The organism is Novosphingobium sp. Fuku2-ISO-50, assembly GCF_001519055.1.
GTDB lineage: Bacteria > Pseudomonadota > Alphaproteobacteria > Sphingomonadales > Sphingomonadaceae > Novosphingobium.
Genome location: NZ_KQ954300.1, coordinates 1 through 56,435, shown reverse-complemented (window position 1 = coordinate 56,435; position 56,435 = coordinate 1). Strand labels below are relative to the sequence as shown.

The window sequence follows — 56,435 nt, the reverse complement described above, 5'->3', positions numbered from 1 at the left end:
GCCCAAGATCACGGCCAATGCCGGGCTGACTCTCGATACGCCGCTGACGGACAAGCTCGATCTGATCGGGCGGGTGCAGTATCAATACGCCAGCAGCCAGTACGTCAACGTTGCCTCCAACAATGTGCAGGGGCCTGTCGGTCTGCTCAACGCCAATCTCGGCGTGAAGATCGACCGTCGCTATACGCTCGAAGGCTGGGTGCAGAACCTGACCAACAAGACCTATGTCACGCAGGTTTTTGAAACCCCGCTGCAGACCGGCACGCAAAACGCCTACATGGGCTCGCCGCGCACTTTCGGTGTGCGTTTGCACGGTACGTTCTGATCGGCATGATGCCTGGGCCTTGCGCGCCATGGCGCGCAGGGCCGTTCGGGCAGCCGGATCGGGGGGCGGGCAGGTCGGGGGGCCTGCCCGCCCTTTCCTTTCTGGCCCTTTTTTCGTCTGGCTCTGTTTCGGCCGATCAGGCGTTTACGCGGTTTCGCGGATGATCAATTGCGGGGCGAATTGCACCGACTGGGTTTCGCCGCCGGCCATGCGTCGCAGCAACAGTTCGACCAGCATGCGCGCGCCGCCCTCGATGTCCTGCCGGATCGTGGTCAGCGGCGGGTTTGACAGCCGCGCCAGCATGATGTCGTCGAAGCCGATCACCGCCATGTCATGGGGAACGGCAATGCCGAATTCGTGCGCTGCGGCCATCACGCTGATCGCACCGACGTCGGATGCAGCGAAGATCCCGTCGGGGCGGTGCCCGGCGGCAAAATAGGCTCTGGCCGAGGCGCGGCTGCCCTCGGGCGTGATGTGCATCGGCACGACGGTGGTATCGCGGCGAACGGCATCGGGCAGAGCCGACAGGAATCCGGCCTGACGTGCGGCAAATTCGGGCGCGTTGGCATGGCCAAACCAGGCCAGCCGCTTGGCGCCGCGATGCAGCAAGCGGTGCGCGGCAAGTGCCCCGCCGGCAAAATTGTCCGAACCGACCGTGGTATAGCAATTTTCGGGCGAATAAGCGCCCCACACCACCATCTGGCGGTAATGCGCCGCGAGGCGGTTGATCGCCGCGCCCTGATTCGACTGGCCGATCAGGATGATTCCATCGGTCCGGCCCGAGCGCACGAAATCGTCGAGCCACATTTCGGTTTCGGGCGTGATACGCGACAGGAGCAGGTCATAGCCGCGCTCGGTCAAGGCGTCGGCAAGGTAGCCCAACATGGTGGAAAAGAACGGATCGGACAGCGCCTGTGCCTTTTCGTGGCCCAGCGGAAACAGCACGCCGATCGATCCGGTGCGGCCAAGCCGCAAGTTCTGCGCCGCGACATTGAGCCGAAAGCCGTGCTCGGCGGCAATGGCGCGGATGCGATCGCGCGTGGTCTGGTTCAAAGTGCCTTTGCCGGTCAGCGCGCGCGACACGGTCGAAACCGAAACCCCGGCGATGAGGGCGAGGTCGGAAATGCTGCGCACCGAGGACGTGACGGCACTCATGACGACCATGCTCCTCCCGGGACTTATCGTGTCGCTATGTGTCCGGCGGCAAACGTCCCCACTTGCACCGCGTGGTAACAGGGTTCTACCTTATTGTAATTGTTGGCGCAAAGCATAATAAGCAGGGGATTTGTGCGCGGCAATCGATAGCCTTGGGATTAACCATTTGCTGCACGGGTGTCTGCGGGCCTGGCGTCGCCGCGCCGCTCATTGGGGCGCGACGACAATCTTCAACCGGACCAGCTTGCCGTGATGCCCGACACGGATGTGACGGTCGCTGACCAGCTTGATGCCCAGCTTGCGTGCCTGGTCCGGCGCGATTTCGAGCATGTAGTCGCCGGGGCGGACTTGTTCGATCAGCACGAAGCCATCGTTTTCGCTGCGCGCGCGGGCGGCGCGGCGGCCCTTGGCATCGATCAGATGCAGCACGAGCCCGGCGACCCCGCGCTTGTGCGTGCCGTTGGCATAGACTGCGGTGCCTTCGATGTCGCTCAATTGCTGGATCGCGAACTGGACGATCGGGATGCGGCCGGGGCGTGCGACGATCTCCACCCCGGGGCGCGAGGGCGCCATGGCAATGTCGGGCAGCGTGGCGGTGTCGATCTTGACCGCAGTGCGGCTGCCGTCGCCGACCCCGGTCAGTATGGCGTTGCCCGATGCATCGGAGGTGACGTGCTGCGATCCGGTGAAGAAGGTGACTTTGCCGACCGCTTCCTCGCCCGGATCGCATTCGCCGTTGCCGTTGGTATCGGCAAAGGCGCGCACGGCGACCGCGCCGCTGCTCGACAGGCCGGGGCGGGCGACGAACATCTTGCCGTTCAGGGGATTGCGGCCAAAGCTGAAACCCAGTCGCAAGGTAAAGGCATAGCTGCGCGACGGGGCGGTATAGGTCGAATCGAACGACACCGCAAAAGGTCCGAACTTGCGCGTCGCCGACAGCCCGACGGTGGTCTGGTGATTGTTGAACGCGTGCGTGAGCGAGGCGCGCACGGTGGTGTGGGCATCGATGTCCCGCGCAATTTCGCCGCTCAGCGAGGTCAGCGCAGGATGTGGCCCGATGGTGTAGCCGGCCTCGGCGCGGTATTGCGTGTGACTGCCGGCAAACGTGGAGAGGTCGAAGGTGCCGGTGGTCGACCGGATGGTCGCCGCGCCCGGCATCGCGCTGTCGTTGTAGTTGATGACATTGGCCGCCATGACGCGGCCCACCGTAAACGTCTGGCGGAATGTGGCGGTGTTGGTGACCTGGCCATCGGCATAGGCCAGATGCTGCCAGCTGAAAGCCAGCGGGACGGTGTGCAGCCCGATATGCAAGGTCTTGGACAAGTCGAATGTGGTCATCGACGTCAGCGGCAGGCTGCTTGGCGAGCGCACTTCGTCGACGAAGCCATGGCCATATTCGGCATGGGTGGCGACCAGACTGGCCCCGAACAGTCTGCCCGCGACGCCGATTTCGACCGCCGTCCCGCCATTGGTGCCGATCGCGGCATCGAGCTTGGCCGCCCAGCCGCCGAGCCCGGTGCGCAGCCCTGCCGAGGTCAGCCAGCGCGAAGATCCGCCCGACTGGTATAGTGCGCCGCTGCCGACCACGGTCAGCGCGCTGCTCAGGCCATATTGCATGGAAAAGCCTTCGCGCCAGTCGCCGTAATCGATCGTCGGTTCAAACCCCGGCGCGTTTACATTGGCGAGCGACTTGTCCTTTTGCACCGCGAAGACGTTGTAGGTAAACGCGCCTTTGGCGAGGCGCCCGTCGCCGACGCTGATCCGGCGCACTTCCTCGCGGCGCTGTCCTTGCGGGCCGTAGAACACCAGGCGAAACACATTGAGCCCGAAATCGACCGGGACATGCAGGAATTCGTACTGCCCGTTGACCGCATCGCGAGTCGATCCGACCAGCGTGTCGTTGCGATAGAGTTCGACTTCGAAGCCCGAGGAAAGTTCGCCCCGGAAATCCATGTTTTCGAAGACCGAGGCGTGTTCGAGCGGCTCATTGGTCAGCGCAAAGCCGCGCCCGGCCACGCCGCGCAGGCCCAGCGGCATCGATTCCGAAGCGACATCGCCCATTTCGAACTCGGTCGCGCGCAACGGCCCCAGCAACTGCGCATCGGGATCGCGACGGCCCAGTTCGGCGCGCGCCGCGATCAGCCCGCTCGACGACGAAACGCTGGCATAAGTCCGCGCGGTCATGAACAGCAGATCGCCCGACGCGCGCAAATCGGTCTCGACGTGCGGGGCAATGCCCTGGCTTCCGGTCGCGCGCAGTTCCACCTCGGAAATCGGCACGTCGTAAAGCTGATAGGGGGTGTCCTGGCGTTCGTAGACCGGCGCCTGGGCATGGCCGCCGAGATTGGCCAGCCGGTCGCGCGCCGTTTCGCGCGCAAGGCGCTGTTCGAACGGGAAAGGTTCGAGCGTCTTGACCACCAGCGTCTGCGCCCGCAGATCGGTGGTCAGCGTGACCGGCAGGATTTGCGCCAGCCGATCGGCCTTGATCCACAATTCACCGTCATAGGCGGCGAAGTCGCTCTTGCTGATGGGGCTTTCCTTGCCCGCCAGCGTGACCGTGCCCGCGCGCAAGTTGATCGACAACGTGCGCAGCGGCGAAAGGAACCAGCCGTTGGCATAATGTCCGTCGTCGCTGACGCTGATCGGCAGGTCGAGAAAACGGGCGACATCGCCCAGCGGCAGATAGACCCCGCCGCGAAGCCCGTGCGCGGTCAGCGTATCGGTCATTTCGCGATGCTGGGTGCGGATTTCGAGGATCAGCTCGTCATCTTCGGACAGCGCGGGATAGGCATTGGCGACCGTTTGCCCGGCGGCCATCGTCTGGCCCGGCATCGGCAGCGGCGGCACGCTCGGCGGCGAAATGGTCTGCGGCGGGGCAGGGGTGGGTGCCGGATCGGGCGCCGCAAGCGCCGTGCCGGGCAGGGCAAAGAGCGCGGTCGCCGGCAAGACACCGGCGCACCAGCGGCCCGCGCCGCGGTTGCGGGCGGGCTCGTGGAGGGGGATGTCGGAGGCAGCTGTGGGCGCCTCCGGCCGGATCACGGAACGACGAAGTCCTGCTTGGCGAGCGTCTGGCCGGGCGCGTAGTCGTCATCGGTGTAGGTGACGGTCAGGTGTGTTCCGCTGGCGGTAAACCGCGCGTCGAGCGAGGGATCGACCGGCACGGTGATGGTGCGTTCGTCGACTTCGGTATAGACGCCGACACCTTTGATCGCCGCGACCGGCTTTGGCGCGCCGGGGGCGGTGATGGCAATGTCGCCAAACGATGACCGCGTGCCGGAGCGCGTGATCGTGATCCGAACCAGTTTTTGCCCCTCGGGCGTGCTGTTGACGGCAAAGTCTTTCAGCCCCGAAGTCAGCGTGGTTTCACCCACGCGAATGATCACCGGGATCGAAATGCCGAAGCGCGGCGTGATCTTGACGCCGATGCCGGTTGCGGTCTGCTTGCCGTTGGCGGCTTCGTCGATGGTCAGCCCGTCATCGCCGGGCGGCACGGCAATCACGGAGAAATGCGTGCGATATTCGCCTGCCGGCAGATCGGGCGAGACACGCGCCATAAGGCGCACCATCTGCGATTCGTTGCCGGGCAGGGTAAATCGATGCGGCGACCAGCGCACCATCTCGCTTGCGCCTTTAAGCCGCGCGCGGGTCGGATCGCCGTCCTTGACGGAGGCCGGTTCGACCAGGCGCCCGTCGGCCGACATCATCATGTCGGCAATGGTGATGTCGTAATCGCCGGTGTTGGCGGTCTTGTTGTAGACCCCGACGCTGGCCACGCGATTGCGATCGTCGATCACCACGCGCTTGGGATAGAGATTGATGTCGCCCATCCCGCCGACCGCTCCGGCAGGCGCCTGCGCAGCGGTGGGGCCTTCGCCTTTGGGGGCGACACTCATGATGGCCGGTTTTTCGCCCGCCGGTTTGTCGGCGGCGTTGAGGCTTGTCACCTGGGCCGTGGCAATCGCCGGGGCGGTTGCGCACAGCAACAGGGCAAGGGGCAATCTGGTCAGGGATGGCGCCGGTTGCGCGGTCATGTCGGGTCAACTCCTGTGGCGATTTTTCGCGAATTTGCGAAAGATCCCGTTTCAGTTATAGGCGACAGTGATCGGGAAAGTCCCGCTGTAGGTGCCGGGGGCCTGCCCGGCCGCAGCTGTCAAAGTGCCGCCGATATTGAATGTATAAGTGCCGTTGGCGCCGATCTGACCACCCGAAAATGTTCCGTTGATCGTGAATTGCCCCACGGTCATCCTGGCCGAGCCATTGCTGATCGTGACCTGGCTGACCCCGGTGGCCGTAAACATCATCCCGGCAATCCCGGTCACGTTGAAGCTGGCCGCCGATCGCGCTGTCGTCTGCATGACGGCGGTGGCAGTGCCCATATCCCCGGTGGTGCTGATTGCGCCAGACGGGGAAATGGTCAAGGTGCCGCCGACTTGCGGTTGGGCCATCGAGCCGAACTGCAAGGCGTTTACCGCAACGAGTTGCAGCGGCGCGGCCACCTGGGCGCTGGCCGTTCCGCCAACCACCGAAGTGTTGGCGGAAGCGGCCAGCGCATGGGGGGCGGTGAGGCTGCCAAAACCGGCAACCAGCACCGCAACCGCATGTTTGATCTTGCGCATGATCCTGGTCCCCCGATGGATCAGTGCCATTGGATCAGCCAATTACTGATAGACGACAGTGGCGTTGTACGTGCCGGTATAGGCGCCCGGCGTTTCGGTGCCGGTCACGGTCAGCGTGCCGCCGACAGTGAACGAATACGTGCCCGTCGCGCTGGTCGTGCCGGTCGTGGACGAAGGCGCGGTGGTAAAGCTCATCGTCTTCGAACCGTTGGTGATCGTGCCGTTGGTCGTGCTGATGCCGAAATTGCGGCTGTTGTCGCCGGTCAGCGAAAACTGGTCGGCGGTCGTGCTCGAACCGCCGGGCACAAAGCCCACATCGCTGGTGACCGAGCCGGTCCCAGTCGAATTGACGACAACGGTGCCGCCGGCGCCGACCGTGAACTTGCCGAAATTGAGCGAAGCGCCCGTCGTGTGCGTCAGAACGATCGGTGCAACGACCGTCGCGGAGGCCGTGCCCGCCGCAGTGGAGGTGTTGCCCGAAGCCGCCTTGGCCATCGAAACATCCCCGATGGCGGCCGCAATCACTACGGCCGTGAGAAGTCGCTTGTTGATAATCATGCTTAGCCCCGTCGTTGTCGCGAAAGCCGCAAAAGCGCCTTCGCTGTCCCGTTGATCAGGCGGAGCGGCGATCGTTTGCTAACCCCGTCACCCCGTCTGCAAACGCGGTGCTAGGCCAAGATGGTTAAGAACAGGTTAGGCATAATGCCTAAGGAATATGCGAAGGAGCGGAACGCAAAAAGGCGGACTGCCCCCCGGCAGTCCGCCCTGTTTGCTTCGGCGCGTTCCGCAATCAGTTGTAGGCGACGGTTGCGGTATAGCTTCCGGTATAGTGGCCGCCTGTCTCACCCCCGGCGACGGTCAGCTTGCCCCCCACGGTAAAGCTGAAAGTGCCGGTCGTGCTGGTCGACCCGCTGGTCGACGACGGCGACGTCGTGAACGCCATCGAATTGACGCCGTTGGTAACCGCGCCGCCGGTGGTGGTGATGCTGAAATTCTGCTTCTTTCCACCGGTCAGCGTGAACTGATCGGCCGAAGTCACCGAAATGCCCGGTACAAATGTCACCGCCTTGGTCACCGAACCGGCGCCGCTGGTGGTGACGATCACTTTGCCGCCGGTGCCGGGGTCGAATGTGCCGAAACTGAGCGCTGCACCTGCCGTATGGGTCAACACGATCGGCTTGATCACTTTGCCCGCCGCAGCCCCCGTCGCAGTGGACGCGTTGCCCGATGCGGCGTGTGCTGCCGCTCCGGGGAGCAGGCCCATCAGCGCGGCGATGCCTGCGGCCGAATAAATGTGTGTTTTCATCGACTGGATTGCCTTTGCTGGCCGGCCTGGGCATTGCGATGCAGTGACAGGAAATGCCGCGCCCGATCCTTGCGATCAGGCGGTTTTGAGGCCGGGCGGAAGCAGCGGTCATGGCCGCATCCGCCCGATGTCATCGCGTCAGCCAGGTATCGGCGTTACGGATCGCGGCGCGATCAGTCGTAGGCAACAGTCGCGTTATAGCTGCCCGAATAGGCGCCGGCGGCTTCGGTGCCGATCACCGTGAGCGTGCCGCCCACGCTGAACGCTGCGGTGCCGGTTGCGCTCGTCGTGCCCGACGCGGCCGACGGCGCGGTGGTGAAGGCAATCGTTGTCGCGCCATTGACAACCGTGCCGCTGGCGGTCGCGATGGAAAAGTTGCGGTTGTTGTCGCCCTTAACCGTGAACTGGTCGGCGGCTTCGGTCGAAGAGGGCACGAAGCCGACATCGCCGGTTGCGCTGCCCGTGCCGTCAGAGCCGACCACGACCGTACCGCCAGTGCCGGTGGTGAAGCTGCCGAAATTGAGCGAGGTTCCCGAGGTGTGCGTCAGGACGATCGGCGCGACCACGTTTGCAACGGCAGATCCGGCAGCGGTCGAAGTGTTGCCCGAAGCTGCATAAGCCGGAGCAGAAATCGTAAGTGCAACAACTGCGGAAAGAAGAATCTTTTTCATTGCAAAGTCCCCGATTGATGTTTCGGATAGTCCCGTTCATCCGAAACAGATGTTCCAGTTTGTTCGCCGTCCGATCGCTTTTTCATTGCGACCTGTGTCCGCCGATGACTGTGGCCTAGCCGACGGGGCTTGAAGGTTGGCCTAGTGTTTATACTTACCTGGACATCAATACTTGTTAAATTGCCGAAACACTTCGAGGAAAATGGCAGTGTTTGTTTAAATGGTCTGAAATACTATCGTTAATATAGTGATTGATTAACGCGCTTTAACCGTCATAATTAACCTGATGGACGAGGTGCATGTTTGAAAAAACGGATCAAGCCCCGAAATTTACAGCCAATTCCGGCGAGGGGTAGGGCTGGATTGATGAAGCGGAGGAGGAAGCCGCGGGGCGATCCGGCTATTTTCGAAAAAATGGGCGATCATCAGGCATAGGTTTGCCTTGCGAGCATCATCGAGACCAAATCACTGGCGCCGAATCACTGGCGCAGAATCACTGGGCCCCGAATCGCGGCAGGGCCGTTCAGGAATAGCTGACGATCACGGCAAAGCTGGCGCGGTAGCGGGCAGGGGGCAGATCGGCGGGCAGCGTTATCGTGCCGCCGACTTCGAAGCGATCGGCGCCGCTTGCGTCGAGCCGGTGCTGCCCGGCGCCGCTCGTGGTGCGCAAGGTCAGGCCATTGACGACAAGCGGCGGGGCCGTCGCGCCGGGATTTGTGGCAACGCCGGTGGCGGTTATGCTGGCGGGCAACTGGATCGCATAATTGCGTTGCGGTTCGCCGCTGACGGAAAAGAGCGCTGCATGCGCCGCCAGACAATCCGACGCAGTGCAAACCGCGCTGGCACCGCCCGAAAACGCGGCGCCTGCGCCCCCCGGACTGACTGTCACGGTGCCGCCGCTTCCGACGGCATGGGTGACCGTGCCGAAATTCATGTCGGCGACGGCAACCACGCGCAAGGGGCGCAAGACCGTGGCCATGGCCACGCCGATCGCGGTCGATGGCTTTGCGTGGCAGGCCGGGGCCGATGCCAGCACGGAGGCCGCGATCGCAAGGGCCGCGCCAGTGCTGCGCAGCGCGGCCATTATCCCAGCACCGCCGTCACGGTGGTCATCAGCATGAGCGGAAAGGTCAGCTTGGCCCCGGTGTTCCCGCTGACCACGTTGAGCGTGCTGCCGACGTGAAATGTGATCGAGCAGGTCTTGCTGACGCAGTTGGGCATCGTAAAGACCGCCGCCTGGCCCGGCAGGAGTGTCGGCACGCCGGGCAAGTCGGTGGTAAAGCCCGACAGGCTGCCCTGCACACCGTTGGCGCGGACAGGGCTGACGGTGGGCAGCATGACCTGGATCAGCAACTGATAGAGATGCGGATCGCCGCTGGCGCGGGTGTAGGTCATGGTGAATTGGGCCGGTCCGCTGGCGCTGTCGCCCAGGGGAAACACGCCGTTGTTGGTGGTCGACCCGTCGGGCCCGACCGTGCGCGACCCGCTGCCCGAGGTGACGATCGTGCCAAAGCTGAGTGCCTGGTCGGCGGTTGCGGTAAAGGACGACGGAGAATCGGCATGGGCGGCAGGCGCCATCACCACCATGGCGAGCGATGCCACGGCAAGATGGCGCAAGGCACCCCCAGCCCGGCCGAAGCCCGCCCGGCTGATGGGCCAATTCCGAAACGGTCGGCACCAAGGCTCGGAAACCATCACGTAATCAATATACTACCCTTGGGCCAGCGCGCGCAAGGGGTGGTCGCATGGCCATGGTCCAGATGCGGGACAGCTCTTGCGCAAGGATGCGGCTTGTTGTCGGGGTGATAGAAATAATCTCAACTCTGCATATAGAGATTTTGCGGTTGGCCGTTGCGCCACACCCGGTCTGCCCGTTATGCACGCGCATTCCGGATCGTCGATTTCCGCCGCTCCGTTCGCAGGACACGCCATGCTGGCCCATCTCGATGCCCTCCATGCTATTGCCGGGCTGCTGGTGGGATTCCTGGTGGGGCTGACCGGGGTCGGCGGCGGGTCGCTGATGACCCCGGTGCTGGTCCTGCTGTTCGGAATCAGCCCGACCACTGCGGTGGGGACTGACCTCCTGTTTGCGTCGACCACCAAGATCGCCGGATCGCTGGTCCACGGCTGGCGCGCGAGCGTTGACTGGCTGATCGTGCGGCGGCTGGCAACCGGCAGCGTGCCGGCGGCGATCATGACGCTGCTGGTCATGTCCGGGGTGGGGCGGTTGCCGCGCGCCGCCAGTCACACCATGCTCGTCATCCTGGGCGTGATGCTGATCGTGACGGCCGTGGCGACTTTGTTTCAGAAACAACTGGCGATATTGGCCAAGCGCAGCGAACGCCGGAGCGAGGATCGCGATCATCGGCCAAAGGCTCTGCCGACGGTGGCGTTGGGCGTGGCGCTGGGCGTTGCGGTGACTGTCTCGTCGGTGGGGGCGGGCGCGATCGGGGTGACCGCGCTGCTGATGCTGTATCCTGCGCTGCGCGTTTCGCGCATTGTCGGCAGCGACATCGCCCATGCGGTGCCGCTGACTCTGGTTGCCGGTTTTGGCCACTGGGTCATTGGCGATGTCAATCCGGTGTTGCTGGTCAATCTGCTTATCGGGTCGATTCCGGGCGTTGTGATCGGCAGCCTGTTGTCGACACGCTCTCCCGACCATGTCCTGCGCCCGCTGTTGGCGGTGGTCCTGCTGATTTCGGGCTACAAGCTGCTCGGATAAGCGGCTATCGAGCGGGTTCTTGCCGGACAGGACAGCCCCCTTGATGACCGCAGCTTTGACCCCAGCTTTGACCGCAGCTTTGGAAACGTTTCCCGGATTCGACGGCGCGCCGCTGGCGCTGACCCGCATGGGGGAAGGACGCCCGGTCATTCTGCTTCACGGGCTGTTTTCTTCGGCCGAAGTGAACTGGGTGCGCTATGGTACGGCGGCCTTGCTGGCCGGGGCGGGGTTTGCCTGCCTGATGCCCGATCTGCGCGCACATGGGGCCAGCGCCGCGCCGCACGATCCGGCGGCCTACCCTTCCGACGTGCTGGCGCGCGATGCCGAGGCGCTGGTGGCGCATCTCGGGCTCGAGGATTTTGATCTTGTCGGCTTTTCGCTGGGGGCACGCACGGCGGCGCGCGCGGTGATCCGGGGCATGCGCCCGCGTCGGCTGGTGCTTGCCGGGATGGGGCTCGAAGGGCTGGCCGGATGGGCGCGGCGGCAGGATTTCTTTCGCGACGTGATCGACCGTTTCGGCACCATCCGCCCTGGCGATGCCGCCTATATGGCGCAACAGTTCCTCAAGACATCGTCGGTCGATCGCGATGCCGTGCGGCTGTTGCTCGGCGCGATGGAGGATACCCCGCCGGAGGCGCTGGCGGGAATCACCATGCCGACGCTGGTGCTGTGCGGCGACAAGGACAACGACAACGGGTCTGCCGACCGGCTGGCCGAGGCTTTGCCCCATGCCACCCGCGCGACGATTCCCGGCACCCACATGAGCAGCGTGACACTGCCCGATCTGGGCCATGCGCTGGCGGATTTCCTGACTCGCGACTTGGGCGTAAACGCATAAACCACACCATCGAGGCGGCAAAATGGGGAGGAAATCCGGGCTTGCCGCCATGCTTCGTTTGTGAGACGCTCCGGGCATATAAAAAATATACCCTGAGGATGTCTGACCATGAAATCGGTGCTCGCTCCGATTGCCAAAGCCACAATTCCGTTTGCGCTTTGCGCCGGACTGGCGGCTGTGACACTTTCCACCCCGGCCTTGGCCGAGCCGTTCGAAGCGGTCAGCGCGACCGAGCCGGCGGGCGTGGTTGCCGCGCTCAAGGCGAGCGGGCACAATGCCGTGCTGACCCATGACGAAAGCGGCGATCCGCTGATTCAGGCGAGCATTGGCGGCTGGACGACGCAGATCGTGTTTTACGACTGCAACGAGATCACCCATGCCGCGTGTCAGTCGTTGCAGTTCAACGCCAGTTTCATGCCCGAAAAGCCGTTTGACGCGGTCGCCGCAGCCGCCTTCGTGCGCGACAACCGCTTTGGCGCGGTCACTGTCGCGCCCGACCGTTCGGTCAATGTGACCTGGGACGTGATTACCGGGCGCGGCATCGATCCTGCGGTCTTTGCGCTGGTGGTGAAAAGCTATCGGCTCGCGCTCGACACGATCGGCGCCGAAGTCTTTTCACCCGCGCACCGCCCGCATCTGGCCAGCGCCTCGCGTTAATCTGCTTTAGCGGAAAGGCGGTTCGTTACCGGCCGCCTGCCCTGCTTTAGCGGAAAGGCGGTTCGTTACCGGCCGCCTGCCCTGCTTTAGCGGAAAGGCGGTTCGTTAAACGCGCGCAGTTTGCGCGAATGGAGGCGGGCGCCCTGTTGGCGCAGCAATTCGCAGGTCGTCGTGCCGATGGCGAGGTGTGCGGCGATCGCTTCTTCGTAAAAGCGGTTGGCCTGGCCCGGCAGCTTGATCTCGCCGTGCAGCGGCTTGTCCGAAACGCACAGCAGCGTTCCATAGGGCACGCGAAAGCGATAGCCTTGCGCGGCGATGGTCGCCGATTCCATGTCGATCCCGACCGCGCGCGACAGGTTCAGCCGACGCGCCGAATGCGAATAGCGCAGTTCCCAGTTACGGTCGTCGGTGGTGACCACGGTGCCGGTGCGCATCCGGCGCTTCAGATCGGTGCCGCCGATGCCGCTGATCCGTTCCGCCGCAGTCTGCAGCGCGACTTGCACTTCGGCGATCGCCGGGATCGGGATTTCGGGCGGCAAGACCGGATCGAGCACGTGATCGTCGCGCAGATAGGCATGGGCCAGCACATAGTCGCCGATCTGCTGCGTGGGACGCAGGCCACCGCAATGGCCGATCATCAGCCAGGCCTCGGGCCGCAACACGGCGAGGTGATCGCAGATCGTCTTGGCATTGGACGGGCCGACCCCGATGTTGACGAGCGTGATTCCCGAACGGTCGGGCGCGACCAGGTGATAGGCGGGCATCTGGTGGCGGCGCCATGCCGTCTCCGACAGCCGCGCGCGCGCATCGTCGGTCGCGGTATCGATCGACAGCCCGCCCGCGCCGGTCAGCGCAACAAACCGGGTGCCATCGAGCTGACGCCCGGCCCAATCGACGAATTCATCGACATAGCGATGATAATTGGTGAACAGGATATAGCGCTGAAAATCCTCTGCACGCGTGCCGGTGTAATGCGCCAGCCGGGCGAGGCTGAAATCGGTGCGCAATCCGTCGAACAGCGACAGCGGCATCGGCCCGTCGCCGACGATATATTCGGCATCGGCAATTTCGTCGCCGATCGCGGCCAGTTCGGTCGAAGGGAAATGCCGCGCCAGATCCTGCGGCCGGACCACGCCGATTTCCGCGCCGAACGCGCCGTCGAGTACATAAGGAAAGGGGATTTCCTGATCCGAGGGATGGACGGTGACGGTAACGTCGTAGTCTTCGAGAATCAGGCGCAGTTGTTCGGCCAGATAATCGGCAAACAGCGCGGGCCGGGTGACCGTGGTCGTATAGATCCCCCGCTGCGTCAGCCGTCCGAACGCGCGCCCGGTCGAGACATTGTCGGGATCGAGCGCAAGATCGATGCGCAATTCGGGATAGGCATAGGACCCGTCGTCGCGCCGGCTGGCGGGCGGCACCGTGCCGTCGGCGGCAAAGGCGGCAATGTCGGCGCGCAATGTGGCCACGGCGCTGTCGTGAAGCCGGGTCAGTTCGGCAAGCGTGGCGGCAATCGTTTCGTCATGTTTGTCCATGCGGCGCAGGCTATCGCCGTTTGGTGACGGTGGAAAGGCGCATAGCAATGCACATGGCAAGGCGGGGCCGATCAGCGTCTTGTCAGAACCTCGCGCGATGCCGTGTGCCCGGCGAGGTCTTTGGGCTGGAAATGCACCGGCCGCAGATCGCCTGCGGCATAGCGATCGACCTGATCGGCAAAATGGGGCGAGGCCGGGTGGCCGCTTTCGCCGCCGATGCTGACGGCGCGGGCGGTGACGTGGGGGCCGAATTCGACGGCGGCGACAAAGCTGTTGCCGCTGGTGCCGTAATACCGCGTCGTTCCCGGATAGCGTCGCGCGCCAAACGAGGCGAGCGAGCCCCAGCGCGCGCTGGCAAAGGGGATCGGCGTCGACGCCCTGGCATCGTCAAACACTTGTTCGATCGCGCCGTCATTGCGTTGATAGCGGTTGATGGCACCCCATGGCACGCGCCAGTCGCCGAAATCGGCCTTGAGCCGGGCCATCGCCTGATCGAGCGCGGCAAGGCGTTGCGCAGGGGTGGCGCGGTGTTCCATCCAGTCCCACACCGAGGCGCTGTCATCTTCGGGATCGGGATTCTCGCCGCGTTTCGCCCACAGCGCCTCGCCCCAGTTGACCGCCAGCGTGGTCGCAGTGGAATCGATGGCCCAGCGATGATTCCATCCTTTGAGCAGGGCAATCGCCGCCTGTCGTTCGGCATTGCCCGGCTCGGCCCCGGCGGCGGTGAACAGCGGCGGCAAGAGATGCTCGAATGCGGGCAGCCAGGGATCATAGGCGGCGGAAATCAGCCGATCGAGCGTGAAATTGCGCCGGTCGCCGAGCACGCGTATTGCATGGGGCCCGCGCGGATTGTCGCCGATTTCGTCCATATAGGCCGGATAGGCGGCCTTGACCGGGCTGTCGGGCCCGGCGGCATGCCAGGGCGCGTCGTTGCTGTTGTAGGCCCAGCCGTTTTTGGGATTGAGCACGCTCGGCAGATCGGCCAGCGCGTGCAACCCCTTCCAGTCGGTCGCCGGGTCGCTGCCGTCGACGGGCCGGGTGTAATCGAAGCGGGGGTTGCGGATCGGCACGAATTGCGGGTGGAGATAGGCGATTTCGCCCTTGTCGTCGGCAAACAGCGTGTTGTTCGAACTGTTGGCGCGCAAATCCGCCACTTTGAGAAACGACGCCAGATCGTGCGTCTTTGTGCGAAGAAAGCTTTGTTCGAGCGCGGGAACGGGCCGGTTCATCAAGGCAAAGGCGATCCATTTGCCGCCTTCTTCGCGCACGATCGGCCCGTGATGGCTGGCCCAGGTGCCGAATGTCCGCGTGCCGAAAGATCCGTCGCCCCGCGCATAGCGCAGCGTGACTTTGCCTTGCGCCAGCGGGCGGATCTGCCCGCCATAGCGATAGCCCTTGCCGCCGGTCGGCGTGTCGACGAGCGTTTCGGCAAATTCGTCGACATTGTCGACCCCGCTCGACGTGTGCATCCATCCGACATGGGCGTTAAATCCCTGATAGACAAAGAATTGCCCCCAAGTCACCGCGCCATAGGCATCGAGCCCCTGATCGCTGGTCATCTGCAATTCGGAGCGGAAGAAAAAGCTGGTATGCGGGTTGATCAGCAAGAGTGCATGGCCGCCTTCGGTCTTGGCCGGGGCAATCGCGATGCCGTTCGATCCTGCCGGTTCGCGCCAGACCAGGCCGCGCTCCATCGCGGTCATCGCCACCTGACGCTGTTCGTAAAACGCGCGCAATTGCGACAGCGGCACCCGCTCGATGTCTCCGCCGATACTGCCTTCGGTAAACGACAGCGCCATCCACGGCTCGAACCGGGTCAGCACTTTGGGCTTCACGTCGGGATGATCGGCGAGATAGGCATTGAGCCCCGCCGCCCATGCCTGCATCAGCGCGCGCAGCCACACCGGGCTTTTCGCGTAATCGGCCTGCAACCGCGCCGGATCGATGAACAGGCGCTGGCGCAAATCCTGCCAGATCGCGCTTTCCCCTTCCGCTTCGGCCAATCGCCCGAGATTGGTCAGGTAATTGCGCTCGATCCGGGGAAAGTCGTCCTCGGCCTGCGCATAGACCATGCCGTAGACCGCGTCGGCGTCGGTCTTGCCATGAATATGCGCGATCCCCCATTCGTCGCGAGTGATCGTCACGCGGTCGACGGGTTTGGCCTGGGCCGTCGTTGCCATCAGCGGCAGGGCTACAAGCAGGGCGGCAGCAAGACGACGGGGCATGGCAGGGCTCCTCGGGCGGGTTTGCCCCTTGCTAGCGGGCCTTGCCCCGGATCGCCAAGCCTCATTGCGCGACGGCCGCGCGGCGCATAGGGCAGGGGGATGAGTAACTTTGCCCTCCATCGGACATTCACCGGGCAGACGCTGGTTCGTGCCGACATGATTGCGCTTGCCTTCGGACCGGCACATCTGATCGATTGCGATCTGGGCGAGGTGGATCTGTCGGGCCTCGATCTGACCGGGTGGCGCTTCGAACGCTGCGATATGCGGCGCGCGCGCTTGTCGGGCACGCGGCTGGAGGCGACGCATTGGCAATCGTGCCGCGCGGCGCAGGCCGATTGTGTCGGCGCGGATCTGACCGACGCGGTGCTGATGTCCTGCGATTTCAACAATGCCGCCTTGCGCATGGCGCGGCTGGCAGGCGCCGCGTTTACCGGCTGCAAGCTGACGGGGGCGGACTTGTCCGATGCCACCGCGATCGATGTGCGGTTTGAAGAATGCCTGCTGACGGCGACGAAAATGCCGGGCTGGTCGTTTCGCAAGCAGACGCTGCGCCGGGTTGATTTTGCGCAGGCCGATCTGCGCAAGGCCGATTTTCGCGAAACCGTTCTCGATGGATGCAGCCTGCGCGATGCGAATCTGGCAGGGGCCCGTTTTGACAAGGCGGATCTGCGCAGCGCGGATCTGGGCGGATTGCGGCTGGTCGATGCCGGATTGTTTCGCGGCGCGGTGATTTCGCGCGATCAGGCGGCGCAATTGCTCGCCGAGCTCGGCCTGCGCCTCGGCTGAGCGTGGTTCATCCCTATCGCCTCGATGCGAGCGCTGCCGAAATCGGCGCGGCGCTGGATGCGGACCCCGGCAAGGACGCGTGGCAGGGCGGGGCGGTGGTGCCCGGCGGCTATGCACCCGTGGTCGTGCGCCAGGATCGCGGGCGCCGACTGGTGCCCCGGCAATGGGGCGTTCCGCCGCCGCCGCGCGGGGTTCAGGTCGTGACGCATGTGCGCAATCTGGAAAGCCCGTTCTGGATCGGCACTTTGCGCCATACCCAATTCCGCTGCCTCGTCCCCGCCACGTCGTTTTGCGCAACGCGCGACGGGCGGGCGACCTGGCTGGTCGCGCCGGGCCGCCCGATTCTTGCCTTTGCCGGGATCTGGCGCGATTCCGAAGTGCCCAGCTTTGCCATTCTGACCACCGAAGGCTCGCTCGGGCAGATTGTCAGCCTGCCGCTGATCCTGCCGAGCGCCCATTGGGACGAATGGCTTTCCGCCGACTGGAAGCAGGCGCAGCGCCTGGTCGCTCTGGGCCATTCGCCGCTCGACCTGGTGCCTGCGGGGCGTTGATCGGGTTCAGCTTTTGCGGTTGAGCTGAAATCCGAGCGAGTCCTCGATCCAGGTATCGCGGTCGGCGATGATCGCTTGTGCAGGCAAGTGTTGCGTCGTCACCGCGACCCCGGCCTGGCGCCGCACCGCCGTCCCCACGGCGAGAAATTCGATCAGCCCGTTGCCGATTTCGGCGATGTAGGTCTTCACGCCCACGACATCGTCCGCGCCCAGCGCGTCGGCTTCGCGTTTCAGCCGACCGATCGCGGATTCGCGCGCGTCATGGACCAGTGTGGTCAGATCGCTGATCTCGCCCTGGGTAAAGGCCTTGATCATTGCCTTGAACCCGCCGGCAATGCCCAGCGAATAGACCGAAGCGGCGATCAGCAGCTTGATCGGCGCGACGCCCAGCTGCGTCATCGCCCACAGCTCTTCGGCGGTCAGGTCGCTCGTCACCGGCAGGCCGCCGGGTGCAGCGGGCAGGACGGGATTGTGGGCCGCCGTGCCGGTCATCACCATTTCGTGCGCGCCGTGCCAGATCATGATGCGGGTTTCGATGCCGATCACGGCATTGGCGCCGCATGCGCGCGCCTGCGCGGTGATGCGATCGAGCGCGAGATGGCGGGTGTGGTTGAAAATGTCGGAATATTCGGTGATCTCGCCGCGCACCATGGTCTTTAGCGAGCCGATGATCCCCCCGCCGACGCCGATGCTGTAGGCGACATTGCCGAACACGTGGCTGATCGGGCGATAGCCGGCGTCGATATTGCAATAGAGTTCCTGCGCGCTGCCCGCGCTGGAAAAGAACGGCTGATCGCAGGGGCCTTCGCCCGCCATGACTGCCGATCCGACAAACAGAAACTCGGTATTGCCGGCAAAATCCCTGAGCTCGCCGGTCACCCCGGTCACGCCTGCCGCTCCGGCGGCGCGTGCTTCGCCGACCATGCGGTCGAATGCGGCCTGACGTCCGGCCTCGACAGCCTGCGAAATCGGCTCGATCTCGCCGCCCAGCACGCCCCTGAAGCCCGAGGCGATCCCCCCCAGAAAGCCCATCGAATTGACGCTGTTGCCGACGACCACTTCGCCCGGCGCGTAATCCTTGAGCGCAAGGCAATAGATCTCGTTGCCCGACAGTCCCGTTACCATGGCCATTCTGGTCGCCCCCCCCGCAGCTTTGCTCCGGGGGTTTAAGCACAAAGGCTTGAAGGATTGCTTTACTGCCCGTCGCTTTCGGTGTGCGGCGCGATGCGGTCGAACGGCATCGGCGCGTTGCCGAAATTGAGCTGGGCATTCATCATGCCGGTGCGTTGCGCGCGTTCCTGATCGCCGCTGCTGCCGACGGAGACGAGTGTCGCCTGGCTGGTGATGAAATCCTTCAACCGCTTCGCGAGCGCGGCGGCCAGATCGGGCTTGCCCAGCATCGACAGGATATAGCGCGCGCCATCCTTGCCAAAGGCGACGGTATGCACTTCGGCGGCCCACAGGCGGAATGTCATGCCTTCGATCTGCACGACCTGGCTGCTCGAATGGAGGTTCGAGGTATAGCGGTTGCCCTGCGCGACTTCGGCGGCGGCATACGTGCCGTTCATGTCCATCCAGATCACGTCCGATCGGAAATCGAAGCGCAGGCGCAGAAACCGCGCCACATCGAACGCCGCCTTGGCCAGCGCCCAGACGAACAAGGTACAGGCCACCAGCGACCCGATACCCGCGCCGCCGCCGGTCAGCGCGCCGACCAGCATGAAACTCGCGATCGAGGCGATCACGGTCAGCAGCAGGGCATAGCCGTTGATCAGATTGATGATCATCGGATTGCCCGAAGCAAACGGACGGTCGCCACCCTTTCCATCGATGACGAACGGCACGGGCTGCGTCTCTTCGACGATGCTGCCGGAAAACTGGCCGGACCGTTCCTGCAGATTGACCACCGGATCGATGCGGCAATAGCGGCGATTGGGGATCTTTTCCCACCAGCCGTCCTGCATCGCGCGCATGAATTCGGCGGAGACGAGCGCAGGATTGACCGAGATGTTCCAGGTATCCTGGATCATCGTCACCGCCGTCGACGGCGCCGGGCTGCGATGGCGCACCACCGCGGCAAAGAACAGCCCATGCAACACGCCCGCCAGCACGAGCAGCAGCAGCAGCGTGGTCGCGCCGATCCCGAACGGCGGATTGGGCAGCGCATTGCCGACCATCGCGATCGCCACCGGGCCGAGCACGGAAAAGGCGATCAGCCCGGCCATCTTGGGCACCGACAGGACATTGATGCCGATCTCGGCGCCCAGCCCGTCGCGGGCCCCGGCCTTGGGGTTGAGCAGGCTCGGCGCGGAAATGACGAAGAGGATGATCGCGACCCACCCCGACACGCGCCCGCCGCCTTCGCCGCCGCCCAGGATCGCCGAAACCAGCAGACCCGCCAGCAGCGCCATGGTCAGGATGCCGGCCTGAAACTGCCGCTCGGCAAAAGCGCGCACCGGACGCGGCGAATAGATCAGGTCGGGGATCAGCGAATAGAGCAGGCTCGACAAGGGATCGCCCGGCTCGGGATATTCCAGAGCCTGTTGGCGCAAGGTTTCCTTGATCGTGGCTTCGGCGGCCTTGCTCGTGCCGGTCTGGTCGGGCTGCAACTGCGGGGCGAGGCCTTGCGGACGCCCGCGCCCGAAAAAGAACCGCAATTGGCTGAACAGCTGAAACATCAGGTATCCGCCGACCATGACCAGCAGGAAGGCCACCGCTGCCGCTGCCACCGCTTCGACACGCGCGCCGGTATGCAGCGCCGTGCGCGCCTGAAACAGCAGGACAAATCCGGTCAGCCCGGCGACCGCCGCCGCCGCACCGACAAACAGGTTATGTTCGCGCAGCGGGTTGGGAAAAGTAAAGTTCTGGCTGCTGCTGCTATATTCGTAGCTCACGAAAGCCACCCCTTTACGCTGTGATCGATCGATGTCGGAACGGTGCGCGTTGTGGCAGCGCACCATGGCGCCTGCAAGTGGTGTCGCGCCCCGATCAGGCGTTTACTGTGCGCTCGCCAGATCGAGCGCGGCCAGATCGTCAGCGGTCAGCGTCAGCCGGATCGAGCCCAGCAAGTCCTCGACTTGCGCGACGCTCGTGGCGCTGGCGATCGGGGCGGCAATCCCCGGCTGTGCGGCGATCCAGGCGAGCGCGACCTGGGCCAGACTTGCCCCATGCGCCGCCGCTACGGCATCAAGCGCGGCGAGCACGCGCGGGCCGTTGCCATCGACATATTTTTTCACCGATCCGCTGCGGACCCCGGTCAGATCGGCCGTCGTGCGATATTTGCCTGTCAGGTATCCGCTGGCGAGCCCGTAATAGGGCGTCATGCCGATCCCGTGCGCAACGCAGAAATCCTGCACCGCGCCTTCATAGGCATTGCGCTGCAACAGGTTGTATTCGTTTTGCAGCGCCTGATAGCGGGCGAACGCGCCTTTGTCCTGCGCGGCGATCGCGCTGCCCAGCCGCTCGGCGGTAAAGTTCGACGCACCGATCTCGCGCACTTTGCCCGCCTTGACCAATGCGTCAAAAGCTTCAGCGACGGCGCCCTGATCTTGCGTGTCATCGTCGCGATGCGCCAGATAGAGGTCGATGTAATCGGTCCCCAGCCGCCGCAGCGAGCCCTCGATCGCCGCCGCGATATGCGCGGGCGCCAGCCCGGTGCCTTCGCCGATCGGCAGCATCCCGACTTTGGTGGTGATCATGACATCGTCGCGCCGCCCGCGATGGCGCAGCCATTCGCCGATCACCGTCTCGGATTCGCCGCCGACATGCCCCGGAACCCATGCGGAATAGACATCCGCCGTATCGATCATCGTGCCCCCACCGGCAACAAAGGCATCGAGCACGGCAAAGCTCGTCGCGCGATCCGCCGTCCAGCCAAACACATTGCCGCCCAGGATCAGCGGCGGCGTGGTCAAAGGGGACTGTCCGATCGTGCGGGCTTGCGTCATGTCACTCTCCTGCTGCGGCGATTCACGCGGCATGTCGAACCAGATACGGGTTGAAGCAGATACAGGCACCCGGACGCAAACGCCAACACGCGCTGTCATACGGCACCCCGTCCTGCGCGGAAATCATGTACGCCCGATGGCGTATGACGCTGCGGCGGGATTTCGGACATGCTGGGGCGGATATTTGCATATCCCGGGGGCAAGATGGACGGCATTCGCGTAGGCAACAGGGTGATCGGAACCCAGGCGCCGGTCATTGTGGGCTGGGAAAACATCCCCAAAGTCGAAGGCGGCCCGGTGAAGCAGGCCTTCTTTACCTGGTTCCAGCCCACGATGCTGTTCGCGCTGCTCGCGTTCTGGTACTATGCGCCCAATTCCATCGCCAAGGCCTCGACCGCGATCGGCATCGGCATCGGCTTCAAAGTGCTGCTGCTGGGGCTCGAATGGGTGAACCCGCGCTACGCAAGCTGGCGCCTGACCTGGAAGGAGCTGACCACCGACTTGTTCTATGTCGGGCTGACCTATACGCTTCTTCGCCTTGTCGACAGCTACATCGGCAGCGACACCGTGGTCAAAGCGGTCCAGCACCAGTTCCATTGGGACAAGCTTGCGTGGTTCACCGGCTTGCCGTTGCTGGTGCAGGCGTTCCTGATCTCGTTCCTTTTCGATTTCGGGCAATATTGGATGCATCGCGGGATGCATAACTGGTATCCGCTGTGGCTGCCCCATTCGGTGCACCACTACATAACGCAGTTGAACGTCAACAAGGGGGCGGTCGGCAATCCGGTCGAACTCTTTCTGATCGGGCTCGGTATCGGCGGCTTTTTCGACTTTCTGCCGCGCGCCGCCTTGATGGCGGGCACGTTCGGCCTGGCGATCGGGACGTACCAGCATATCAATGTCCGCTTCAATTCGCCGAAATGGTGGCGGTTCCTGTTCAACACCACCGAACATCACAGCCTCCATCATTCGCAGGACTTTGAAGCCACCCGGAGCAACTATTCCGGGTCGTACATCTTCATCGACCGCATGTTCGGCACCTGCATCGATGGCGAAGCGGAACTGTTGGGCATGGAAGGCGGGCGCCGCATGTCGATCCGCGAACAGATGACCTATCCCTTCACCGAGGGCTGGAAGACGCTCAGGGAACGGTTTGGCCGAACGGCGGCGGTGCCGGCCGAATGACGGGGACCGCTCCGTCCGTCATGGCCGGGGGCGGTATCGAAAACGCTTCGCCTAAAGGAAATCGCGTGAACTTGCGCTTCATCGACTGGATCTGGCACGTTGAAGGCAGTCTGGCGCTTGCGCCCGGGCAAACGGGCGATGATGCCTTCGACCGGCTCGACCCGTTGTTTCGCCTGCCCGGCACCAGCCGCGAGCGGAGCGGCGGTGCGCTGGTGTTCCGCAAGAAGGACCAGGCGGCGCAGGACAAGATGTCCGTCTTCGACGGCGGCGTCCTGAGAATCGAAAACGGCATGGGCGGACTGGTGCTGCGCTATCGCCTGGCCAGCCGCGCCTTGTTGTTCTGCTTTCTGGCGCCATTGCTGTTTCTGGGCCTTGCTCAGGTGACCATCGCGATCAACGCGCACCAGAAACCGTCAGCCGAAGAAAGATCGCAAAAGCCCGCAGCCAAAGCGGCAGATGTCCAGCAGAACCCGATCGACAAGGCGCTGGGCGCGCCCGCGCCCGAAAAGCCCGGAAAAGATGGCGCCGGAAAAGATGGTGAGGACAAGCACGACAGGAAACCGTCGCCCACGCCCGCCTATGTCTTTGCGGGGATCTTCGCCGCGCTTTATGTCGCGGGGCGCATTCTCGAAGACAGGCTGATCAAGGCGCTGTTCAAGAAGCGTTTGCTCGACTCGTAAGGCGCCGCAGTTTCAACGAAAAGGGTCCAACGAAAAAGGGGCGCCTCCTTGCGGAAGCGCCCCTCTTCTTCGGATCTTTTGCCGTCGATCAGGCTTCAGCTTGCGCTTCGCCCTCGTCGAGCAGGTCCGACGGGATTTCGCCCGGTTCGGCATTCGGGTCATAGGCTTCGGTGAAGCCGCCGACTTCGGTGTCGAACATGGCGTCGATCACGTCGACGCCCTTCGACTGCAGTTCGGCTTCGTCGGGCGAGCGCGCGACGTTGGCCTTGACCGTGACCGACACTTCGGGGTGCAGCGAAACGCGCACGTCGAAGACGCCGATGGTCTTGATCGGGCGTTCGAGCACGATCATCGACTTGGTCACCTTGCACCCTTGGGCGATCAGGCCGTCGGAGATGTCGCGGACCGAGACCGAGCCATAAAGCTGGCCGGCGTTGGACGCGGCGCGGATCAGCACCACTTCCTTGCCTTCGACATTGCCGGCTTCGGTCTGGGCTTCTTCGCGGCGATGCGCGTTGTCGGATTCGATCTTGGCGCGGTTTGCTTCAAAGATCTTGCGATTGGCGGCGTTGGCGCGCAGCGCCTTTTTGTTGGGCAGCAGGAAATTGCGCGCGTAACCGTCCTTGACGTTCACTTCGTCGCCGATGGTGCCCAGCTTTTCGATGCGCTCGAGCAGGATGATCTGCATGTCTGGCGCTCCTTACTTGACGATGTAGGGAAGCAGGCCGATGTGCCGGGCGCGCTTGATCGCCTGGCTCAGTTCGCGCTGCTTCTTGGCCGAAACCGCAGTGATGCGGCTGGGGACGATCTTGCCACGTTCGGACATGAAACCCTGAAGCAGGCGCACATCCTTGTAGTCGATCTTCGGAGCGTTCTTGCCCGAGAACGGGCAGCTCTTGCGGCGGCGGAAAAACGGACGAGCCATTGCTTATTCCCCTTCGCGTTCGCGACGACGGCTGCGTTCGCGGTCGTTCTTGCGCATCATCACCGAGGGGCCCGATTCGAGCTCGTCCACGCGCACGGTGAGAAAACGGATGATGTCTTCGTTGATCGCGGTCTGGCGTTCCAGCTCGGCCACGACGCCGGCGGGGGCGTCGATGTTGATCAGCACGAAATGCGCCTTGCGGTTCTTCTGGATCTTGTATGCCAGCGGGCGCAGACCCCAGGTTTCAACCTTGACGACTTTGCCCTGGTTGGTCTCGATGATCTCGGTGGCAGTGGCGGCGAGCGCGTCGACCTGAGCCTGGCTCAGATCCTGACGCGCGAGAAAGACATGCTCGTAGAGCGGCATGACCGTCGCGTCCTTTATCAATGGAACCGATCGCTGGCTTGTCCGCGGGATTGCGGGGCCCCTCCGGCTTTCTTCGGCAACCCTGCCGCGTGCGGCTGGGAAGCGGTGGCCCTTAGCGAACCTGCCGGGGAATGCAAGCGGTCAATTGATTTGCGGGCAGGTGATTGGCGTCAGGCTGCGGCGCGGATGGGGCGCGGGGGCGGGGCCGGTTGCGGTGCATGGCCGATGGCATAATCGCCGATCAGCGTATCGAACATCTCGGGCGCCAGCGGGTCGCCGAATTCGAGCCCCGACGTCTTGCCGTTGATCCACACGACAAAGGCCATGCGCGCGGCCTGTCCCGGCAAAAGCAGCGTGATCGCTTCGCCGACTTCGGTGGCATCGATCCCTTCGATTCGCGCGCCGAAGCGTGTCATGTCCTTGAGCATGGCGGTAAACCGCGTCAGCCCATGCTTGCAGCGAACCGGCAATTCAAAGCCGACGCGCGGCGCGCGGCGTTTGCCGGCAAAGATGTCGGCGGTCTGGTCCATCGCGTCTTGCCTTTCGTAGCGCCCCGGACGACATGCCCCGGCGTTTACCACATGACGAAAGGACGACTGCACCCACCCGGGTTTCAGTCCGGCAAGCCCCGCATCCGCATATTTGCGGAGGTTAACCTTCAGGATTGGCTCTGTTTGCGGACGAGGGCGATGGCGGCTGCGATCGCGGCCTCGGGGGTTAAGGCTGATGTATCGAGCAAGGCGGCGCCTTCGTCCCGGCGCAAGGGGGCGGCGCTGCGCGTGCTGTCGCGGGCATCACGCGCGGCGAGGTCGGCCTCGATCGCCTCGCGGCGGACATCTTCGCCGCGTTTGCGCATTTCGAGGAACCGGCGCAGCGCGCGGGCGGCGACGCTGGCGGTGATGTAAAGCTTGGCGTCGGCGTGAGGCGCGATGACCGTGGCGATGTCGCGCCCGTCGAGCACGGCGCCGCCGGGTTGGTCGGCAAAGTCGCGCTGGCGGGCGAGCAGCGCGGCGCGCACTTCGGGATGGACGGAGACGCGGCTGGCGAGCGCCCCGGTGGCCTCGCTGCGCAAAACCGGATCGGCCAGCAGGCTGTCGGGAAAGGCCGTCGCAGCGAGCGCGTCGGCAGCGTTGTCCGGATCGCCATGGTTCAGCGCGACTTGCCGTCCGACGGCGCGATAGAGCAGCCCGGTATCGAGGTGGGGCACGCCGAAATGCGCCGCGAGCGCGCGCGCGATCGTGCCTTTGCCCGATGCGGTCGGGCCGTCGACGGCGATGATCATGCCGCGCTCACGTCGGCGAGCAGGCGTTCGAAGGCCGGAAAGCTGGTCGCGATCGGGCGAGTGTCGTCGACTGTCACGCCGTTTTCGCTGGCCAGCCCGGCGATCGCCATGGCCATGGCGATGCGGTGGTCGAGATGGGTGGCGATGGCGTCGTTTCCGCTGCCGGAGAGGGGTTTTCCGCCGCTGCCGTCGATGATCAGGCCATCGGGGGTTTCCTCGACGCGCGCACCGGCGAGCGTCAGCGCGGCGCGCATCGCGGCGATGCGGTCGGATTCCTTGACGCGCAGTTCTTCAAGGCCCGATGTCACCGTGCGGCCATGGGCGAGCGCGGCGGCGACGAACAGCACGGGGAATTCATCGACCATGCTCGGCACCACGGCCGGATCGACGACGATGCCGTGAAGCGCGCTTGCCCTGACATGCAGGTCGGCCACCGGCTCGCCGCCGACTTCGCGCCGGTCCATTTCGACGATGTGCCCGCCCATCAGGCGCAGGACGTCGAACAGCGCGGCGCGCGTCGGGTTAAGCCCGACGTTTTCGATCACGAGGTCGGACCCCGGCACGATCAGCGCGGCGACGACGAAGAAGGCCGCCGACGACGGATCGCCCGGCACGACGATCCGTTGCGGGCGCAATTCGGGTTGCCCGGTCAGGCGGATGATTCGCGTCCCGTCGGCTTCGATGTCCACCGACAGCTCTGCGCCAAAGCCGCGCAGCATGCGCTCGGAATGATCGCGCGTCGGCACCGGCTCGATCACCGTGATCACGCCCGGCGTATTGAGTCCGGCGAGCAAAACGGCGCTTTTGACCTGCGCGGAGGCGACCGGCAGGCGATAGGTGATCGGCACCGGGGTATCGGTTCCCGTCACGATCAGCGGCAGGCGGCCGCCGGGATAGGTGGTGAAAGTTGCGCCCATGTCGCCAAGTGGCGTGATCACCCGGCCCATCGGCCGCTTTGACAGGCTGGCATCGCCGATAAAGCAGGTGGTGATCGCATGGCTGGCCACGAGACCCATCAGCAGGCGCGTCGATGTGCCCGAATTGCCCATGTCGAGCGCGCCCGCCGGTTGCAGCAGCCCGCCGACGCCCACGCCCGCAACCAGCCAGTCGCCATTGGCCTGGCGCTCGATCGTGGCGCCCATCGCACGCATCGCCGCGGCGGTCGACAGCACGTCCTCGCCTTCGAGCAGGCCGGTCACGCGCGTTTCGCCCACGGTCAGCGCGCCGAGCATGATCGAGCGGTGGCTGATCGACTTGTCCCCCGGTACGCGGATTCGCCCGGTGAGCGGCCCCGTGCCGACAAACCGGCGGGGCAGGGGGGCAGACATCGGGGAAGCTGACACGAAAGAGCCTTTCCGCTGGATCATGAAAGGGGGGCAGATGCGCGCGGCTTTTGACAGCGGCGCGCGCCTATGGCAAGGCGCCGGGCTCTTTCATGGAAACGAGCGGCTTGCCAGCGCACTTTCGCTCGCCCATGACCCATGCCGATTCGCGACCGTTACGGAATGTCCGTGGCGGTAAGGACTTGAGGAAACTTCATGGTCAAGCCGGAATGGGGTGCCAAGCACAGCTGTCCCAAGTGTGGCACCCGCTTTTACGATCTGGGCAAAGATGACCCGGTCACATGCGTCGAGTGCAGATATGCATGGCATCCGGATCCGGTGCTGAAGTCGAAGCAGCCGATTCCCTATGCCGAAATTCAGAAGGAAAAGGTGGACGTCGTTGCCGACGTCGATCTGGCCGATGAAGATCTCGACATCGACGAAGACGGCGATTCGCCCGACAACGACGTCGATCTCGGCGGCGACGACGATCTGGGCGTGCCAGGGCACGAAGGCGTCGACGAAGAGAGCTGAACGGGTGATACGGGGCGCAGCTTCTCCGCTGCGCCCTAAAATTTTCGCTGGCTCGATTTTTGGTCTTGCCAGCCTGTCGGGCCTCCCTTAAAGGCCCGGCTCCCGGCAGGGTACACCGCCGGATGCATCGCCTCCCAGGGCGATTGCGGGAAACAGTGTGGGGCCGTAGCTCAGCTGGGAGAGCGCTACAATGGCATTGTAGAGGTCAGGGGTTCGATCCCCCTCGGCTCCACCAGTTTCCCCTTTCTTTCTTCACCATCTCGCCGCAATGCGTTCGAGCGCCATGCCGATCACCATGACGGCCGCACCCGCCAGCGCCCCCGGTCCGAGCTCGGTCAGCGATGACCACAGCATGGCCAGCGCAAGGCCGCCAAAGGCCAGCGGAAACAACGGGAACAGCGGCGTGCGCACCGGGAATGCCGATGCATCATGGCCCCGGCGCAGACGGATCGCCGCGCCCATCCCGAGCGCGATGAACAGCCAATAGACCGGCGTCATGTAATCGACCATCGCGCCAAAGCCATTGCCCGCAAGCCCGGCCAGCACGGTCAGCAGCGCCGAAAACCCCCCGACCGCAAGCACCGCGCCGATCGGCGTGCCGCGCGTGGCATGCCAGCCGGCGATCGGGCGCAGCGCGGGGATGGCGCGCGCCGCCGCCCAGGTCACGCGCGCGCCGACGATCAGAGTCGAATTGATGCTGGCCACCGCCGATACGGTTACCACCGCGACGACCAGCCATGCCCCCGGCGCGCCAAAGGCTGCGCGTGCGACATCGGCCCCCGGCGCGCTGCTCTGCGCCAGCGCGGCCATGCCCAGGCCATGTGCCATCGCCGCGTTGAGCGCGACATAGAGCACGATCAGCAGCATGATCGCGCCGACCGTGACCAGCGCCATGCCGCGCCGCCCGGCGCGCAGTTCCGCCGACAGCGTCGCCATGTCGCTCCATCCGCCATAGGCGAGGAACACATAGATCAGCGCGACACCAAGATGGGGATGGCCGGGTGGGGCAGGCGGCGGGGCAGGGGGCGGGGCAGGGGGCGGGGCGGCGACAAAGCCCGCCACGATCACCGCCGCAAAGCCCAGCGCGACGAGCGCCACCAGCAAAGCTTGCGTCAGGAATCCCAGCCGCACGTGAATGCAGTTGATCCCGGTCAGCACGGCGACCACCGCCAGCGCAAACAGCGTATGCACGACCGGCCCCATCGGCACGACCGAACCGGCATAATCGGCCAGCAGATGCGCCATCAGCGCGATCCACCCGGTATGCATCACCGCAAAGCGCGACCAGGCATAGAGCGCACCAAGCCGCGCCCCCCATGCCCGCGTCAGAAAGCTGTATTCCCCGCCCGCATCGGGAAAGGCGCAGGCCATTTCGACATAAGACAGCGCGCCGACCAGCGAAGCGAGCCCGCCTGCGACCCACAGCCACAGGAAATGCGACGGCGCGACATTCATGGCGACCGTCGGCGCGGTTTTCAGCGAATCGGTCGACATGATCATGCCCAGCGCGACGAGCGTCGCCGGGGCAAGGCCGAGATGGGGGCGGGGCGCACAAGCCGGGGTATCCATGTCCGTTGGATAAGGCTTGCACGGCGAAGGTCCAGTGCCGCGAGTCGGCCTTGTTGTGACGCGCTCTTGTTGTGACGCGGTGTGGCGGATAGGAGGCGGGCATGATTGCGCACCAGATCACCGATGGCATCGCCACCATCACGCTCGACGCCCCTGCCACCCGCAACGCGCTGCCTCTGGCCGGGTGGCACGCGTTGGCCGGTGCGGTTGCCGCGATTGCTGCGGCGGGGCCGCGCGCGGTGGTTGTGCTCGGCGGAGCGCCGGGCATGTTCTGTTCGGGCTCCGACATTCGCGAAATTGCCGCGCTTGCCGATGATGCGGGTCGCCGCGCGCCGTTTCGTCAGGCCATGCGCGATGCGCTCGAACCGCTGGCGCGGCTGCCCATGCCGGTGATTGCCGCGATTGACGGCGATTGTTTCGGCGCCGGGGTGGCGCTTGCGCTGGCGGCGGATGTGCGCGTAGCCGGGCCGCGCGCCGCCTTTGCGGTGACCCCGGCCAAGCTGGGGATCACCTATCCGCAAGAAGATGTCGCGCGGCTGGTCGCCTTGATCGGGCCGGGGCAGGCCGCGCGCCTGCTTTATGCCGCCGCGCGGATCGATGCGGCCGAGGCTGCGCGGATCGGACTGGTCGAAGTGTCGGCCGGGGACGCTGCGGCAGAGGCCATGGCGCTGGCGCAGGGCATGGCCGCGCTGTCGCCGTCGAGCCTGACTGCGCTGAAGCAGGCGGTGGCGCGCGCGCCGCTGGGGCATGATAGCGCGCTCGATGCCGCATTCGATACGGCCTTTGCCGGGGATGATTTCCGCGAAGGGATCGATGCGTTTCGTGCGCGGCGGCCTGCCCAATTCGCCGATCGCGGGTAATGCCCTTTTTCCGCTGAAACTGGTTTTCCTGAGGCGCCGTGCTATGGGCGGCCCGACGATACTCGCGCGCCCCCTCAAGACGCGGGTTCCGACGGAGGCTTGATGACCAGCAGATGGTTTCGCCGCGCGACTCGCGTTGCGCTCGTGGCATTGCCGCTTTGTTCGCTGCCGCTTTGTTTACTGATTGGGCCCCCGCTCGCGGCGCAGGATCAGGCCCGGGATGCCGATATGCCGCGCTATGGCAGCCTCGGCCTCGATACCGGCAACATGAACCGCGATCTGGTTCCGGGCGATGATTTCTTTGCCTATATGGAAGGGAACTGGGCCGATCACACCTCGATCCCGCCTGACAAGACCCGCATTGGCTATAACTACGATCTCGAAGACAAAGTCGCCGAGGACGTGCGCGCGATCGCCGAAAACGCGGTGGCCCGTCCCGACAGCCCGACGGCGCAACGCATTGCTGCCGTATGGGCCGCGTGGATGGACGAAAAGGGCATCGAGGCGCGCGGGGTTGCCGGATTGCAGCCGCTGGTTGCGCGCATTGCCGCGATCAAGACGCGGCGGGACTTGATGGAAACGATGGCCGAGCCCGGCTTTGCCAGCGCGATCGGTTTTTCGATCGGGCCCGATGCGAAAGACCCCGGCCACTATGTGCTGGGCGCCGATCAGGGCGATCTCGGTCTTCCGGCGCGCGACTATTATCTGGAGCCCGGCGAAAAATACGACACCGTGCGCAAGGCCTATGTCGATTACATCGCGCAGATCTTCACGCTGGCGGGCGTGTCCGAAGGGGCGACGCGGGCAAGCGCGATCATGGCGCTGGAAACCGCGCTGGCCAAAGCCGACTGGGCGCCAGAGCGGCTGCGCGATCCGCAGGCGACGTACAATCCGGTGCCGCGGGCCAGGCTCGCCGCCTTTGTCCCCGGCATCGCCTGGGACGCGATGCTTGCCCGACTCGGTGTGCCGCAGGCCAAAGTGATCGTGGTGGGCGAGCCGAGCGCGGTTCGCGCCATCGGGCAACATCTTGCGCGTGATCCGATTGAATTGTGGAAGGATTACCTGGTCTTCCGTCTGATCAGCGACATGGCCCCCGATTTGCCGGCGGCGTTCGATCAGGCGCACTTCGATTTTTACGGTCGCGTGCTGGGCGGGGTGACGCAGCAGCGCCCGCGCTGGAAACGCGGCGTCGATGTCCTGAACCGCGAGCTGGGGCAGGATGTGGGGCAGATCTATCTCAAGACACATTGGTCCGACGAGGCCGACAAGCAGATGGCGGAACTGATCGACGATCTCAAAGCCGCCTATGCCGACCGCATCGCCCATGCCGCCTGGATGGACGCACCGACCCGCGCCGCCGCACTGGCCAAGCTGGCAGCGTTTGAAGCGCGCGTCGCCGGGCCCAAAACGCCGATCGATTACAGCGATTTCCATGCCACCGGCGATGCCTTTGCCAACGCGATCGAGATGCAGCGGTTTCAGTGGGCGCTGCAGGTAAAGCGCTATGGCGGCCCGGTCGATCGCGGGGTGTGGGACATGAACCCGCAGACGGTAAACGCCTATTACAACCCGCAGACCAACCAGATCACCTTTCCCGCCGCCGAATTGCAGCCGCCGTTCTTTGATCCCAACGCCGACCCGGCGGTCAATTATGGCGCGGCGGGCGCAACCATCGGCCATGAAATGGGCCACGCCTTCGACGACCAGGGGAGTCAGTTCGACGGGCAGGGGCGGCTCAGGAACTGGTGGACGGCGGCCAGCGCGGCCAAATTCAAGGCGCATGCCGATGCACTGGTCAAGCAGTTCGACGCCTACGAACCGTTGCCCGGGCTGCATATCAAGGGCGCGCTGACGCTGGGCGAAAACCTGGCCGACCTCGGCGGGCTCGAAGCGGCTTATGCCGCGTGGCGCCGCTATCAGGTCCGTCATGGCGAAGCGGTGGAGCTTGACGGGATGACCGGCGATCAGCGCTTTTTCCTGTCCTATGCGCAAAGCTGGCAGGCGCAAGTGCGCGACGAGACCTTGCGCAACCAGGTGCTGAGCGATCCGCACAGCCCCGACTCGTTTCGCGTCAACGGCATCGTGCGCAACATGGACGAATGGGTTGCGGCGTTTGACGTGAAGCCGGAGGCCAAGCTCTACCTGCCGCCGGAAAGCCGCGTTCACATCTGGTGACGCCAGGCACGGCTACATGATCAGCCCGATCTCGCGCAGGCGCTGGTGCAGATAGGCGTCGGCCGTGATCGGGTCGGGATAGCGGTCGGGATTGGCCGCGCTGATGCAGCCGGGCAGCGTGCGGATTTCAAAATCGCTGCGCAAATGCAGGAAAAACGGCATCGAATACCTGCTGAACCGCGCGCGATCACCGCGCGGATTGCGCACGCGGTGCGTTGTCGAAGGCAGGACATGGTTGGTCAGGCGTTGCAGCATGTCGCCGATGTTGATCGCCAGCGCGCCTTGCGGCGGGGTGACTTCGATCCACTGCCCGTCGCGGGTGAGCAGTTCGAGCCCGGCTTCTTCCGCGCCGAGCAGCAGGGTGATCAGATTGATGTCTTCGTGCGCGCCGGCGCGGATCGCCCCTTCGGGCGCATCGGCGATCGGCGGATAGTGCAACAGGCGCAGGACCGAATTGCCGTCGGCGATCGCCGGGGCGAACCAGTCCGCCGACAGGCCGAGCCGGACGGCAAGGTAGGACAGGATCTGCGCGCCGACGCGGTCGAATTCGGCAAACAGCGTGCGGAACGTTTCGGCAAAGTCTCCCGGCCGGTCGGGCCACAGATTCGGCGGCATGCGGTCCGCCAGCGGGTGGCCCGGCGCCAGATCGCGCCCGATGTGCCAGAATTCCTTGAGATCGTGGACGTCCGCGCCTTTGGCGATTTCGGTCCCAAACGGAGTATAGCCGCGCGCGCCGCCTGTGCCGGGCACATGGCTGCGCCGCTTTTCCGCCTCGGGCAGGGCAAAGAACGCCTCCGTCAGCTCCCACGCCCGCGCGATCAGCGCCGGATCGATGCCGTGATCGGCGACCATGGCAAAGCCGAATCGGCCAAAGCTGTCGCCGAGTGCGTCCGGCAGGGCTTTGGAATCCTGCGCCAGCGAGATGACGGGGAGACTTGGCAGAACGGGCGTTTCAGGCGACATGCGACAATCCGTGATCAGTTTGCATGCCTAGTGGAGCACCATGACCCCTTTTGCCAATCCTGATGTGACCGGAAAACAGCTTTGGCTGATGAAGTCCGAGCCCGATGCCTACAGCTTTGACGATCTCGTTGCCGAGGGCGAGGGGACGTGGGACGGGGTGCGCAATCACCTTGCCGCACGCAATCTGCGCACAATGCGCGAAGGCGATCTCGTGTTTTTCTATCATTCCAACATCGGCAAGGCGATCGTCGCGGTGGCGATGGTTTCGGTCCCCGGGCTGATCGATCCGACCGATCCCGAAGGCAAATGGGCCGCCGTCAAGGTCCGCCCCGTGGCGCGGCTGGCGCATCCGGTCACCTTGGCGACGATCAAGGCCACGCCGGACCTTGCCGGGATGGACCTTTTGCGCCTGTCGCGGCTGTCGGTTTCGGCGGTGCGGCCCGAAGAATGGGCGCTGCTGCTCGACATGGCCGGTGGTCTGTTGTCCCTTTCCTGAACGGGTCTGAAATAGCGTCGGGCGAGGGATGCCCAAATAGTTAACAAGTCGTTAAGCCGGGGTCATGAGCACGACCGCCATCGTGCCGGGTCGCCCCGGCCAGCCCAACGCCTTTCGCCGCCAGTTGCCCGATCGCGTGCGCAGCCGCTTGCGCGCGCCGATGCCGCGATGGGAACCCGAAGTCGAAGCGGCGATGGAACGCGCTGCGCTCCGCTCGCCGCCGGTCAACTGGCGCCGCCTTACCGCACAGGACGTGCGCGATTTCCTGCTCGCCTATTGCGCCTGCTTCGTGGCGCTGCAGACGTTTTTGATGTGATCAGTTCTTCTTGCCGAGGAATACCCCGGCCAGATTGGTTGCGCCGACCGGGTTGCCATTGGCGGACGGCAGGTTGATGGTAAACGCCGCGCCGACTTCGCTCGCCGTCGGGCCATAGAAATTGCCCTGGATGATGCCGGTTGCGACGGACGTGGTCGTGGGCGTCTGGCCGCTGAACGCACCGCCGGACGTGGTGCCGGTGAACGTATAGCTGCCCAGACTTTGCGCGGTCCCGCCGCCTACGGGAGTCGCATTGAGATTGAGCGTGGTGCTCGTGGCTCCCGTGCCGAAATTGGCGCTCAACTGGCCCGTTCCGCCCAGCGCGAGATCGCCGTTTGACACTGCGGGATCGTAGCCCTTGCCATAGACGACACCCGAATACGTTGCAGATCCTGTCGTCGGGGCATTGGTGCTGCTGGTCGGCAGACCGAACACTTCGAAATGGTCGACGGGATAGCTCGTGCCGTTTGGTCCGTTTGGTTCGGTCTGCGTGATTTGGGCAAAGCTGACATAACTCAACTGGATCACCGGATTGGCGGCACCCGTGTTGAAAATGCGCGCGGCAAGATTGGGCCCGCTATAGGCGGTGAATGTCGCGTTGCTGTTGGCGCTGTCCACGTTGGATGGGCCGAGCACTGCGCTCGCCGCCGGCAGGCCGGTGTTATAGGCCGCGCTGGTGCTCGAAACGGTGTAGGTCTTGCTGGCCGGGTCATAGGCGATCTGTGTCGAACCGGATTCGACCAGGCTTTCCTGCAAGCCATAGGCGGATTCGTTGGTGGCCAACGCGGTCGGGGCGCTCAGCGATCCCAAAGTCGCATTGGAGTCGACGATGCTGCTGTTTGTCGTGCCGGTCATCAAACCGGCAAGATCGGTGCCGTCGCTGCCGGTGGCGTTGAACACCGCGCCCACTTCACTGGCTGTCGGACCGAACACACTGCCTTGCATGCTGCCGCTATAGGTGGTGGTGCCGCCGACCGACAGGCTGCCGGTAAACGAGTTGGTCCCGGAGGCCAGTGTTCCCGTCCCGGAAAAATTGCCGATGGACGTGACGCCGCTGGTGGTGACCTGCCCGCTGCCAAAATTGATCCCGATCGTGCCGCTGCCGGTTACCTCGGTGGGCTGAATGCCGGTCTTTTGATTGGCGACGGCGCCGTCGAAATCGACCACATATCCGGCAAAACCGGTTGTCGGCAGTGCGGAAACCGGCGTGTCGATGCCGATCAGAAAATAGTCATAGAGATGGTTGCTGTTGATCCACGAACTGGCGACTGCACCGTAGACATATTGGGTGGTATAAGGGGCCGTATAAGGGGCTATATTACTGGAATATGCGTCTGGATTGACCAGCGATGCGGCGTCAACATTGACAAATCTGACTGCCATATTGGGGGATGAAATAACCGAGCCGATCGAGTTGCCGCTGGTCTGACCGGAAAAATTCAAACTCTGATAGTATCCCGGGGTCAAAATCGTGGCGAGCCCCGTCGCGCCGACCAGGCCAAGTTCCAGACTGTCAATCCCGCTGGTTCCGGTGCCTCCGGTATATTGCCGTGAACTGGCAACGGTCTGGAACTGCGGCGAATTGATCGTGGCAAAGCTGGTTGCCGGGGGGGATGCCGTCTCGCTGCGACCGATGATTACCCCCGATCCTACAGCGTCGCCATTGTTGTTCGAGAGATAGAAACTGCCCCCGACTTCCTGCGCGCCGGGGCCATAGAGTCGGCCTGCGAGCTGTCCATAGCCAATCGTATCGATGTCGAGCGGACCGGTAAAACTGCCGGTACTGCTCAAAGTGCCCGAACCGGTGAACATGGCGCCTCCGGTGGTCTTCCCGCCCAGGACCAGCTTGCCGGTTGCGAAATCGATGCCCAACTGGCCCTGTCCGGTAATGGCATAGATCGAAACCTGGTTGATCGCCGCCGCTCCATAGGCACCGATCAGGTCGATCGCATAAGTGCCCACGCCGCTGAGCGGCACGGCGGCAGTCGGCGTCGGCTCGCCATAAGTCACGGCATAAAGGCCGCCGTTGCCCGAACTCGTGTTGATCGTGGCATTTTGCCAGAAGGCGGCGCCAACATATTCGTAGGTAAACCGGCCGCTGGTGCCGGGGTTGGTCACGGTCAGGCTGTCGGTGGTATTGCCCGATTTGATCAGATAGACCGTTTCTGCACTGTTGGTCAGCGCAGCATCGATGTTGGCGGGGCCAAATGTCTGGGCTGCGCCGCGAACCGTCATCGTATAGGACTGGGTTCCGGCGTTGTAGACAAATGTCGCCGTCGTGGCGCCGTACGAACCCGAAGTGCCCGCGCTCGATCCGCTGAGCGAGGCTTGCGCCGCGTCGTTGACAAAGCTCTCGCTTTTCAAGGGGCCGAGCAGGGTGGTGTTGGCGCCGGCCGGGGGCGCCGGAGGGGGCGAGGGCGGAGCGGGCGTCGAATTGACAGCGCCGCTGCCATCGCCGCCGCAGCCGGCGACAAGCATACAGAGCATCGACGACGCCAACAGCGTCGCAAGTTTTGCAGCTTTCATCGAATCCCCGATTTCGTCACCAGAATAACAGCCGTCGCGAGCTTAGACATGCCAAATCTGATTTCAAATTATAATTGCATTCCCGCCATTTCGGATAATTTTTCGGAACACATCGGGGCGATTCATTCAATTCCTGCGGCAGATTTTGCAACTGCAAGCGAAATCACGTAACGTAACGGTTTCGGGTCTTCCCGCGCATCAATCGAACGAGTGTTCGATTTCGCCGATGTGCGCCTGTTCGACTTTGTACAGGCGCCAGGCGAGCAGCGCCGAGATCGAGCACATCGCCGCGCCGAGCAGCAATTGGTGAACGATGGCCACGCCCCGCGCGCTCAGGCTGACGGCGACGAGCGAACCGATCACCATCGCGCCCGAATTGACGATGTTGTTGGCGGCAATCGTGCGCGATGTTTCCGCCTTGTCGACCACGGTGGTCAAAAAGGCATAGAGCGGCACGACGAACATCCCCCCGGCAACGGCAATGCCCAGCAACGAGCCGAGCAGGGGAATCGCCAATGGCTGATGCACGAAAGTCCACGCGTCGAGCAGATGATCGCGCCCGCGCGGCGGCCATTGGCGGCAAACGAAGTCGAACGCGACGATGAACCCGGCCATGACCATGACCGACATCGGGGCATAGCGCGCCGAGACCTTGCCCCCGAGCAGGCGGTTGATCGACACCGAGCCGATGGCCACACCGATCGAAAACATCACCAGAAACAGGCTGGCGACACTCTTGCTCGCACCCAGGACATTTTTGGCAAGCGGGGGAAACTGGATGAACAGCACGGCACCGACCGCCCAGAATACGCTGATCGCCGAAATCGCCAGAAACACGCGCGGGTGCCGCATGGTCATCCGCACGAGCTTTATCGAGGATCGCACGATGTGCAGGTCGATCGGCTGCGCCTCCATCATCGGCGGGGCAGGCGGCACGCTTTGCGCTGCGACCAGCCCGACCAGCGCAGTAACCACGACAGCCACCGCAGCCCATTGCACCGGGATGAACCCGGCCAGGATCGTGCCGGCGAGAATGGCGATATAAGTGCCCGCCTCGACCAGCCCGGTGCCCGCCAACACTTCGTCGGGATGCAGATGCTGCGGCAGGATCGCGTATTTGATCGGCCCGAAGAACGAGGAATGCACCCCCATCGCCAGAAGCGCGGCGAGCATCAGCGGGATCGAGACGGTCTCGATCGAAATCCGGTTCCACGCCAGAATCAGCCCGGCGCCGCCGACCAGCATGATGCCGACTTCACAGCATTTGATGATGCGGATCAGCCGCGCCTTGTCGCGCATGTCGGCCAATTGCCCCGCCAGCGCCGACAGCAGAAAGAACGGCAGGATGAACAGCCCCGAGGCGATCGCGGAAAACCGCGCTTCCTCGCTCTCGGAATTGTACAGGCTGTAGACCACGAACAGCAGCATCGCGTTCTTGTAGAGGTTATCGTTGAACGCGCCGAGCAGCTGCGTGACAAACAGCGGAAGAAAGCGGCGTTGGCGGATCAGATGGGTGTTGGTGGTCATCAAGCCCCGAATTGGCATCCCCGTGCAGGGGTGAACCCTTAGCGCCCAGCGCGGGCCGGGCAAGAGCGATGTTTCCATATCGCGCGCTTGGCGATATGGGCTTATCGGTATGCTGACTTTGCCCAACATCCTGACCCTGTCGCGGATCGTCACGGTTCCCGTGCTGGTCGGCCTGTTGTGGTGGCCCGAATGGGCGCCGGGCTATGGCCTGGCCTTTGCCATCTATTGCCTGATGGGGATCACCGACTATTTCGACGGCTATCTCGCGCGCGCGCAGGGCACCGTTTCAAAACTCGGCATTTTTCTCGATCCGATCGCCGACAAGATCATGGTCGCGGCGGTGATTCTGGTGCTCGCGGCAAGGGGGGTACTGACCGGGCCCTATGTCGGATCGCTCCATGTCATTGCCGGGCTGGTCATCCTGCTGCGCGAGATCGCGGTTTCGGGCTTGCGCGAATTCCTCGGCGGGCTGCAAGTCTCGGTGCCGGTGTCAAAGCTCGCCAAATGGAAGACTGCGGCGCAGATGGTCGCGCTGGGGGCCTTGATTCTGGGCGCGGCGCTGCCCGGGTGGAACGCGGTGCTCGGCGGGATCGAGGTCAATGTGCCGCATACCGTCGGGCTCACGACGCTGTGGACGGCGGCGGCGCTGACACTGATCACCGGCTGGGATTATCTGCGCGTCGGCCTCAAGCACATGGATTGACTGATAAATATAGGGATTTACGCGGCTAAGCCTCGGCCAGATAGCGGTCGGGGCGGTGCCAGACGAGCACCATGGCATTGGTCGTAAAGGCGGCGACCAGCGACCAGAATCCGCGCTCCAGCCCCAGCGCGACGAAGGCACTGGCGACGATGGCGGCATCGCATGCCATGCTGATCGCCCCGAAATGCCAGCCGGTGCGTTGGCTCAGCCAGCGCGCGATCGCGGAAAGCCCGCCGACCCCGGTGGCATGGCGCGTCACGGCCAGAATGCCGACCCCGGTCACCGTGCCGCCGACGATCGCGGCAAGCGGGCGGTTGATCGTCGCCACCACCAGCCCGTGTTCGACCAGCCCGATCAGCCCCATGAGCAAGATCGTCGCGGCAATCGTGCGCAATGTATAGGCCGTGCCCAATCGCGGCCAGAACAGCAGGAAAATCGGCAGGTTGATCGCGGTAAACAGCGGTCCCGGCGCAATCGGCAGGGCATAGGACAGCAACAGCGCAATGCCCGCAACGCCCCCGGTGGTCAGCCGCGCGGCATGGAGCAAGGCAACCCCCAGCGCGAGGACGAGGCAGCCGGTGGCAAGGCCAAACGCGTCTTCGGCCAGTGTATGCGGCACGGTCTGACGGGTCTCGTTCATCCGGCGCGCAGTTCCTCGGCAAGCAAGTGAAATTCATCGGCGCGCGGCGAATTCTTGCGCCAGACCAGGGCGATTTCGCGAAAGGCGTGATCGCTGATCAACGGGCGGGCGACGATCCGCGTCCCTGCCAGAATCCCGGCATTGATCGCCATTTCGGGCAGCATGGTCAGCCCCAGCCCATTGTCGACCATCTGCACCAGCGTGTGCAGCGAAGTGCCGATCATCGTCGCGCTGGCGCGCAATTCGGGCCGGTTGCACGCTGCCAGCGCATGTTCTTTCAGGCAATGGCCGTCTTCGAGCAGCAGCAGGCGGGTCTCATCGATCGTTGCCGGCGCGATCATCTGCGGCGGATCGCGCGGATCGTCGTGCGGAAAGGCGACCAGCAGCGGATCGTTGAACAAGTGATGGAAATCGACATCGCCGGTCGCAAACGGCAGCGCCATCAGGACGCAGTCGGCGCGCCCGTGATGCAGCGATTCGATCGCCGCCGCGCTCGGCTCTTCGCGCAGAAACAGGCGCAGTTGCGGCCGTTCGGCGCGCAGCCGGGGCAGGATGCGCGGCAGGAGAAACGGCGCGATCGTCGGGATCACGCTCATCCGCAATTCGCCCGTCAGCGGCGCGCCATGCGACTGGACCAGTTCCGAAAGCTCTTCGGCCTCGCGCAACAGGCGGTGCGCCTTGGCCACGACCTGATTGCCGAGCGGGGTAAAGCGCACCACGCGCCGGGTACGTTCGACCAGCACCACATCGAGCAGCGATTCAAGCTCGCGCAGACCCGCCGACAGCGTCGATTGCGACACGAAACAGGCGTCTGCCGCGCGGCCGAAATGGCCGTGTTCGTGCAACGCAACGAGGTATTGCAACTGCTTGAGCGTCGGCAGGTAGATCGCCATCAGCTTTCGCCGCCGTCCTCTGAACCGTCTTCAGGGGCGTCGCCCGCTTCGATCATGGTGAATTCGGCTTCGATCTCGGGCTCCGGCTCGCCCTGCTCGGGGTTGCCGCCGTCGCTGCCGATATCGTCGATATGCGCCATTTTCAGCTTGCCGCGCACGACGGCAAAGGCGAGCTTGCCCTCGACCAGTTCCAGCGCGTCGCGACCAAACTGGTCAAAGCGCCAGCCTTCGAGAATCGCCAGCCCCTTGCGCTGCCCGGCGGCGAGCGCTTCGAGATCGTCGCTGCGCGCGAGCAGGCGCGAGGCGATGTCGATCTCGCGGCTGCGGATCTTGAGCAACAGCTTGAGCAAATCGGCGACGAGCGCGCCTTCCTTGCCCAAAGGCGCGCCGCGCGGGGCGCGTGGCGGCAATTCCGCCTCGCTCAACGGCTGCGCATTGGCAAGGCACTGCATCAGCCTGCGCCCGATCTCGTTTTCGCGCCATCCGGTCGACAGGCCGCGCACTTTGGCAAGATCGGCCTGTTCGCGCGGCGGATGGCTGGCGAGGTCGGCCAAAGTCTCGTCGCGCATGATCCGGCCGCGCGGGATGTTCTTGTCCATCGCCTCGGTCTCGCGCCAGGCGGCCAGCGCCTTCATCCGGCCGAGCACAGCGGGATTGCGGCTGGGCGGACGAATTTTCAGCCAGACGGTCTGGGGGTCGCTGCGATAGTGTTCCGGATCGGCCAGCTTTTCCATCTCGATGTCGAGCCATTCGCCGCGCCCGGTGCGGATCAACCGCTTGAGCATACGCGGGAAAATCTTTGACAGATGGGTAACGTCGCCGATCGCGTATTCGATCTGCCGCTCGGTCAGCGGGCGGCGCGACCAATCGGTAAAGCGCGCGCCCTTGTCGACCGAAAAGCCCAGCCAGCTTTCGACCAGATTGGAATAGCCGATCTGTTCCGACTGGCTGATCGCCATCATCGCGATCTGCGTGTCGAATATCGGATGCGGCGTGCGCCCGGTCAGGTTGTAGATGATTTCCACATCCTGCCCGCCGGCATGAAACACCTTGAGCACGTCTTCGTTGTCGACCAGCAGCTCGAGCAGCGGCGACAAATCGATTCCCGGCGCCATCGGGTCGATCGCGGCGGCTTCCTTGTCATCGGCGATCTGCACCAGGCACAGTTCGGGCCAGTAGGTGTTTTCACGCATGAATTCGGTGTCGACGGTGATGAAATCGGCCTTGGCCAGTCGGCTGCAAAGATCGGCCAGGGCGTCGGTAGTGGTGATCAGCGGATGGATCTTCATCGGTCTTTTTTCTTCTCGGCCTTCGCGCGGACGCCTATGGCGGCGAAAGGGGCCTCACGGGGTACCCCCGTCCGGGGGCGGCGGCTTGACAAACGGGCGGCCATCGCCTTTTGGCCGCTGACAAATCCCTGCCTCAATGCGGGCACTTTGGAAAGACCTTCAATGCATCCCTATCGTTCCCACACTTGCGGTGCCCTGACGCTCGAAGCAGTCGGCCAGACCGTCCGTCTGTCGGGTTGGGTGCATCGCAGGCGCGATCACGGCGGCGTCCTGTTCGTCGATTTGCGCGATCATTACGGCCTGACGCAGATCGTCGCCGATTCCGACAGCCCCGCGCTGGCGATTCTCGAAGGGTTGCGCGTCGAAAGCGTCGTGACGATCGACGGCGTGGTCAAGGCGCGCGCCGATGCGACGGTCAATCCGAATCTGGCCACCGGCGCGATCGAAGTCTATGCGCGCGCCGCCACGGTGCTGTCGGCGGCGGACGAGCTGCCCATGCCGGTCGCCGGCGAGCAGGAATATCCCGAAGACATCCGCTTGCGCTATCGTTTCCTCGATCTGCGCCGCGATACGCTTCATGCCAATATCGTGCGGCGGACAAAGGTCATCTCGTCGATGCGTCGGCGCATGGAAGCGGTGGGCTTCACGGAATATTCGACCCCGATCCTGACCGCGTCGAGCCCCGAAGGCGCCCGCGATTTCCTCGTGCCCAGCCGCATCCATCCGGGCAAGTTCTACGCGCTGCCGCAGGCGCCGCAGCAGTACAAGCAGTTGCTGATGGTCGCCGGATTCGACCGCTATTTCCAGATCGCGCCGTGTTTTCGCGACGAAGATCCGCGCGCCGACCGCCTGCCGGGCGAATTCTATCAGCTCGATCTCGAAATGAGTTTTGTCACCCAGGAAGAAATCTGGGAGACGATGGAGCCGGTGATCGGCGCGATTTTCGAAGAATTTGCCGATGGCCGCGCGGTGACGCCTTCGGGCCAGTTTCCGCGCATCGCCTATGACGAGGCGATGCTCAAATACGGCTCGGACAAGCCGGATCTGCGCAACCCGCTGATCATCACCGACGTGTCGCATCATTTCGCCAAGTCCGGCTTTGGCCTGTTCGAACGAATCATCGGCGGCGGCGGCGTCGTGCGCGCCATTCCGGCGCCCGGAACGGCGGACAAGAGCCGCAAGTTCTTTGACGACATGAACGAATGGGCCCGCGCCGAAGGCCATGCCGGGCTCGGCTATGTCACGCGCAAGGGCGGCGATTTCGGCGGTCCGATTGCCAAGAATCACGGCATCGAGGGCATGGAGGCGATCTACGCCGAACTGGGGCTGGGCGCTGACGACGGCCTGTTCTTTGCCGCGGGCAAGCCCGATCAGGCGGCCAAGCTGGCGGGCCACGCGCGCAATCGCGTCGCCGATCAGCTCGGCCTGATCGAACAGGGCGCGTTCCGCCTGTGCTGGATCGTCGATTTCCCGTTCTACGAATGGGACGAAGACGCCAGGAAAGTCGAATTCGCGCATAACCCGTTCTCGATGCCGCAAGGCGGGATCGACGCGCTGAACACCATGGATCCTTTGAAGATCAAGGCGTTTCAGTACGACCTCGTGTGCAACGGCTTTGAAATCGCGTCGGGTTCGATCCGCAATCAAAGCCCCGAGACGATGGTCCGCGCCTTTGAACTCGTCGGATTGACCAAACAGGATGTCGAGGATCGCTTTGGCGGGCTCTATCGCGCGTTCCAATATGGCGCGCCGCCGCACGGCGGGATGGCCGCAGGGGTCGATCGTATCGTCATGCTGGTCTGCGGTGCGCAGAATTTGCGCGAAATTTCGCTGTTTCCGATGAATCAGCGCGCCGAAGACCTGTTGATGGGCGCGCCCGCGCCGGCCGCTCTGCAACAGATGCGCGAGCTGTCGATTCGCGTCGTCGAGCCCCAGAAAAACGCATGAATTCCGTAGCCGGTCGCGCTTCTTGCGCAGGTCCGGCGTCTCCCACTTGCCAGCGGCGCTTGCGGCCATTAGGGCGATGCGCTGAACGGTCAAACCACCTGTTTCGTCTGAAGGGACACATCGAATGAGCGATACCGCCGACCGCGTTAAGAAGATCGTTGTCGAGCACCTCGGGGTCGAGGCCGACAAGGTCACTGAAGACGCCAGCTTCATCGACGATCTTGGCGCCGATTCGCTCGACATCGTCGAGCTGGTGATGGCGTTTGAAGAAGAATTCGGTGTCGAGATCCCCGACGACGCGGCGGAAAAGATCGCCACGGTCGCCGATGCGATCAAGTACATCGACGAAAACAAGGGCTGATCACCCTGAACTCCCCCATTCTTGTCGGCTGAAGCTTGCCGGGACACGGTCCCGGCGGGTGCCGCAAGGTGGGGGTGCAAAGGCAGGCTCGGCCCATGCAGGGCTGGGCCTGTTTCTTTTTTTCCGGAGAAAACAATGCGTCGTGTCGTTGTCACCGGCCTTGGCCTGGTCACCCCGCTGGGAGCAGATGTCGAAACTGCCTGGGCAAACATCCTTGCCGGCAAATCGGGCGCGGGGCCCATCACCAGATTCGATGCCAGCGACCAGAAATGCCGCATTGCCTGCGAGGTAAAGCCGGCGGATCATGCATACGGCTTTGATCCCAATCGCCGTGTCGATCACAAGGTTCAGCGTCAGGTCGATCCGTTCATCATCTATGGCATCGATGCCGCAAGCCAGGCGCTTGAGGATGCGGGCCTCGTCGACATGGACGAAGCGCTCAAGCTGCGCACCGGCTGCTCGATCGGTTCGGGCATCGGCGGGCTGCCCGGAATCGAGAGCGAATCGATCGTGCTGCACGAAAAGGGGCCGGGGCGCGTTTCTCCGCACTTCGTTCACGGACGGCTGATCAATCTCATTTCGGGGCAGGTGAGCATCAAGTACGGGCTGATGGGGCCGAACCATGCGGTGGTCACGGCCTGTTCGACCGGGGCGCATTCGATCGGCGATGCCGCGCGGATGATCCGGGACGACGATGCCGACGTGATGCTGGCAGGCGGATCCGAATCGACGATCAATCCGCTCGGCGTGGCCGGGTTTGCCCAGGCGCGCGCGCTCAACTGCTCGTACAACGATCGCCCCGAACAGGCCAGCCGCCCCTATGACCGGGATCGCGACGGCTTTGTGATGGGTGAAGGCGCCGGGGTGGTCGTGCTCGAAGAGTATGAACATGCCAAGGCGCGCGGGGCCAAGATCTATGCCGAAGTGGTCGGCTATGGCCTGTCGGGCGATGCCTATCACGTGACCGCGCCGCATCCCGAGGGCAAGGGCGCCGAACTGTCGATGCGGATGGCGATGCGCAAGGCCGGGATGGAGCCGGGCGACATCGATTATGTCAATGCGCATGGCACCTCGACAATGGCCGACACGATCGAACTCGCCGCGGTCAAGCGCGTGCTGGGCGACGATCTGAGCGGCGCTTCGATGAGCAGCACCAAATCGGCCATCGGGCACTTGCTCGGCGGCGCGGGCGCGGTCGAGACGATTTTCTGCATTCTGGCCATTCGTGATCAGATCGTGCCGCCCACGCTCAATCTCGACAATCCGAGCGAAGGCTGCGAAGGTGTCGATCTGGTTCCGCTCGTGGCGAAAAAGCGCAAGGTGCGTGCGGCGCTCAACAATTCGTTCGGGTTTGGCGGCACAAACGCCAGCCTGATCGTCAAGGCGCTCTGATCCGGTCCAGCGGGACCGGACGGGGCGGCGCAACAATGGCAAAATGATGGCGCAGGGTCGCAACCGGCGAAAGGGCGTATTCGCCCGCAAGAGCAGGACGCAATGGGTGCTGATCGCGGTGCTCGCGCTGGTGCTCGGCTATGGCGTGCATTTCCTGTGGGGCTGGTACGGGCCGGGGCCTTTGGCCCGCCAGGCCTCGTTCATCGTCTCCGAAGGCGCCGGCATGGTCAGCGTGTCCCAGGAACTCGAAGCCGAAGGCGCGGTTGCCTCGGCCTCGACGTTCCGCGCGCGGGCGCGCCTGCTCGGCCATGCCGGGGGGCTGAAAGCGGGCGAATTCATTCTTCCCCCCCATGTCAGCGGCGCGCAGATCCTGGCCATTCTGCAAGGCCGCGAAGGCGTCATGCTGCGGCTGTTCACCGTGCCCGAAGGCATGCCCTCGGTGCTCGTCCATGAAAAGCTGATGGCGCAGCCGCTGTTGACCGGGCCGGCGCCGATGCCCGCCGAGGGCACGATCCTGCCCAACAGCTATGATTATCAGCGCGGCGAGCCCCGCGCCGCCGTGATCGCGCGCATGCAAAAGGCGATGCAGACCACGCTTGCCGATTTGTGGGCCAAACGCAGCCCGCGCACGGTGGCCAAGACTCCGCAAGAAGCGATCATCCTGGCCTCGATCGTCGAAAAGGAAACCGGCAAGCCGTCTGAACGCCGGATGGTCGCCGGGCTCTATTCGAACCGGCTGAAACAGGGCATGAAGCTTCAGGCGGACCCGACGATTATCTATCCGATCACGCAGGGCCGCCCGATCGGTCGGCGCATCCGCGAATCCGAAATTCACGCGGTCAACGGCTACAACACCTACAGCATGGTCGGCCTGCCCAAGGGGCCGATCACCAATCCGGGGCGCGACAGCATCGCCGCCGTGCTCAATCCGGCCGATACCAAGGCGCTCTATATGGTCGCCGACGGCACCGGCGGGCATGTCTTTGCCGATACGCTCGATCAGCATAATGCCAATGTCGCCAAATGGTTCGCCCTCCGCCGCGCGCGCGGAGAGATGTGATCGCGCGCCCGGTGCTGCGCCGCGTTAACGATTCGCTAGGTGTTTATCCGCTAAGGATGTTCCCGCAAGGCGACGCCAACCTTTGGTTAGTCCTTACGAGCGGGAACATTACGACCTTCGCCGAAATCTCCATCCACGGCTTTCCGGCCCGGCCGAGTGTTCCCGCCCACCTTCGCACCATCCCATGACAATAGCCGACCGCACGCCGCATATCGTGCTCGCGGTCCTGCCCGACGCGCTTCAGGCCCGGCTCGACGCCTTGCGCCGCGCGCATTACCCGCCGGAGCGGAACCGTGTCTCTGCGCATTGCACGCTGTTCCACGCGGTCCCCGGCATGGTCGCTGCCGAACTCGCCGCCACTCTGGCCCGCCTGACCGCAATGACACCGCCCCCGCGCGCGCGCATCGACCGCATCATCGACCTCGACGGTGGCACCGCGCTCGCGCTGATCAGCGCCGACCTCGCCGAGATTCGCGAAACGCTCGCCGACCATTTCCACGGCCTGCTAACTGGCGGCGATGCCGTCCCCCCACGTTTTCACATCACCGTGCAAAACAAGGTCGACCGCCGCACCGCCCACATCCTGCAGTCCGGGCTCGCCGCCACCTGGCGCGCCACAGACACCCCCATCCCCGCCATCGCCGTCCACCGCGTCATAGACGGCGCCTGGCACCCGGTCGGCACCTGGCGCTTCCGCGGGGGCGGGAGGGGATGATCACGATTCGTCCTCGATGCGGTGCATGTCTGCATCCGACAGGCCAAAATGATGGCCGACTTCATGAACGATCACATGGGTGACCATGTCGTTGATCGACACACCCCGCCGATGGCATTCGGCAAGTATCGGACGGCGAAACAGCGAGATGATGCTGGGCATTTCGCCCGTCGACCAGATCGACTGCTGACCGAAAGGCCGACCGTGATACAGCCCGAGCAGCGCCCACGGGTCTGACAGCCCGACAGCGCGCAACATTTCGCTGTCGGCAAAATCCTGCACCCGGAAAACCACATCGCCCAGATGATCGCGGAATATTGGCGGCAAAGCGCGGACGGCCCGATGCGCCAGATGTTCCAGCGCAGCAGCATCCGGGGTATGGATCAGGTGGTTGCTCATGCCCACGATATGGGGTGCCCACCGCAAATTGAAACAGGGCGCCAGCGTGTCCGCCATCTTGCAGACGTCCTCAAACATCTATTTGCAAACACGGGTAATCCCAAGGCCCGCAAAAGCGGCATTTTGTCTGCTTATAGCCCTTAAGCGGAGCGCGGAAATTCGCGCTGTAATCGAGAGAGTGCCCCAGGTTGTCAGCGTCAGATGATACCAATCCGATTGATCACTCGGTTTCTTCGCCCCGAATGCGCTCATACACCTCACGGGCAAGGTGATCCTGCGCCGCCGTCCTGAACTGCTTGTCGCTCATCACACGGTTGAAAATCTCGTCGTTGCCTTCCATCCGTTGAATGAACAGGTCGTCGAGGATGCGGCTGAAATATGCCGAGAAGTTCGACAGGTTGTTGGCCTGCGCCGCTTCGACCACCTTTTCGTTGTTCTCGGCTGTGGCGCGGACCTGATCGAAAAAGAACTGGTCTGCCTCGGTGAAATCGGTGCCGAACTTCTCGTTGAGTGTGTCCACCAGCGTCGATAGCGCAACGTCGATGTCTTTTTCCCGCGCCGTGCCGACATCGGTTGGCCCTTTCAGCGGGTCGGCTTCGCCGTCGGTTAGGTCGATGGTGCCTTCGCTGACCTGCTGGAGCCGGAAGAACTTGAGCGCCACGTCATCGTCGAGCGTGAACTTGGTGCCGTCACCGGGTCGGGGCAGCTTGGGTGCCAGATTACGCAGGAAGGCATAGAGCTGCTCAAGCCCATCATCGAAATACGGCATGATCTGCGACAGGAAGGTATAGAGGTTGCAGAAGGCCGTAAGCTGGCCGCGAAACTCTTCCTGCACCGGCTCATCAAGGTTCTTGAAGCGTTCAACCGAGCGGTCGAGCACGGCGTTCATGATCCGGTGATCCTGCCCAGTCGGCTCGCGCCGCTTCTTGAACCAGACCTCGGAAAACTCGGTGATGTCGGCTGGCGTGAAGACGGCGGGTTGCAGCAGCTTGTTGTGCAGTTCGTTGAGCTTGTGCGGATCGGCATTTTCGCCGACCGGCGTCGCCTCGTAATAGGGCTTGAACGCCTTGAAGATGTCGGCTTCCTCGTTCTTGAAATCGAGGACGAAGGTTTTCTTCTTGCCCGGCGCGGTGCGATTGAGCCGTGACAGCGTTTGCACCGCCTGCACACCGGCCAGCTTTTTCACCACATACATCGTCTGGAGCAGCGGCTGGTCGAACCCTGTCTGATATTTCTCCGCCACGATCAGCACGCGGTAATCATCGCCGCCGAACCGTTCCGGCAGCTCCCGCTCCGATAGGCCATCATTCATGCCAACTTCGGTGAACGACGTGCCGGGTGCGTCAGGGTCTTCCACCGTGCCGGAGAAGGCCACCAGCGCCCGGATGCCATGATAACCACGCTCGCGGATATAGGCGTCGAAGGCTTGTTTGTATTTCACGGCGGCCAGCCGCGACCCGGTCACGACCATGGCTTTCGCCCGACCACCCAGCTCGTGCATGACCTTCAATCGGAAGTGCTCGACAATCACTCTGACGATCTGCCCGACGTTGACCGGGTGCAGTTCCAGATACTGGCCCAGCGCCTTTGCAGCCGCCTTCTTGGGCACATTCGGATCGCCCTCGACCTGTTTCACCAGCCCGAAGAACCGCTTGTAGGTGGTGTAGTTCTCCAGAACATCGAGAATGAAGTTCTCTTGGATGGCCTGCCGCATCGTATATTCGTGGAACGGTGACGCGCCACTTGGTCCCGGCTCGTCAAACACCGCGTTGGTTTTGAACTTGGGCGTCGCTGTGAAGGCGAAGAAACTCAAGTTGGGCTGGCGGGCGCGCTGTAGCACTTCCTGCCTGATAGCCGCTTTGGCGGCGTCAGAGAGGTCATCGTCTTCCACCTCGTCAATCTGGCTGGCGATGGCGTCAGCAATGCCATCCTTGTTCAGGATGCCTTTCAACGCCTTCACGGTCTCGCCGGACTGGCTGCTATGCGCTTCGTCCACGATCACCGCGAAACGCCGGTTGCGGGTTTCCAGCGCCAGCGTTTCGCCCTTGCCTTCCATCGTCTTGATGGCTTGGCTAATGAAGGGGAACTTTTGGATGGTCGAGATGATGACCGGCGTGCCGTTCGACAGCGCGCGGGCGAGCTGCTGCGTATTTTCGTCGATCTTCTCGACCACGCCGGTCTTGTGCTCGAACTGATAGATGGTGTTCTGCAACTGCTGGTCGAGAACGCGCCGGTCGGTGATGACGACGACCGAATGGAACACCTTCTCGTCATTGGCATCATGCAGCGAGGCCAGCCGGTGCGCCAGCCATGCGATGCTGTTCGATTTGCCAGAGCCAGCCGAGTGCTGGATCAGATAGTTGTGCCCGGCCCCATGGCGGCGCGTATGGCTGACCAGCCGCCGCACCGCATCAATCTGGTGATAGCGCGGAAAAATCATCCGTTCGCTTCGCACGACGCGAGAGCCACTTGGCGTTTGCACCGTCCGTTCGGTGATCTCCAGATGCATGAAACGCTGGAGAATATCGAGCAGGCTATCAGCCGCCAGCACCTCATCCCACAGGTAATGTGTTTTCCAGTTTCCCTCGACAGGCGGATTGCCCGCGCCGAAGTTGTGGCCCCGGTTGAATGGCAGGAAGAAGGTCTCGCTACCCTTCAACTCGGTTGCCATCCACACTTCGTCGGGATCGACCGCGAAATGCACCAGTGCGCGTTCCTTGAACTTGAACAGCAGGTCGCGCCCGTCGCGGTCGGTCATGTATTGCTTGCAGGCATCCTCGGCGCGCTGGTGGGTCAGCGGGTTTTTCAGCTCCGCCGTCACCACCGGCAGGCCGTTGATGGCGATCACCACGTCGATGATGCACTTCCGCTTGCCGCCGTCCGGGCGCTTGAGCACTTCGGAGACAAACTCGACCTGCCGGGTGATGGTCAGTCGGTTGGCGGTATAGCGCGCCGCCGCCTCGGGGTTCATGCCGGAGTTGGGTTGGAAATAGGCGAGGCGCAGGGTCTTGCCATAACACTTGAAGCCGTGGCGCAGCACACCAAGCGCGCCCTTGCTGGTAAGCTCCTTGGTCAGGCTGTCGAGCACCGTAGCGGCGGTGCGATCCTTGAGCATCGCCTCCAGACTATCCCAGCGCGCAGGCTGGCTGGCCCGGATGAAGGCGATTACCTCATCGGGGAACAGTGCCAAGGCCGCGTCATAGGTCTTGGGATCGCCCTTGGCGTAGCGTTTGGTTTGAAGCAGCCCATATTCGATGGCGCGTTCAAAATCGGTTTCGGTGTGACCTGCCATCATGCGCTCTTATATCAAGGGCCAAATCTTATAGTTCTTGATCTGCTTGTCAGTTGCCAGATAACCAAAAAACAGCTCATAATGGCCATATAGCGCGATTATTTCCCCGCCGTGGCCTCCTTCTCGCGACAGGGTGGAGAAAATATCCGCCAGCCAGCGAACCATAGTCAGCGTGTAAAGTCTGCCATACGTTTGTGCCCATTTTGTCATTCCAGTTCGCCATGACGCCGTCAAAACATCGTTCATGGGCTTTCCTGTTTCATCGACATGGAGAACGAACACGCTGTGACCAACGAACGCATCGACCATTTCAGCATTGTGCCGAATGACCGCTTCACGAGCCGTGCCGCGCACGTGTTTTGCCAAAATCGGCTCGACCACGTCCGTCCACCACTTGTTCACGGGTTCTTTCCCGGCATCGAACGCCGGATTGCCGATGGCCTCGAAGTTCGCATAGCGGCCCTTGCGAGCATCAGCGAAGGCATCGAGACAGTCCACCACCGCCCAACAGATGGGATCAGTCGGCTTGGGGAAATCGAGTTGAAGGCCGCGATTGGTGCTGATCTGTTCAGCCCTGTCGCACAGATCGCGGATTTTATGGCCGAACTTGCGCACCTCATTCTGTCCCGGCAGGGCACCGGCATTGTCCATGGCAAAATCGGCCACGAGGATCAGTTTGGCCAGCCGCTCAATGCCTACCGACAGGCCAAAGAAGGCCGTGTAATATTCCCCCAACCCGCTGCCATAGCTAGCGCGGCCCAAGGCGGTGGTGCCGGAGCCGATAAGCTGGCGCACCAGCGACGCTTCACGGTGGATGGCCTGCCATTCGGGCAGATCGAATGGATCACTCCCTCCCGCGCTCATCGCAGTGCCTCGATCTGGCCGGTCACAGCGGCGGTAATCAGCGCCGAGCGATATTCGGTCAACTTGCCCATCGAGGTTTTGACATCGTCCGCCACACGGTCCAGCCGCGCCAACTGGATATGGACGGCATCCGCTATTTCCTCCTGTTCGCCCGCAGGCGGAATGGGAACAGCAAAGTCCTTGATCGCATATATCGTGAGCTGGTTGATCGTTGAGGTCATGAACCTACCAGATTGGTATGCAAACAACTCCGAGTTGAGGACAAGGTGGATGAAGCGGTGCATGGGCGTTCGGTAGACTGTCATGAAGGCCCCGAATGTCTCACCCGCATATTCATCTGTAATGACCGCATTTTTGCCAATCAAAGCACGGCTACCATTTCGGGAGCAGATCAGAATGTCACCGGTTCGCACGATCAGGTCATCCGGCACGTCGGCCTGAACAAAGACGTTGTCGCCCCATGCGAGCTTGCCATTTTGAACATTTGAAGATCGCAGAACCAGCTTTCCTTCGCCTTCGTTTACGACGTCAAAAGGCGAATATGTGAGGCCCAAGATCGTATCGCCGACGAACTTCAACCGCTTGACATCCCAATGGGCGGGGATTTGGCCGAGCCAGTCGATGCCGCTGTCTTTCATGGGCGCGGCGGGGTTCAGGCCCTTGGTAACGGCCTGTGTGATGATCGCCTGCCGCTTCTCGGCCAGCCGCTCCAGCAGCGCCTGCTTGCGGGCTATCAGCCCGTCGATCTGTGCCGTTTTCTCATCCAGAAACGAGGCGATGCGGCGTTGGGTGTCGATTGGTGGGCACAATGCCTTTTCGGACTTGAGGTCTTGTTGGCTAAGGTTCGGCTGTCCGCCGCCGACAGAAACGGAAATCAGCTCTGCACGTCGATGCCAGAGCCAATAGAACAAAAAGCGGTTGTCGAACTTGTCGGACCTCTCGAAAACGCAGCAGGCTTGGTTGCAGGTCGCCGGGACTGTAGAAATCCCGAGACGACCGATTGTTGCCCCATACATAGCCATGAAGACCGAGTTTGGTGCGTAAGTCCGGAGCGTAGTGAAGTCATTCAAAGCCATCGGTGTGACTTTGTTTGAAGTGCGCTCGATATAGGTTTCGCGCAGTTCGGAGGTAGTGATCCAAGGCGTTCCGATTTCGTTATCGTAATAGTCCGCGTTGCCGGATGTTGGTGTCGTGCCGCTCCCAATCCGGTGATATGCATGGGCCAGCTTCCAGCTTTCCCAACCTGCGCTCGCCGTCACGCCACCAGCCCCTTCAACATCTCGGCAATCTCGCCTTCGAGCTTGGTGATGTCGGTTTCGATGTCGGCCAGCGGGCGCGGTGGCTTGTAGACGTAGAAGTGGCGATTGATGGGGATTTCATAGCCCACCTTGGTCTTGGCATAATCGACCCAGGCATCGGGCACATGCGGCAGGACTTCGGCACGAATATAGTCGTCGATCACGCCGCGCATGGTGGCGACCAAATCATCATTCGGGCTGTCCGGCCCAAAGAACATGGGCAGCCTTGCGCCGCGATGGGCAGCGTTCTCCGGCTCGTTGATGGCGCGGGCAAAGGCATCGGGCAAATCGGGATAGGCAGGCAACGGGATATTCTCGGTATCGCGCAACTCGCTATCCGGCTCGGGACGGCCCTTGCTGTCACGGCAGATTTCAGCCTGCGGATCACGCTCGCCCAGCGCAGCGAAGATCGCCTTCTTGATCGGGCCGGGCACTTTGCGTCCGAACCGCTTGGCGGCGCGGTCGAGGTCGGCCTCGAAGCCGTCCCGGTCCATGTAGCGGCCCCCAAATGGACCAGCGCCCTCCAGCGAGGCAACGATGTCGCGGATGACCTGTTGTTCCTCGCGGCCCTCCGCTTCCTCCCGCGCCGCCGCCGCTTCATCCTTGCGCTTCTTGGAAACGGCGAGGCTGGCAAAGGCCGACTGATCGTCGAGCCGGGCGATGCGCTCCGGCGTCGCCTCGAAGTTCAGGCGAAGCGGGCGCTCCACCGTGACCTTGAGGAAGCCAAACTCATGGTTCTGAAAAATCCGGCTGACAACGCGCTCTTCCGGCTGGCCGTCGATGGTGACAACGGCGGTCTCGCCATCCTTGTTGTTGCCATAGAGCCGGGTCAGCTCGGCAATCTGATCGTCGCCGGGCGCGTCGCTGATCTCGTTGCGCTTGTTGTTCAGGCTCTTCCTCATCTTGCGAAAGAAGCGCGTGCCGTCGATCAACTGCACTTTGCCCCGGCGTTCGGCAGCCTTCCGGTTGGTGACAAGCCAGATGTAGGTGAAGATGCCGGTGTTATAGAAAAGCTGGTCGGGCATGGCGACGATGGCGTCGAGCCAGTCATTCTCGATAATCCAGCGCCGGATGTTCGACGGGCCAGACCCGGCATCACCACTGAACAGCGGGGAGCCGTTGAAGATGATGGCGATTTTGGAACCCTCACCGCCGTATGCGGGCGCGGGGTGCATTTTGGAAATCATGTGCTGGAGGAACAGCAGCGATCCGTCGTTGATCGCGGGCAGGCCCGCGCCGAAGCGACCCGAGAAGCCCAGCTCTGCGTGTTCCTTGGCGACGACCTTTTGCTGGTCTTTCCATTCCACGCCGAACGGCGGGTTGGCCAGCATGTAGTGGAACTGCCGGTCGGCAAAGCCGTCGCGGGTTTTGCCGTCGCCCAGCGTGTCGCCAAGCACGATATGATCGGTTTCTTCGTCCTTGATGAGCATATCGGCGCAGCAGATCGCCCAGCTCTCATCATTATATTCCTGCCCGAACAGGGCGAGGTTGGCCGATTGGTTGCCCCGCATGATGGTCTCTTCGGAAACCGATAACATGCCACCCGTGCCGCAGGTGGGATCGTAAATCTCTTTGTAGACGCCGGGCTTATAGACGTCCTCTTCACCCGTGTAGATCAGGCTGGTCATCAACCGGATGACCTCACGCGGGGTGAAGTGATCCCCGGCTTCCTCGTTCGCCTGCTCATTGAAGCGCATGACGAGGTGCTCGAAGACATACCCCATCTGGATGTTGTCGATCTTGTCGGGATGAAGATCAATCTCGGCCATGGCCTTTACAATGTTGAAAAGCCGGTTGCTGGCATCCAGCTTCTCAATCTGCTCGCCGAACTTGAACTTGTCGAAAATTGTGCGGGCCGTGGCGGAAAACCCGTTGATGTAGGAAACGAGGTTGGGCGCGATGTTCTCGCTATCGCCGAGCAGCTTGGCGAAGGTGAACGGGCTGACGTTGTAAAGCGGCTGCTTGCGGTCGGGATCGACGATCTTGGTCAGCAGGCGCGGAATGGCCTTTTCCGCCATGCCCGCCGCGACAAGCCGGTCATGCTCCTTGACCACGGCTTCCTTGGTCGGCTCCAGCACGCAATCTAGCCGCCGCAGCACGATCATGGGCAGCATCACCAGCCGATATTGCGGCGGGCGATAGGGGCCGCGCAGCCGGTTGGCGATTTCCCAAATCTTCCCGGAGATCTCTTTGTGCTGTTCGGTAAGCAAGACATTCCCCATCAATGACTTTCCGCTCGCTCCATGCCAAGCCAGCGAAGATATGTCACTCGCGCAGTCTGCGTTTATATCGTGGTATTGTCCGGAGACATCGCGCCTTTGCCATGCAGTTGGCGCATCGCCGCCATGACTTGTGCCAGATAGGTCGGATCGATCGGCGCGGCTGGTCGGGTGTCTTCCAAGCCCCGGATCAATTCCGCCTGCCGCTCGAAGGCTGCGCCAGCAGAAGCAGGGCCCCGGATCTGCCGGACGTTGGCAAGAAGCTGTGCGGAGGGCCCATGGTGCCGGATGAGGGATTTGAACCCCCGACCTTCGGTTTACAAAACCGCTGCACTACCACTGTGCTAATCCGGCGCATGGAACGCTGCGCGCATAGCCTTATTGGGCGCCAAAGGTCCAGCCCTCGGTTGCAGCAATTTTTTCGGTCATGGTGGATGGGTGCCACAGCGCGCGGTCATGCGCGGCGCGGCGGAGCCAGGCGGCGGTGATCAGGGCGTCGCTGGTGTGATCGTCGATGGGGCCGGTGTGGCCATAGGGGCGGCTGTCGAGAGCGGCCAGCGCGGTGTCGAGTTCGGCGCCGGTGCGGATCTTGGATCGGGCGGCGCTGCGTCCGGCGGCGATGGCGGCGATCGTGGTGTAGATTTCGCAGAGCACCGCGCCGGTCCGGGGCAGGGGATCGATCGGCCAGACGGGGATGCGGGCGTTCAGGCGATGGAGCACGCGCATGCCGGTCAGGCTCGATTTGCCGACTTGCGCCGCGCCGACCAGATTGAAATTCGATGTGGGTTTGCAGCCCATCGCTTCCTGCGCGTGCTCGGTCATGCGCATGCGGCCCCGGCCTTTGGGATACAAATCGCCCTGACGCGCGCCGTGGCGGCGGAAATGGCGGGCGACATCGTCGTGATCGACGAAGCTGGTGACCGACAGGTGCGCGTCGGCGGCGGCGATCGAATCGACCATGGCCCATAGCGCGCGGGCGTCGGCGGGGGTTTGGTCCCAGCCGGGGAAGTAGGCGCCGATGTCGGCGAACGGGAGCGAAATGCCGAGATCCATGCCGACCAGCGTGTCAGCGGGCAGATCATCGCGCAGCCAGGCCAGCACGTCTGCGCGCGACCAGACATGGGCGGGGCGGACGAGGCGGGGGACTTCGTGTCCTTCGCCGCACAGTGCGACGGCGATTCCGCGCTGGCGCTCGCCGATGGCGCCGGACCAGTCGATCGCGGCGAAATGGCGGAAACGGGGCGGGGTCATGGCTCCTCGCCCTTGGATATGATTTTGTCTTTAGAGAAACATCCGCTCATCC

General features: G+C 63.5%; 52 protein-coding genes and 2 tRNA genes (1 of these 54 running past the window's edge). 20 read left to right on the top strand and 34 right to left on the bottom strand.

Going from position 1 to position 56,435, the window contains the following annotated elements; genetic code table 11:
- On the top strand, positions 1–325 hold the final stretch of the coding sequence (locus AQZ50_RS16770) for a TonB-dependent receptor (RefSeq protein ID WP_067747981.1). It extends 2,075 nt beyond the left edge of the window; only the last 325 of its 2,400 coding nucleotides appear in the window; its start codon lies off the left edge, out of view; its stop codon occupies positions 323–325.
- 144 nt (positions 326–469) lie between these two features.
- Here AQZ50_RS16770 and AQZ50_RS16765 read toward each other — a convergent pair whose 3' ends face one another.
- From AQZ50_RS16765 to AQZ50_RS16725, 9 genes are all read right to left on the bottom strand, one after another.
- Positions 470–1,480, bottom strand: a complete 1,011-nt coding sequence (locus AQZ50_RS16765) for a LacI family DNA-binding transcriptional regulator (protein WP_067748041.1) — start codon at positions 1,478–1,480, stop codon at positions 470–472.
- Between the two features lie 207 nt (positions 1,481–1,687).
- On the bottom strand, positions 1,688–4,519 hold the full coding sequence (locus AQZ50_RS16760) for a hypothetical protein (protein WP_231730361.1): 2,832 nt from the start codon (positions 4,517–4,519) through the stop codon (positions 1,688–1,690).
- Positions 4,516–5,511 carry a fimbrial biogenesis chaperone gene (locus AQZ50_RS16755; RefSeq protein ID WP_231730360.1) on the bottom strand — a complete coding sequence of 332 codons (996 nt, stop codon included), beginning with the start codon at positions 5,509–5,511 and terminating at the stop codon, positions 4,516–4,518. Before AQZ50_RS16755 ends, AQZ50_RS16760 begins: the two co-directional genes overlap by 4 nt.
- A gap of 51 nt (positions 5,512–5,562) precedes the next feature.
- A complete protein-coding gene (locus AQZ50_RS16750; RefSeq protein ID WP_197412536.1) occupies positions 5,563–6,096 on the bottom strand; it encodes a DUF4402 domain-containing protein in 534 nt (177 codons plus the stop codon).
- 42 nt (positions 6,097–6,138) lie between these two features.
- Positions 6,139–6,591, bottom strand: a complete 453-nt coding sequence (locus AQZ50_RS16745; RefSeq protein ID WP_231730359.1) for a DUF4402 domain-containing protein — start codon at positions 6,589–6,591, stop codon at positions 6,139–6,141.
- Between the two features lie 295 nt (positions 6,592–6,886).
- The gene (locus tag AQZ50_RS16740) at positions 6,887–7,402 is read right to left on the bottom strand and encodes a DUF4402 domain-containing protein (protein ID WP_067747976.1); all 516 of its coding nucleotides are present in this window, start codon (positions 7,400–7,402) and stop codon (positions 6,887–6,889) included.
- 173 nt (positions 7,403–7,575) lie between these two features.
- Positions 7,576–8,073 (bottom strand): DUF4402 domain-containing protein, encoded by a 498-nt coding sequence (locus tag AQZ50_RS16735; protein ID WP_067747974.1) that lies wholly within the window; start codon positions 8,071–8,073, stop codon positions 7,576–7,578.
- Between the two features lie 523 nt (positions 8,074–8,596).
- On the bottom strand, positions 8,597–9,157 hold the full coding sequence (locus AQZ50_RS16730) for a DUF4402 domain-containing protein (protein ID WP_067747973.1): 561 nt from the start codon (positions 9,155–9,157) through the stop codon (positions 8,597–8,599).
- On the bottom strand, positions 9,157–9,690 hold the full coding sequence (locus AQZ50_RS16725) for a DUF4402 domain-containing protein (protein ID WP_197412535.1): 534 nt from the start codon (positions 9,688–9,690) through the stop codon (positions 9,157–9,159). The genes AQZ50_RS16730 and AQZ50_RS16725 overlap by 1 nt, the downstream gene beginning before the upstream one ends.
- Before the next feature lie 313 nt (positions 9,691–10,003).
- Between AQZ50_RS16725 and AQZ50_RS16720 the strand changes: the two genes are divergently transcribed.
- The 3 genes from AQZ50_RS16720 (at position 10,004) to AQZ50_RS16710 (ending at position 12,290) form a co-directional block, all read left to right on the top strand.
- Entirely contained in the window at positions 10,004–10,795 is a 792-nt protein-coding gene (locus AQZ50_RS16720) for a sulfite exporter TauE/SafE family protein (protein ID WP_067747970.1), read from the top strand.
- A 43-nt stretch (positions 10,796–10,838) separates the two neighbouring features.
- The gene (locus AQZ50_RS16715) at positions 10,839–11,633 is read left to right on the top strand and encodes an alpha/beta fold hydrolase (RefSeq protein ID WP_067747968.1); all 795 of its coding nucleotides are present in this window, start codon (positions 10,839–10,841) and stop codon (positions 11,631–11,633) included.
- 108 nt (positions 11,634–11,741) lie between these two features.
- Positions 11,742–12,290 (top strand): YbjN domain-containing protein, encoded by a 549-nt coding sequence (locus AQZ50_RS16710; protein WP_067747966.1) that lies wholly within the window; start codon positions 11,742–11,744, stop codon positions 12,288–12,290.
- 86 nt (positions 12,291–12,376) lie between these two features.
- Here AQZ50_RS16710 and AQZ50_RS16705 read toward each other — a convergent pair whose 3' ends face one another.
- Entirely contained in the window at positions 12,377–13,825 is a 1,449-nt protein-coding gene (locus tag AQZ50_RS16705) for an AMP nucleosidase (RefSeq protein WP_067747964.1), read from the bottom strand.
- Positions 13,826–13,896: 71 nt separating this feature from the next.
- The gene (locus AQZ50_RS16700; protein ID WP_067747962.1) at positions 13,897–16,050 is read right to left on the bottom strand and encodes a penicillin acylase family protein; all 2,154 of its coding nucleotides are present in this window, start codon (positions 16,048–16,050) and stop codon (positions 13,897–13,899) included.
- A 99-nt stretch (positions 16,051–16,149) separates the two neighbouring features.
- Here AQZ50_RS16700 and AQZ50_RS16695 point away from each other — a divergent pair, with 99 nt between their 5' ends.
- Entirely contained in the window at positions 16,150–16,836 is a 687-nt protein-coding gene (locus AQZ50_RS16695; protein ID WP_067747960.1) for a pentapeptide repeat-containing protein, read from the top strand.
- 2 nt (positions 16,837–16,838) lie between these two features.
- Complete coding sequence (locus AQZ50_RS16690; RefSeq protein ID WP_067747958.1) at positions 16,839–17,387, top strand: SOS response-associated peptidase family protein; 549 nt, start codon at positions 16,839–16,841, stop codon at positions 17,385–17,387.
- 6 nt (positions 17,388–17,393) lie between these two features.
- Here the strand turns inward: AQZ50_RS16690 and AQZ50_RS16685 are convergent, their stop codons facing one another.
- From AQZ50_RS16685 to AQZ50_RS16675, 3 genes are all read right to left on the bottom strand, one after another.
- Positions 17,394–18,518, bottom strand: a complete 1,125-nt coding sequence (locus AQZ50_RS16685) for a heavy metal-binding domain-containing protein (RefSeq protein WP_067747956.1) — start codon at positions 18,516–18,518, stop codon at positions 17,394–17,396.
- A 62-nt stretch (positions 18,519–18,580) separates the two neighbouring features.
- Positions 18,581–20,281 (bottom strand): hypothetical protein, encoded by a 1,701-nt coding sequence (locus tag AQZ50_RS16680; protein WP_156427412.1) that lies wholly within the window; start codon positions 20,279–20,281, stop codon positions 18,581–18,583.
- A gap of 102 nt (positions 20,282–20,383) precedes the next feature.
- Positions 20,384–21,334 carry an aldo/keto reductase gene (locus AQZ50_RS16675; protein ID WP_067747953.1) on the bottom strand — a complete coding sequence of 317 codons (951 nt, stop codon included), beginning with the start codon at positions 21,332–21,334 and terminating at the stop codon, positions 20,384–20,386.
- Positions 21,335–21,538: 204 nt separating this feature from the next.
- Here AQZ50_RS16675 and AQZ50_RS16670 point away from each other — a divergent pair, with 204 nt between their 5' ends.
- Positions 21,539–22,519, top strand: a complete 981-nt coding sequence (locus AQZ50_RS16670; RefSeq protein ID WP_067748035.1) for a sterol desaturase family protein — start codon at positions 21,539–21,541, stop codon at positions 22,517–22,519.
- 65 nt (positions 22,520–22,584) lie between these two features.
- Positions 22,585–23,199 carry a hypothetical protein gene (locus AQZ50_RS16665; protein ID WP_067748033.1) on the top strand — a complete coding sequence of 205 codons (615 nt, stop codon included), beginning with the start codon at positions 22,585–22,587 and terminating at the stop codon, positions 23,197–23,199.
- A gap of 88 nt (positions 23,200–23,287) precedes the next feature.
- On the opposite strand, the gene rplI is transcribed toward AQZ50_RS16665, so the two are convergent.
- From rplI to aroA, 6 genes are all read right to left on the bottom strand, one after another.
- Positions 23,288–23,887 (bottom strand): 50S ribosomal protein L9, encoded by a 600-nt coding sequence (gene rplI / locus AQZ50_RS16660; protein ID WP_067747951.1) that lies wholly within the window; start codon positions 23,885–23,887, stop codon positions 23,288–23,290.
- A gap of 12 nt (positions 23,888–23,899) precedes the next feature.
- A complete protein-coding gene (gene rpsR, locus AQZ50_RS16655; RefSeq protein WP_011445073.1) occupies positions 23,900–24,124 on the bottom strand; it encodes a 30S ribosomal protein S18 in 225 nt (74 codons plus the stop codon).
- Positions 24,125–24,127: 3 nt separating this feature from the next.
- Complete coding sequence (rpsF, locus tag AQZ50_RS16650) at positions 24,128–24,490, bottom strand: 30S ribosomal protein S6 (RefSeq protein ID WP_067747949.1); 363 nt, start codon at positions 24,488–24,490, stop codon at positions 24,128–24,130.
- A gap of 170 nt (positions 24,491–24,660) precedes the next feature.
- Positions 24,661–25,020, bottom strand: coding sequence for a PilZ domain-containing protein (locus AQZ50_RS16645; RefSeq protein WP_067747948.1), 360 nt, complete (start codon positions 25,018–25,020; stop codon positions 24,661–24,663).
- Positions 25,021–25,148: 128 nt separating this feature from the next.
- Complete coding sequence (locus AQZ50_RS16640; RefSeq protein WP_067747946.1) at positions 25,149–25,772, bottom strand: (d)CMP kinase; 624 nt, start codon at positions 25,770–25,772, stop codon at positions 25,149–25,151.
- Positions 25,769–27,139 (bottom strand): 3-phosphoshikimate 1-carboxyvinyltransferase, encoded by a 1,371-nt coding sequence (gene aroA, locus AQZ50_RS16635; RefSeq protein WP_369801433.1) that lies wholly within the window; start codon positions 27,137–27,139, stop codon positions 25,769–25,771. Before aroA ends, AQZ50_RS16640 begins: the two co-directional genes overlap by 4 nt.
- Positions 27,140–27,310: 171 nt before the next feature.
- Here aroA and AQZ50_RS16630 point away from each other — a divergent pair, with 171 nt between their 5' ends.
- Positions 27,311–27,628 (top strand): FYDLN acid domain-containing protein, encoded by a 318-nt coding sequence (locus AQZ50_RS16630; RefSeq protein ID WP_067747942.1) that lies wholly within the window; start codon positions 27,311–27,313, stop codon positions 27,626–27,628.
- 159 nt (positions 27,629–27,787) lie between these two features.
- A tRNA-Ala gene (locus AQZ50_RS16625) sits at positions 27,788–27,863 on the top strand.
- A gap of 17 nt (positions 27,864–27,880) precedes the next feature.
- Here AQZ50_RS16625 and AQZ50_RS16620 read toward each other — a convergent pair.
- Positions 27,881–29,197, bottom strand: a complete 1,317-nt coding sequence (locus AQZ50_RS16620; protein WP_067747940.1) for an APC family permease — start codon at positions 29,195–29,197, stop codon at positions 27,881–27,883.
- A 101-nt stretch (positions 29,198–29,298) separates the two neighbouring features.
- Here AQZ50_RS16620 and AQZ50_RS16615 point away from each other — a divergent pair, with 101 nt between their 5' ends.
- Positions 29,299–30,057, top strand: a complete 759-nt coding sequence (locus AQZ50_RS16615) for an enoyl-CoA hydratase/isomerase family protein (RefSeq protein WP_067747938.1) — start codon at positions 29,299–29,301, stop codon at positions 30,055–30,057.
- Positions 30,058–30,159: 102 nt separating this feature from the next.
- Positions 30,160–32,232: a M13 family metallopeptidase gene (locus AQZ50_RS16610; protein WP_067748031.1), complete on the top strand. Its 2,073-nt coding sequence runs from the start codon at positions 30,160–30,162 to the stop codon at positions 32,230–32,232.
- Positions 32,233–32,244: 12 nt separating this feature from the next.
- On the opposite strand, the gene AQZ50_RS16605 is transcribed toward AQZ50_RS16610, so the two are convergent.
- A complete protein-coding gene (locus AQZ50_RS16605; RefSeq protein WP_067747937.1) occupies positions 32,245–33,195 on the bottom strand; it encodes an isopenicillin N synthase family dioxygenase in 951 nt (316 codons plus the stop codon).
- Positions 33,196–33,235: 40 nt separating this feature from the next.
- On the opposite strand from AQZ50_RS16605, the gene AQZ50_RS16600 reads away from it, so the two are divergent.
- On the top strand, positions 33,236–33,691 hold the full coding sequence (locus AQZ50_RS16600; RefSeq protein WP_067747935.1) for an EVE domain-containing protein: 456 nt from the start codon (positions 33,236–33,238) through the stop codon (positions 33,689–33,691).
- Between the two features lie 64 nt (positions 33,692–33,755).
- Positions 33,756–34,007, top strand: a complete 252-nt coding sequence (locus AQZ50_RS16595) for a hypothetical protein (RefSeq protein WP_067747933.1) — start codon at positions 33,756–33,758, stop codon at positions 34,005–34,007.
- Here the strand turns inward: AQZ50_RS16595 and AQZ50_RS16590 are convergent, their stop codons facing one another.
- Together AQZ50_RS16590 and AQZ50_RS16585 are read right to left on the bottom strand one after the other, a co-directional pair.
- Complete coding sequence (locus AQZ50_RS16590; protein WP_156427411.1) at positions 34,008–36,494, bottom strand: beta strand repeat-containing protein; 2,487 nt, start codon at positions 36,492–36,494, stop codon at positions 34,008–34,010. It lies immediately after the preceding gene.
- A gap of 237 nt (positions 36,495–36,731) precedes the next feature.
- Positions 36,732–38,060 (bottom strand): MFS transporter, encoded by a 1,329-nt coding sequence (locus AQZ50_RS16585; RefSeq protein ID WP_067747929.1) that lies wholly within the window; start codon positions 38,058–38,060, stop codon positions 36,732–36,734.
- A gap of 109 nt (positions 38,061–38,169) precedes the next feature.
- On the opposite strand from AQZ50_RS16585, the gene pgsA reads away from it, so the two are divergent.
- Positions 38,170–38,763: a CDP-diacylglycerol--glycerol-3-phosphate 3-phosphatidyltransferase gene (pgsA, locus tag AQZ50_RS16580; RefSeq protein WP_067747927.1), complete on the top strand. Its 594-nt coding sequence runs from the start codon at positions 38,170–38,172 to the stop codon at positions 38,761–38,763.
- Between the two features lie 25 nt (positions 38,764–38,788).
- Here the strand turns inward: pgsA and AQZ50_RS16575 are convergent, their stop codons facing one another.
- Genes AQZ50_RS16575 through rnd form a run of 3 tightly spaced genes read right to left on the bottom strand, consistent with a single transcriptional unit; the run spans position 38,789 to position 41,585 of the window.
- Positions 38,789–39,403, bottom strand: coding sequence for a YitT family protein (locus AQZ50_RS16575; RefSeq protein ID WP_231730358.1), 615 nt, complete (start codon positions 39,401–39,403; stop codon positions 38,789–38,791).
- Positions 39,400–40,296, bottom strand: coding sequence for a hydrogen peroxide-inducible genes activator (locus AQZ50_RS16570; protein WP_067747925.1), 897 nt, complete (start codon positions 40,294–40,296; stop codon positions 39,400–39,402). The genes AQZ50_RS16575 and AQZ50_RS16570 overlap by 4 nt, the downstream gene beginning before the upstream one ends.
- Positions 40,296–41,585, bottom strand: coding sequence for a ribonuclease D (rnd, locus tag AQZ50_RS16565; RefSeq protein WP_067747923.1), 1,290 nt, complete (start codon positions 41,583–41,585; stop codon positions 40,296–40,298). Before rnd ends, AQZ50_RS16570 begins: the two co-directional genes overlap by 1 nt.
- Before the next feature lie 162 nt (positions 41,586–41,747).
- On the opposite strand from rnd, the gene aspS reads away from it, so the two are divergent.
- The 5 genes from aspS to AQZ50_RS16540 all read left to right on the top strand — a co-directional run bounded on the left by aspS (position 41,748) and on the right by AQZ50_RS16540 (position 47,060).
- Entirely contained in the window at positions 41,748–43,532 is a 1,785-nt protein-coding gene (gene aspS, locus AQZ50_RS16560; RefSeq protein ID WP_067747921.1) for an aspartate--tRNA ligase, read from the top strand.
- Positions 43,533–43,656: 124 nt separating this feature from the next.
- Positions 43,657–43,893: an acyl carrier protein gene (locus AQZ50_RS16555; protein WP_008071537.1), complete on the top strand. Its 237-nt coding sequence runs from the start codon at positions 43,657–43,659 to the stop codon at positions 43,891–43,893.
- A gap of 135 nt (positions 43,894–44,028) precedes the next feature.
- Positions 44,029–45,285 (top strand): beta-ketoacyl-ACP synthase II, encoded by a 1,257-nt coding sequence (gene fabF, locus AQZ50_RS16550; protein WP_067747919.1) that lies wholly within the window; start codon positions 44,029–44,031, stop codon positions 45,283–45,285.
- Positions 45,286–45,331: 46 nt separating this feature from the next.
- Positions 45,332–46,345, top strand: a complete 1,014-nt coding sequence (gene mltG, locus AQZ50_RS16545) for an endolytic transglycosylase MltG (RefSeq protein WP_067748029.1) — start codon at positions 45,332–45,334, stop codon at positions 46,343–46,345.
- A gap of 184 nt (positions 46,346–46,529) precedes the next feature.
- Positions 46,530–47,060, top strand: coding sequence for a 2'-5' RNA ligase family protein (locus AQZ50_RS16540; RefSeq protein ID WP_067747917.1), 531 nt, complete (start codon positions 46,530–46,532; stop codon positions 47,058–47,060).
- On the opposite strand, the gene AQZ50_RS16535 is transcribed toward AQZ50_RS16540, so the two are convergent.
- The 7 genes from AQZ50_RS16535 to AQZ50_RS16505 all read right to left on the bottom strand — a co-directional run bounded on the left by AQZ50_RS16535 (position 47,061) and on the right by AQZ50_RS16505 (position 56,383).
- Positions 47,061–47,516 (bottom strand): metallopeptidase family protein, encoded by a 456-nt coding sequence (locus AQZ50_RS16535; RefSeq protein ID WP_231730357.1) that lies wholly within the window; start codon positions 47,514–47,516, stop codon positions 47,061–47,063. It lies immediately after the preceding gene.
- Between the two features lie 163 nt (positions 47,517–47,679).
- Positions 47,680–50,751 carry a type I restriction endonuclease subunit R gene (locus AQZ50_RS16530; protein ID WP_067748025.1) on the bottom strand — a complete coding sequence of 1,024 codons (3,072 nt, stop codon included), beginning with the start codon at positions 50,749–50,751 and terminating at the stop codon, positions 47,680–47,682.
- Positions 50,752–50,760: 9 nt separating this feature from the next.
- Complete coding sequence (locus AQZ50_RS16525; RefSeq protein WP_067747914.1) at positions 50,761–51,615, bottom strand: hypothetical protein; 855 nt, start codon at positions 51,613–51,615, stop codon at positions 50,761–50,763.
- Positions 51,612–52,874, bottom strand: coding sequence for a restriction endonuclease subunit S (locus AQZ50_RS16520; protein ID WP_067747912.1), 1,263 nt, complete (start codon positions 52,872–52,874; stop codon positions 51,612–51,614). The genes AQZ50_RS16525 and AQZ50_RS16520 overlap by 4 nt, the downstream gene beginning before the upstream one ends.
- Positions 52,871–55,123, bottom strand: coding sequence for a type I restriction-modification system subunit M (locus AQZ50_RS16515; protein ID WP_197412534.1), 2,253 nt, complete (start codon positions 55,121–55,123; stop codon positions 52,871–52,873). Before AQZ50_RS16515 ends, AQZ50_RS16520 begins: the two co-directional genes overlap by 4 nt.
- Before the next feature lie 288 nt (positions 55,124–55,411).
- Positions 55,412–55,486 (bottom strand) — tRNA-Thr (locus AQZ50_RS16510).
- Positions 55,487–55,510: 24 nt separating this feature from the next.
- On the bottom strand, positions 55,511–56,383 hold the full coding sequence (locus AQZ50_RS16505) for a hypothetical protein (protein WP_067747909.1): 873 nt from the start codon (positions 56,381–56,383) through the stop codon (positions 55,511–55,513).
- Positions 56,384–56,435 lie beyond the last annotated feature (52 nt).

What these genes read in the sequence shown, in the direction of transcription:
- AQZ50_RS16715 (WP_067747968.1), top strand. Translation starts at nt 10,839, where the DNA reads ATGACCGCAGCTTTGACCCCAGCTTTGACCGCAGCTTTGGAAACGTTT.
- AQZ50_RS16620 (WP_067747940.1), bottom strand. Translation starts at nt 29,197, where the DNA reads ATGGATACCCCGGCTTGTGCGCCCCGCCCCCATCTCGGCCTTGCCCCG.
- AQZ50_RS16610 (WP_067748031.1), top strand. Translation starts at nt 30,160, where the DNA reads ATGACCAGCAGATGGTTTCGCCGCGCGACTCGCGTTGCGCTCGTGGCA.
- AQZ50_RS16645 (WP_067747948.1), bottom strand. Translation starts at nt 25,020, where the DNA reads ATGGACCAGACCGCCGACATCTTTGCCGGCAAACGCCGCGCGCCGCGC.
- AQZ50_RS16525 (WP_067747914.1), bottom strand. Translation starts at nt 51,615, where the DNA reads ATGAGCGCGGGAGGGAGTGATCCATTCGATCTGCCCGAATGGCAGGCC.
- AQZ50_RS16730 (WP_067747973.1), bottom strand. Translation starts at nt 9,157, where the DNA reads ATGGCCGCGCTGCGCAGCACTGGCGCGGCCCTTGCGATCGCGGCCTCC.
- AQZ50_RS16585 (WP_067747929.1), bottom strand. Translation starts at nt 38,060, where the DNA reads ATGACCACCAACACCCATCTGATCCGCCAACGCCGCTTTCTTCCGCTG.
- AQZ50_RS16575 (WP_231730358.1), bottom strand. Translation starts at nt 39,403, where the DNA reads ATGAACGAGACCCGTCAGACCGTGCCGCATACACTGGCCGAAGACGCG.
- AQZ50_RS16685 (WP_067747956.1), bottom strand. Translation starts at nt 18,518, where the DNA reads ATGGCCATGGTAACGGGACTGTCGGGCAACGAGATCTATTGCCTTGCG.
- AQZ50_RS16740 (WP_067747976.1), bottom strand. Translation starts at nt 7,402, where the DNA reads ATGAAAACACACATTTATTCGGCCGCAGGCATCGCCGCGCTGATGGGC.
- mltG (WP_067748029.1), top strand. Translation starts at nt 45,332, where the DNA reads ATGGCGCAGGGTCGCAACCGGCGAAAGGGCGTATTCGCCCGCAAGAGC.
- AQZ50_RS16675 (WP_067747953.1), bottom strand. Translation starts at nt 21,334, where the DNA reads ATGACGCAAGCCCGCACGATCGGACAGTCCCCTTTGACCACGCCGCCG.
- AQZ50_RS16705 (WP_067747964.1), bottom strand. Translation starts at nt 13,825, where the DNA reads ATGGACAAACATGACGAAACGATTGCCGCCACGCTTGCCGAACTGACC.
- rplI (WP_067747951.1), bottom strand. Translation starts at nt 23,887, where the DNA reads ATGCAGATCATCCTGCTCGAGCGCATCGAAAAGCTGGGCACCATCGGC.
- AQZ50_RS16590 (WP_156427411.1), bottom strand. Translation starts at nt 36,494, where the DNA reads ATGCTCTGTATGCTTGTCGCCGGCTGCGGCGGCGATGGCAGCGGCGCT.
- AQZ50_RS16555 (WP_008071537.1), top strand. Translation starts at nt 43,657, where the DNA reads ATGAGCGATACCGCCGACCGCGTTAAGAAGATCGTTGTCGAGCACCTC.
- AQZ50_RS16670 (WP_067748035.1), top strand. Translation starts at nt 21,539, where the DNA reads ATGGACGGCATTCGCGTAGGCAACAGGGTGATCGGAACCCAGGCGCCG.
- rpsF (WP_067747949.1), bottom strand. Translation starts at nt 24,490, where the DNA reads ATGCCGCTCTACGAGCATGTCTTTCTCGCGCGTCAGGATCTGAGCCAG.
- fabF (WP_067747919.1), top strand. Translation starts at nt 44,029, where the DNA reads ATGCGTCGTGTCGTTGTCACCGGCCTTGGCCTGGTCACCCCGCTGGGA.
- AQZ50_RS16765 (WP_067748041.1), bottom strand. Translation starts at nt 1,480, where the DNA reads ATGAGTGCCGTCACGTCCTCGGTGCGCAGCATTTCCGACCTCGCCCTC.
- AQZ50_RS16530 (WP_067748025.1), bottom strand. Translation starts at nt 50,751, where the DNA reads ATGGCAGGTCACACCGAAACCGATTTTGAACGCGCCATCGAATATGGG.
- AQZ50_RS16535 (WP_231730357.1), bottom strand. Translation starts at nt 47,516, where the DNA reads ATGGCGGACACGCTGGCGCCCTGTTTCAATTTGCGGTGGGCACCCCAT.
- AQZ50_RS16505 (WP_067747909.1), bottom strand. Translation starts at nt 56,383, where the DNA reads ATGACCCCGCCCCGTTTCCGCCATTTCGCCGCGATCGACTGGTCCGGC.
- rnd (WP_067747923.1), bottom strand. Translation starts at nt 41,585, where the DNA reads ATGAAGATCCATCCGCTGATCACCACTACCGACGCCCTGGCCGATCTT.
- AQZ50_RS16700 (WP_067747962.1), bottom strand. Translation starts at nt 16,050, where the DNA reads ATGCCCCGTCGTCTTGCTGCCGCCCTGCTTGTAGCCCTGCCGCTGATG.
- AQZ50_RS16595 (WP_067747933.1), top strand. Translation starts at nt 33,756, where the DNA reads ATGAGCACGACCGCCATCGTGCCGGGTCGCCCCGGCCAGCCCAACGCC.
- AQZ50_RS16600 (WP_067747935.1), top strand. Translation starts at nt 33,236, where the DNA reads ATGACCCCTTTTGCCAATCCTGATGTGACCGGAAAACAGCTTTGGCTG.
- AQZ50_RS16640 (WP_067747946.1), bottom strand. Translation starts at nt 25,772, where the DNA reads ATGATCATCGCCGTCGACGGCCCGACCGCATCGGGCAAAGGCACGATC.
- AQZ50_RS16755 (WP_231730360.1), bottom strand. Translation starts at nt 5,511, where the DNA reads ATGACCGCGCAACCGGCGCCATCCCTGACCAGATTGCCCCTTGCCCTG.
- AQZ50_RS16735 (WP_067747974.1), bottom strand. Translation starts at nt 8,073, where the DNA reads ATGAAAAAGATTCTTCTTTCCGCAGTTGTTGCACTTACGATTTCTGCT.
- aroA (WP_369801433.1), bottom strand. Translation starts at nt 27,139, where the DNA reads ATGATCCAGCGGAAAGGCTCTTTCGTGTCAGCTTCCCCGATGTCTGCC.
- AQZ50_RS16615 (WP_067747938.1), top strand. Translation starts at nt 29,299, where the DNA reads ATGATTGCGCACCAGATCACCGATGGCATCGCCACCATCACGCTCGAC.
- AQZ50_RS16710 (WP_067747966.1), top strand. Translation starts at nt 11,742, where the DNA reads ATGAAATCGGTGCTCGCTCCGATTGCCAAAGCCACAATTCCGTTTGCG.
- AQZ50_RS16540 (WP_067747917.1), top strand. Translation starts at nt 46,530, where the DNA reads ATGACAATAGCCGACCGCACGCCGCATATCGTGCTCGCGGTCCTGCCC.
- aspS (WP_067747921.1), top strand. Translation starts at nt 41,748, where the DNA reads ATGCATCCCTATCGTTCCCACACTTGCGGTGCCCTGACGCTCGAAGCA.
- AQZ50_RS16720 (WP_067747970.1), top strand. Translation starts at nt 10,004, where the DNA reads ATGCTGGCCCATCTCGATGCCCTCCATGCTATTGCCGGGCTGCTGGTG.
- AQZ50_RS16605 (WP_067747937.1), bottom strand. Translation starts at nt 33,195, where the DNA reads ATGTCGCCTGAAACGCCCGTTCTGCCAAGTCTCCCCGTCATCTCGCTG.
- pgsA (WP_067747927.1), top strand. Translation starts at nt 38,170, where the DNA reads ATGCTGACTTTGCCCAACATCCTGACCCTGTCGCGGATCGTCACGGTT.
- rpsR (WP_011445073.1), bottom strand. Translation starts at nt 24,124, where the DNA reads ATGGCTCGTCCGTTTTTCCGCCGCCGCAAGAGCTGCCCGTTCTCGGGC.
- AQZ50_RS16745 (WP_231730359.1), bottom strand. Translation starts at nt 6,591, where the DNA reads ATGGCCAAGGCGGCTTCGGGCAACACCTCCACTGCGGCGGGCACGGCC.
- AQZ50_RS16750 (WP_197412536.1), bottom strand. Translation starts at nt 6,096, where the DNA reads ATGCGCAAGATCAAACATGCGGTTGCGGTGCTGGTTGCCGGTTTTGGC.
- AQZ50_RS16630 (WP_067747942.1), top strand. Translation starts at nt 27,311, where the DNA reads ATGGTCAAGCCGGAATGGGGTGCCAAGCACAGCTGTCCCAAGTGTGGC.
- AQZ50_RS16570 (WP_067747925.1), bottom strand. Translation starts at nt 40,296, where the DNA reads ATGGCGATCTACCTGCCGACGCTCAAGCAGTTGCAATACCTCGTTGCG.
- AQZ50_RS16695 (WP_067747960.1), top strand. Translation starts at nt 16,150, where the DNA reads ATGAGTAACTTTGCCCTCCATCGGACATTCACCGGGCAGACGCTGGTT.